At 62.3% G+C, this 57,671-nt stretch carries 48 protein-coding genes (1 of these 48 running past the window's edge); 29 read left to right on the top strand and 19 right to left on the bottom strand.

Annotation, left to right across the window (positions count from 1 at the left end; genetic code table 11):
* Positions 1-277, top strand: the 3' portion of a protein-coding gene (gene tynA / locus BSF40_RS29925) for a primary-amine oxidase (RefSeq protein WP_095968055.1). It extends 2,012 nt beyond the left edge of the window; only the last 277 of its 2,289 coding nucleotides appear in the window; the start codon falls outside the window, past its left edge; it ends in the stop codon at positions 275-277.
* A gap of 141 nt (positions 278-418) precedes the next feature.
* Here the strand turns inward: tynA and feaR are convergent, their stop codons facing one another.
* The 3 genes from feaR to paaY form a co-directional block, all read right to left on the bottom strand.
* Positions 419-1,333 (bottom strand): transcriptional regulator FeaR, encoded by a 915-nt coding sequence (gene feaR, locus BSF40_RS29920; protein ID WP_095968054.1) that lies wholly within the window; start codon positions 1,331-1,333, stop codon positions 419-421.
* A gap of 101 nt (positions 1,334-1,434) precedes the next feature.
* Complete coding sequence (paaX, locus tag BSF40_RS29915) at positions 1,435-2,358, bottom strand: phenylacetic acid degradation operon negative regulatory protein PaaX (protein ID WP_007972019.1); 924 nt, start codon at positions 2,356-2,358, stop codon at positions 1,435-1,437.
* Between the two features lie 165 nt (positions 2,359-2,523).
* Positions 2,524-3,120, bottom strand: a complete 597-nt coding sequence (gene paaY / locus BSF40_RS29910; protein WP_095968053.1) for a phenylacetic acid degradation protein PaaY — start codon at positions 3,118-3,120, stop codon at positions 2,524-2,526.
* A gap of 347 nt (positions 3,121-3,467) precedes the next feature.
* Between paaY and paaF the strand changes: the two genes are divergently transcribed.
* From paaF to paaZ, 15 genes are all read left to right on the top strand, one after another.
* Entirely contained in the window at positions 3,468-4,241 is a 774-nt protein-coding gene (gene paaF, locus BSF40_RS29905) for a 2,3-dehydroadipyl-CoA hydratase PaaF (RefSeq protein WP_095968052.1), read from the top strand.
* Positions 4,242-4,281: 40 nt separating this feature from the next.
* Positions 4,282-5,073: a 2-(1,2-epoxy-1,2-dihydrophenyl)acetyl-CoA isomerase PaaG gene (gene paaG, locus BSF40_RS29900; protein WP_007972022.1), complete on the top strand. Its 792-nt coding sequence runs from the start codon at positions 4,282-4,284 to the stop codon at positions 5,071-5,073.
* Positions 5,074-5,076: 3 nt separating this feature from the next.
* On the top strand, positions 5,077-6,594 hold the full coding sequence (gene paaH, locus BSF40_RS29895; RefSeq protein WP_095968051.1) for a 3-hydroxyacyl-CoA dehydrogenase PaaH: 1,518 nt from the start codon (positions 5,077-5,079) through the stop codon (positions 6,592-6,594).
* Positions 6,587-7,036 carry a hydroxyphenylacetyl-CoA thioesterase PaaI gene (paaI, locus tag BSF40_RS29890; RefSeq protein ID WP_007972024.1) on the top strand — a complete coding sequence of 150 codons (450 nt, stop codon included), beginning with the start codon at positions 6,587-6,589 and terminating at the stop codon, positions 7,034-7,036. The genes paaH and paaI overlap by 8 nt, the downstream gene beginning before the upstream one ends.
* Positions 7,029-8,240 carry a 3-oxoadipyl-CoA thiolase gene (gene pcaF / locus BSF40_RS29885; protein ID WP_095968050.1) on the top strand — a complete coding sequence of 404 codons (1,212 nt, stop codon included), beginning with the start codon at positions 7,029-7,031 and terminating at the stop codon, positions 8,238-8,240. Before paaI ends, pcaF begins: the two co-directional genes overlap by 8 nt.
* 99 nt (positions 8,241-8,339) lie before the next feature.
* Entirely contained in the window at positions 8,340-9,665 is a 1,326-nt protein-coding gene (gene paaK / locus BSF40_RS29880; RefSeq protein WP_095968049.1) for a phenylacetate--CoA ligase PaaK, read from the top strand.
* Between the two features lie 1,312 nt (positions 9,666-10,977).
* Positions 10,978-11,967: a 1,2-phenylacetyl-CoA epoxidase subunit PaaA gene (gene paaA, locus BSF40_RS29865; protein WP_095968047.1), complete on the top strand. Its 990-nt coding sequence runs from the start codon at positions 10,978-10,980 to the stop codon at positions 11,965-11,967.
* Between the two features lie 139 nt (positions 11,968-12,106).
* Entirely contained in the window at positions 12,107-12,388 is a 282-nt protein-coding gene (paaB, locus tag BSF40_RS29860) for a 1,2-phenylacetyl-CoA epoxidase subunit PaaB (protein ID WP_007943393.1), read from the top strand.
* Between the two features lie 8 nt (positions 12,389-12,396).
* Positions 12,397-13,158 carry a 1,2-phenylacetyl-CoA epoxidase subunit PaaC gene (gene paaC / locus BSF40_RS29855; protein ID WP_095968046.1) on the top strand — a complete coding sequence of 254 codons (762 nt, stop codon included), beginning with the start codon at positions 12,397-12,399 and terminating at the stop codon, positions 13,156-13,158.
* Positions 13,145-13,678: a 1,2-phenylacetyl-CoA epoxidase subunit PaaD gene (gene paaD / locus BSF40_RS29850; RefSeq protein ID WP_095968045.1), complete on the top strand. Its 534-nt coding sequence runs from the start codon at positions 13,145-13,147 to the stop codon at positions 13,676-13,678. Before paaC ends, paaD begins: the two co-directional genes overlap by 14 nt.
* Before the next feature lie 34 nt (positions 13,679-13,712).
* Entirely contained in the window at positions 13,713-14,789 is a 1,077-nt protein-coding gene (paaE, locus tag BSF40_RS29845) for a 1,2-phenylacetyl-CoA epoxidase subunit PaaE (RefSeq protein WP_095968044.1), read from the top strand.
* Positions 14,790-14,962: 173 nt separating this feature from the next.
* Entirely contained in the window at positions 14,963-15,271 is a 309-nt protein-coding gene (locus BSF40_RS29840) for a DUF485 domain-containing protein (protein ID WP_095968043.1), read from the top strand.
* A complete protein-coding gene (locus tag BSF40_RS29835; RefSeq protein ID WP_095968042.1) occupies positions 15,268-16,914 on the top strand; it encodes a cation acetate symporter in 1,647 nt (548 codons plus the stop codon). The genes BSF40_RS29840 and BSF40_RS29835 overlap by 4 nt, the downstream gene beginning before the upstream one ends.
* 22 nt (positions 16,915-16,936) lie before the next feature.
* The gene (locus tag BSF40_RS29830) at positions 16,937-18,190 is read left to right on the top strand and encodes an OprD family porin (RefSeq protein ID WP_095968041.1); all 1,254 of its coding nucleotides are present in this window, start codon (positions 16,937-16,939) and stop codon (positions 18,188-18,190) included.
* A 58-nt stretch (positions 18,191-18,248) separates the two neighbouring features.
* Positions 18,249-20,306, top strand: a complete 2,058-nt coding sequence (gene paaZ, locus BSF40_RS29825) for a phenylacetic acid degradation bifunctional protein PaaZ (protein WP_095968040.1) — start codon at positions 18,249-18,251, stop codon at positions 20,304-20,306.
* Between the two features lie 136 nt (positions 20,307-20,442).
* Here the strand turns inward: paaZ and BSF40_RS29820 are convergent, their stop codons facing one another.
* Genes BSF40_RS29820 through BSF40_RS29810 form a run of 3 tightly spaced genes read right to left on the bottom strand, consistent with a single transcriptional unit; the run spans position 20,443 to position 23,912 of the window.
* Positions 20,443-21,351 carry a LuxR C-terminal-related transcriptional regulator gene (locus BSF40_RS29820; protein WP_008049805.1) on the bottom strand — a complete coding sequence of 303 codons (909 nt, stop codon included), beginning with the start codon at positions 21,349-21,351 and terminating at the stop codon, positions 20,443-20,445.
* Positions 21,348-22,766 carry an aminotransferase gene (locus BSF40_RS29815; RefSeq protein WP_095968039.1) on the bottom strand — a complete coding sequence of 473 codons (1,419 nt, stop codon included), beginning with the start codon at positions 22,764-22,766 and terminating at the stop codon, positions 21,348-21,350. Before BSF40_RS29815 ends, BSF40_RS29820 begins: the two co-directional genes overlap by 4 nt.
* A 39-nt stretch (positions 22,767-22,805) precedes the next feature.
* Complete coding sequence (locus BSF40_RS29810) at positions 22,806-23,912, bottom strand: polyamine ABC transporter substrate-binding protein (protein WP_095968038.1); 1,107 nt, start codon at positions 23,910-23,912, stop codon at positions 22,806-22,808.
* 214 nt (positions 23,913-24,126) lie between these two features.
* Between BSF40_RS29810 and BSF40_RS29805 the strand changes: the two genes are divergently transcribed.
* The 4 genes from BSF40_RS29805 to BSF40_RS29790 all read left to right on the top strand — a co-directional run bounded on the left by BSF40_RS29805 (position 24,127) and on the right by BSF40_RS29790 (position 29,087).
* On the top strand, positions 24,127-24,909 hold the full coding sequence (locus BSF40_RS29805; RefSeq protein ID WP_095968037.1) for an enoyl-CoA hydratase: 783 nt from the start codon (positions 24,127-24,129) through the stop codon (positions 24,907-24,909).
* The gene (locus BSF40_RS29800) at positions 24,906-26,087 is read left to right on the top strand and encodes an acetyl-CoA C-acyltransferase family protein (RefSeq protein WP_095968036.1); all 1,182 of its coding nucleotides are present in this window, start codon (positions 24,906-24,908) and stop codon (positions 26,085-26,087) included. The genes BSF40_RS29805 and BSF40_RS29800 overlap by 4 nt, the downstream gene beginning before the upstream one ends.
* A gap of 289 nt (positions 26,088-26,376) precedes the next feature.
* Complete coding sequence (locus BSF40_RS29795) at positions 26,377-27,498, top strand: HlyD family secretion protein (RefSeq protein ID WP_095968035.1); 1,122 nt, start codon at positions 26,377-26,379, stop codon at positions 27,496-27,498.
* Positions 27,495-29,087 carry a DHA2 family efflux MFS transporter permease subunit gene (locus tag BSF40_RS29790; protein ID WP_095968034.1) on the top strand — a complete coding sequence of 531 codons (1,593 nt, stop codon included), beginning with the start codon at positions 27,495-27,497 and terminating at the stop codon, positions 29,085-29,087. The genes BSF40_RS29795 and BSF40_RS29790 overlap by 4 nt, the downstream gene beginning before the upstream one ends.
* Before the next feature lie 22 nt (positions 29,088-29,109).
* On the opposite strand, the gene BSF40_RS29785 is transcribed toward BSF40_RS29790, so the two are convergent.
* From BSF40_RS29785 to BSF40_RS29765, 5 genes are all read right to left on the bottom strand, one after another.
* On the bottom strand, positions 29,110-29,550 hold the full coding sequence (locus tag BSF40_RS29785) for a carboxymuconolactone decarboxylase family protein (RefSeq protein ID WP_095968033.1): 441 nt from the start codon (positions 29,548-29,550) through the stop codon (positions 29,110-29,112).
* 235 nt (positions 29,551-29,785) lie between these two features.
* Positions 29,786-31,228, bottom strand: a complete 1,443-nt coding sequence (locus BSF40_RS29780; protein WP_095968032.1) for a mechanosensitive ion channel domain-containing protein — start codon at positions 31,226-31,228, stop codon at positions 29,786-29,788.
* Between the two features lie 213 nt (positions 31,229-31,441).
* Entirely contained in the window at positions 31,442-32,068 is a 627-nt protein-coding gene (gene ycaC, locus BSF40_RS29775; protein ID WP_007977984.1) for an isochorismate family cysteine hydrolase YcaC, read from the bottom strand.
* 36 nt (positions 32,069-32,104) lie between these two features.
* Positions 32,105-32,788 carry an isochorismatase family protein gene (locus BSF40_RS29770; RefSeq protein ID WP_095968031.1) on the bottom strand — a complete coding sequence of 228 codons (684 nt, stop codon included), beginning with the start codon at positions 32,786-32,788 and terminating at the stop codon, positions 32,105-32,107.
* 93 nt (positions 32,789-32,881) lie between these two features.
* Positions 32,882-33,748 carry a pirin family protein gene (locus BSF40_RS29765; RefSeq protein WP_095968030.1) on the bottom strand — a complete coding sequence of 289 codons (867 nt, stop codon included), beginning with the start codon at positions 33,746-33,748 and terminating at the stop codon, positions 32,882-32,884.
* A gap of 104 nt (positions 33,749-33,852) precedes the next feature.
* Between BSF40_RS29765 and BSF40_RS29760 the strand changes: the two genes are divergently transcribed.
* From BSF40_RS29760 to dkgB, 3 genes are all read left to right on the top strand, one after another.
* On the top strand, positions 33,853-34,761 hold the full coding sequence (locus BSF40_RS29760; RefSeq protein ID WP_095968029.1) for a LysR family transcriptional regulator: 909 nt from the start codon (positions 33,853-33,855) through the stop codon (positions 34,759-34,761).
* A gap of 122 nt (positions 34,762-34,883) precedes the next feature.
* A complete protein-coding gene (locus BSF40_RS29755) occupies positions 34,884-35,423 on the top strand; it encodes a PaaI family thioesterase (RefSeq protein WP_095968028.1) in 540 nt (179 codons plus the stop codon).
* Between the two features lie 230 nt (positions 35,424-35,653).
* Positions 35,654-36,457, top strand: coding sequence for a 2,5-didehydrogluconate reductase DkgB (gene dkgB / locus BSF40_RS29750; protein WP_095968027.1), 804 nt, complete (start codon positions 35,654-35,656; stop codon positions 36,455-36,457).
* A gap of 3 nt (positions 36,458-36,460) precedes the next feature.
* On the opposite strand, the gene BSF40_RS29745 is transcribed toward dkgB, so the two are convergent.
* The 7 genes from BSF40_RS29745 to BSF40_RS29715 form a co-directional block, all read right to left on the bottom strand.
* Positions 36,461-39,700 carry a transporter substrate-binding domain-containing protein gene (locus BSF40_RS29745; RefSeq protein WP_095968026.1) on the bottom strand — a complete coding sequence of 1,080 codons (3,240 nt, stop codon included), beginning with the start codon at positions 39,698-39,700 and terminating at the stop codon, positions 36,461-36,463.
* Positions 39,701-40,327, bottom strand: a complete 627-nt coding sequence (locus BSF40_RS29740) for a response regulator transcription factor (protein ID WP_015094177.1) — start codon at positions 40,325-40,327, stop codon at positions 39,701-39,703. It lies immediately after the preceding gene.
* A gap of 108 nt (positions 40,328-40,435) precedes the next feature.
* Positions 40,436-40,837, bottom strand: a complete 402-nt coding sequence (locus tag BSF40_RS29735; RefSeq protein WP_095968069.1) for a chemotaxis protein CheY — start codon at positions 40,835-40,837, stop codon at positions 40,436-40,438.
* 127 nt (positions 40,838-40,964) lie between these two features.
* Entirely contained in the window at positions 40,965-41,681 is a 717-nt protein-coding gene (locus tag BSF40_RS29730; protein WP_015094175.1) for an MgtC/SapB family protein, read from the bottom strand.
* A gap of 140 nt (positions 41,682-41,821) precedes the next feature.
* Complete coding sequence (mgtA, locus tag BSF40_RS29725; protein ID WP_095968025.1) at positions 41,822-44,536, bottom strand: magnesium-translocating P-type ATPase; 2,715 nt, start codon at positions 44,534-44,536, stop codon at positions 41,822-41,824.
* A gap of 570 nt (positions 44,537-45,106) precedes the next feature.
* Entirely contained in the window at positions 45,107-46,444 is a 1,338-nt protein-coding gene (locus tag BSF40_RS29720) for a lysine N(6)-hydroxylase/L-ornithine N(5)-oxygenase family protein (RefSeq protein WP_095968024.1), read from the bottom strand.
* A 147-nt stretch (positions 46,445-46,591) separates the two neighbouring features.
* Complete coding sequence (locus BSF40_RS29715; RefSeq protein ID WP_015094172.1) at positions 46,592-47,074, bottom strand: sigma-70 family RNA polymerase sigma factor; 483 nt, start codon at positions 47,072-47,074, stop codon at positions 46,592-46,594.
* A gap of 366 nt (positions 47,075-47,440) precedes the next feature.
* Here BSF40_RS29715 and BSF40_RS29710 point away from each other — a divergent pair, with 366 nt between their 5' ends.
* Genes BSF40_RS29710 through BSF40_RS29700 form a run of 3 tightly spaced genes read left to right on the top strand, consistent with a single transcriptional unit; the run spans position 47,441 to position 51,989 of the window.
* Complete coding sequence (locus tag BSF40_RS29710) at positions 47,441-48,613, top strand: efflux RND transporter periplasmic adaptor subunit (RefSeq protein ID WP_095968023.1); 1,173 nt, start codon at positions 47,441-47,443, stop codon at positions 48,611-48,613.
* Positions 48,614-50,587, top strand: a complete 1,974-nt coding sequence (locus BSF40_RS29705) for a MacB family efflux pump subunit (RefSeq protein ID WP_095968022.1) — start codon at positions 48,614-48,616, stop codon at positions 50,585-50,587.
* Positions 50,588-50,594: 7 nt separating this feature from the next.
* Complete coding sequence (locus BSF40_RS29700; RefSeq protein ID WP_095968021.1) at positions 50,595-51,989, top strand: efflux transporter outer membrane subunit; 1,395 nt, start codon at positions 50,595-50,597, stop codon at positions 51,987-51,989.
* A 154-nt stretch (positions 51,990-52,143) separates the two neighbouring features.
* Here the strand turns inward: BSF40_RS29700 and BSF40_RS29695 are convergent, their stop codons facing one another.
* The gene (locus BSF40_RS29695; RefSeq protein WP_095968020.1) at positions 52,144-53,763 is read right to left on the bottom strand and encodes a PvdJ/PvdD/PvdP-like protein; all 1,620 of its coding nucleotides are present in this window, start codon (positions 53,761-53,763) and stop codon (positions 52,144-52,146) included.
* Between the two features lie 244 nt (positions 53,764-54,007).
* On the opposite strand from BSF40_RS29695, the gene pvdM reads away from it, so the two are divergent.
* From pvdM to BSF40_RS29680, 3 genes are read left to right on the top strand one after another with little or no spacing between them, the layout of a single operon-like run.
* Positions 54,008-55,357 (top strand): pyoverdine-tailoring dipeptidase-like protein PvdM, encoded by a 1,350-nt coding sequence (pvdM, locus tag BSF40_RS29690; protein ID WP_015094167.1) that lies wholly within the window; start codon positions 54,008-54,010, stop codon positions 55,355-55,357.
* A 31-nt stretch (positions 55,358-55,388) separates the two neighbouring features.
* Positions 55,389-56,669, top strand: coding sequence for an aminotransferase class V-fold PLP-dependent enzyme (locus BSF40_RS29685; RefSeq protein WP_095968019.1), 1,281 nt, complete (start codon positions 55,389-55,391; stop codon positions 56,667-56,669).
* Between the two features lie 16 nt (positions 56,670-56,685).
* Positions 56,686-57,558, top strand: a complete 873-nt coding sequence (locus BSF40_RS29680) for a formylglycine-generating enzyme family protein (protein WP_095968018.1) — start codon at positions 56,686-56,688, stop codon at positions 57,556-57,558.
* Positions 57,559-57,671: the final 113 nt, after the last annotated feature.

Below are 57,671 nucleotides of genomic sequence, written 5' to 3'. Positions count from 1 at the left end.
CAAGCAGCTGTGGGTGACCCAATACAACCCCGAGGAAAAATACCCGGAAGGCAAGTACCCAAACCGCTCGGACAAGGACTCGGGCCTGGGGCAGTTCACCCAGGACAACCACTCCATCGAGAACACCGACGACGTGGTCTGGCTGACCACCGGCACCACCCACATCGCCCGCGCCGAGGAATGGCCGATCATGCCGACCGAGTGGGTGCATGTGCTGCTCAAGCCATGGAACTTCTTCGATGAAACGCCGACCTTGAACCTCAGCGCACCAAAGTAAACAGGTCGTATGCAATACCTGTAGGAGCGAGCCTGCTCGCGAAGATCTCAAAGACACCGCGTTTCTCCAGAATTCGCGCGTTATCGTTGACGACCATCGCGAGCAAGCTCGCTCCTACAGGGTTGACCGGTGTTCAACCGATCAGGCATACCGCTTGCGATACTCCCCCGGCGCAATGCCGAAGCGCGACTTGAACGCGGTGGAGAAGTAGCTCGAATCAGAAAACCCCCACGAATACCCCAGCACCGACAACTTCTGCTCCTTGCCCGATTGGCGCAGGGATTCGGCGCACAGGTCCAGGCGTCGGTTCTTGATGTAGCGCGCCACCACCAACCCCTTCTTGGCAAACATCCGGTACAGGCCGCGGGTGGACATGCCGACTTCCCGCGCCAGCCATTCCGGGCACAGGTCTTCGGAGCGAATGTTTTCGTCGATGCAGGTGAGCGTCTTGCGCAAGAGCCGCTCATGGGCATCGGTGCAATCGTCAACCTGGCTGATCGCCGGGCGCAGCAGGCTGACGATCGCCTCCAGGGTCGCTTCGCTTTCCTGGCGGGTCAGGTGCTGCTGGCGGGTGGCGTCGAGGATCAGCCGGTGCGAGAGCATGGCGATGGGTGAGGTCGCGGCAATCCGGTGGCCGCACTTGACCGGGTTGAAGCGCAGGGTCTGCTCGACCAGTTGATACGGCAGGATCAGCGACAACTGCCGGGAGTTTTCGCCGTAGGTGAAATCGCTGGGGCGCGAGGCATCGATCAGCGTGATATCGCCGGGGGACAGCAAGACCTTGTCGTCGCCCTGGGCCATGCCCGCCGTGCCCTCGAGCTGGAACACCGCGAAATACTTGCCGCCCTCGCCCGCCGCGACTTCCTGGGGCGTCCGGTACAAACGCGCCTGGCACACGTCGACGAAACTGAGTTTGAGCGCATCGCTCTGGTATTCGCGGATGCGCCCGGCAAATTCGCTGCCCAGGGGTTGTGCGTTGAAGGCGCCACAGATCTGGTTGATCTGATGGATCCACTGGTCGAATCCATCCTGGCGCTGTGCTGTTGTAGAAATCATGTCAGGCCTCACGCAGGCTTATTTTTATTGTCTACGTCAATCCACACGACACCGGATGCTTCGAGTCTCCTGAACCGCACCACTCCCTGAACAATGACGTGCTACTTCAGTCCGCCAAAACGCCGATAGAAGCTTTCACCGACATCCGGCAACGGGCCGTCGGCCGTTTCCAGCGCAGCGTTGAGCCATTCTTCGGCCTTGGCGTAGATCAAACGGTAAATGTTGCGGCACAACTGGCGGGCGGCGCGGCCTTCCCAGTCGCCGGGCAGCAACTCGTCCGGCAGTTGCGGGTCGCGCAGCAGCAGCTTGCGGTACTCGTGAATCAACAGCACCCGCGCCAGGAAGCAGTCGGCCGGTTGCAGGTTTTCCTGCTCGCGCAGGGCTTGCCACAGCGGCCGGAACAACTGGATGAACTCGCTGTAGTGCGCGGCCAGCTCCTCGATGTTCCAGCTCTCGCGTACCTGCAGGCGCAGGGCCTTGGAGGCCAGGACGTCCTGGGCGGTGGTTTCGAAGACGATGGTGTCCTCCTGGGCGCCGAGGTCGAGCAGGGTCGCGTTGACGTCGGACCGGTCGCTGCGCGGACAGGCCAGCACCACCGGCGAAATCGCGCCGAAGCCTTGCCATTCCAGTTCCTCGCGCACCTGTTTGCGTTTGTCCTGGGTCAGTTGCGAGAGCATCACCAGGCACCAGGAACCATCCCAGGCCGGCATCGTGGTGCTGTAGACCCGCTTGAAGGCCTTGTCGAAACGGCGACGACCGGTGCCCGTCAGGCTGTAGTAACTGCGGCGACCGACTTTCTCGGCGGTCAGCCAGCCTTCCTTGGTCAGGCGAAAAATCGAAGTGCGGATCAGCCGTTCGTTGATGCCGATGGGTTCGAGCAACTGAATCAGGCTGCCCAGCCACACGGTGCCGCCATGGGGTTCGATGGCATCCCCGTACAACGTGATGATCAAGGAACTGGCGCGGATCGGCGTCTGCTCCTGGAAGCGGGTAATCAGGTGGTTCAAGGGAGTCAGGGACGACATGGGCGTTCCGTGCAAAAAAAGAAAAGGAATATACCGAAAGCTAGGGGGTTAATCCCAATCCCTTGTGGGAGCGGGCTTGCTCGCGAAGGCGGTATGTCAGTCGATAAATTTGTCGTCTGACACTCCGCTTTCGCGAGCAAGCCCGCTCCCACAGGGGGCCTGTGTTCACGAGACACTGCCTTTTGGCCGCAGGCCACTGTCGCTGATACGCGGGCGATCCGGTTCCAGTTCGCTCAGCGGTTCGCACACCTGCATCTGCTCGAGGCAACGCTGGGCCAGTTGCTGATACTCCCGGGTGCCGGCCTGTTTCCACGCCACTTCCTGATCGCTGAGGCTGCGCTTGATGCTGGCCGGTGCGCCCATGACCAGCGACTGTTCCGGGCATTCGAAACCGGCCTTGACGAACGCCGCCGCCGACACGAAGGAACGCGGGCCGATCCGGGCGTTGTCCATCACCACCGCATTCATGCCCACCAGCGCATCGGCGCCGATCCGGCATCCGTGCAGCACCGCGCCGTGGCCGATGTGGCCGTTGCGCTCCACCACCGTGTCGCTGTCGGGGAAACCGTGCATCACACAGGTGTCCTGCAGGTTGGCGCCCTCCTCCAGCACGATCCGCCCGAAGTCCCCGCGCAGGCTGGCCAACGGACCGACATAACAATGCGGGCCAATGATCACGTCGCCGATCAATACGGCAGACGGGTGCACATAAGCGCTCGGGTCAACCACCGGAGTCAGGCCATCAAGGCTGTAGCAGGTCATGGCAGGTTCCTTCGCAAAGCGATGCAAATAATGATCTATTTTGTATCACATCACTTTTAACAGCACAAAGACTAAAAACCGTATCACTTGAAACGCCCCTTTCCGACGAAGACCAACGCGCCCATAAAAACGCTATAAAACCCAATGAATTCAAGGAAAAACCCGTTAAAAGCGCCCTTCCACCAGGAAGACTAAAAATCGAAAGCCACACAATTAAGACACATTAAATCTATTTTGTATTGCATTTGCGTATCACGTTGCAGCTATACTTGGGCAAAACCGGCCCCTGAGGCCGATCCAATAACGAGCCGGCACCACGCCGAGCGTGCACCCTGAGGGCATCCGCCATGCCTCTGACCCTTGCCGTCGAATTGATCGAGCCTGGCGTCCGCCTGATTACCCTGCAGCGCCCGCAAGCCCTGAATGCCTTGACCACCGAGTTGCTGGGCGAACTGGCCGCTGAACTGAACGCAGCACAAGCCGACCCCGACACCCGCGCCGTGGTCCTCACCGGCGGCCGCAAGGCCTTCGCCGCCGGCGCCGACATCAAGGAAATGGCCGAACGCAACCTGGTCGGCATCCTCGACGACCCGCGCCAGGCCTCGTGGCAAACCATCACCCGTTTCAACAAACCGCTGATCGCCGCGGTCAACGGCTTCGCCCTCGGCGGTGGCTGCGAACTGGCGATGCACGCCGACATCATCATTGCCGGGGAAGACGCGCGCTTCGGCCAGCCGGAAATCAACCTCGGGATCATGCCCGGCGCTGGCGGCACCCAGCGATTGCTGCACGCCGTTGGCAAATCCATGGCCATGCAGATGGTCCTCACCGGCGAGCCGATCGACGCCCGCCAGGCCCAACGCGCCGGCCTGGTCAGCGAAATCACCCAACCGGAGTTCACCGTCGATCGCGCCCTGCACATCGCCCGCAGCATTGCGACCAAGGCGCCACTGGCCGTACGCCTGGCCAAGGAAGCGCTGCTCAAGGCCATGGACACCGACCTGGCCAGCGGCCTGCGCTTCGAGCGCCACGCCTTCACCGTGCTGGCCGGCACCCGCGACCGCGACGAAGGCATTGCGGCCTTCCAGGAAAAACGCGCGCCGACCTTCACCGGCCAGTAATTAAACGAATTCGAACGACTGCCAAGAGAACGCCCAGACCATGAACTTCGAACACATCCTGTTTTCCATCGACGCCGGCGTCGCCCTGCTCAGCCTCAACCGGCCAGACCAGCTCAACAGCTTCAACACCCAGATGCACGGCGAAGTGAAAGAAGCACTCAAGCAAGTGCGGCAGAACCCGGACGTGCGCGTTCTACTGCTGACCGGTGAAGGTCGCGGCTTCTGCGCCGGGCAGGACCTGAGCGACCGCAATGTCGCGCCGGGCAGCGCCGTGCCGGATCTTGGCGAGTCCATCGAGAAGTTCTACAACCCGCTGATCCGCCAGTTGCGCGACCTGCCGCTGCCGGTGATCTGCGCGGTCAACGGCGTCGCCGCCGGTGCCGGCGCCAACATTCCGCTGGCCTGCGACCTGGTGCTGGCGGCGCGTTCGGCCAGTTTCATCCAGGCGTTCTGCAAGATCGGCCTGATTCCCGATTCCGGTGGCACCTGGACCTTGCCGCGCCTGGTCGGCATGGCCCGAGCCAAGGCTTTGGCCTTGCTTGGCAATCGCCTGAGCGCCGAACAGGCCGAACAATGGGGCTTGATCTACCAGTGCGTGGACGACGCCGACCTGCGCGACGAAGCGCTGAAACTGGCGCGCCACCTCGCCACTCAACCCACCTACGGCCTGGCGCTGATCAAACGCAGCCTCAACGCCAGCCTGAGCAACAGCTTCGACGAACAGCTGGAACTGGAGCGCGACCTGCAACGTCTGGCCGGGCGTAGCGAGGACTATCGCGAAGGCGTCGGCGCCTTCATGGAAAAACGCACCCCAAGCTTCAAGGGGCGCTGAGTCATGACCGCATTGAACACCTCTGCACGCATCGCCGTGATCGGCGCCGGGGCCATGGGCGCCGGCATCGCCCAGGTCGCCGCGCAAGCCGGCCATCCGGTGTTGCTGCTGGACAACCGTCCCGGTGCCGCCGCCCAGGCCATCGAAGGCATCGATCGACAACTGGGCAAACGAGTCGAAAGCGGCAAGCTGTCCGCCGAGTCACGCAGCGCAACCATTGCCCGCCTGCAAGCGGTGGAAGCCATCGAAGTCCTGGCCGATTGCGAGCTGATCATCGAGGCCATCGTCGAGAACCTCGAGGTCAAGCGGGCACTGTTCCGTCAGCTCGAAGGCATCTGCGGCGAGCACTGCATTCTCGCCAGCAACACCTCGTCGCTGTCGATCACCAGCATCGCCGCGCAGCTTGAACATCCAGAACGCTTGCTCGGCCTGCACTTCTTCAACCCGGCGCCGGTCATGGCGTTGGTGGAAATCGTTTCCGGCCTGGCCAGCAATCCCGTCCTGGCTGAGTGCCTGTACGACACCGCCAAGGCCTGGGGCAAAAAACCGGTGCATACCCGCTCCACGCCGGGCTTCATCGTCAACCGCGTGGCCCGGCCGTTCTATGCCGAAAGCCTGCGGATGCTGCAGGAAGGCGCGGCCGACTGCCCGACCCTGGATGTGCTGATGCGCGAAGCCGGCGGCTTTGCCATGGGCGCGTTCGAGTTGACCGATCTGATCGGCCACGACGTCAACTACGCCGTGACTTGTTCGGTGTTCGACGCTTATTACCAGGACACGCGTTTCCTGCCTTCGCTGATCCAGAAAGAACTGGTGGACGGCGGCCGCCTGGGACGCAAGAGCGGCCAGGGCTTTTACAGCTACGCCCAAGGCGCGGAACGCCCGCAAGCGGCTGAAATCAGCAGCGATGCGAAAGTCGAGGTCTGTGCCGTGGAAGGCGACCTCGGTATTGCTCAAGGTTTGCTCGCACGCTTGCATGAACAAGGCGTCGAGATCGTCCAGCGTGATGGTCAAGGCTTGCTGCGGGTCGGTGACGCCGTGCTGGCCTTGAGCGATGGGCGCATGGCCTGCCAGCGGGCTCGCGAAGACGGGCTGCGCAACCTGATCCTGCTGGATCTGGCGTTCGATTACGCCAATGCCAAACGCATCGCCATCAGCCATGCGGCAGGCATCGATCCGCAGGCCCTCGAACAAGGCGTGGCCCTGCTGCAACGGGCCGGCCTCAAGGTCAGCCTGCTCAGCGACAGCCCGGCCCTCGCCGTCCTGCGCACCGTGGCGATGCTCGCCAACGAAGCCGCCGATGCCCTGCTACAGGGCGTCGCGTCGGCCGCCGATATCGATCTGGCCATGCGCGCCGGGGTCAATTATCCGCAAGGGCCGCTGGCCTGGGCCGATGCCATTGGCCTGTCGCACATTCTTCAAACGCTGGAAAACCTGCAAGCCAGTTACGGCGAAGAACGCTACCGGCCGTCGCTGCTGCTGCGCCGTCGCGTCGCCGAAGGGAGAAACTTCCATGACTAACCACGAAGCCATGACCCTGGCCAGTGAATGCGCGCAGTCGCTGTTCCAGCGCGACGCCGCCAGCCAGGCCATGGGCATGCGTCTGCTCTCGGCCGGCCCCGGTTGCGCCCGGGTCGGCATGACCGTGCGCGCCGACATGGTCCAGGGCCACGGCACCTGCCACGGCGGCTACCTGTTCGCCCTCGCCGATTCGGCGTTCGCCTTTGCCTGCAACAGCTACAACGAAGCCACCGTGGCCATCGGTTGCAGCATCGACTACATCGCCCCGGCCCGTCTGGGTGACACGCTGAACGCCGACTGCATCGAGCAGAGCCGCTCCGGGCGCACCGGCAACTACGACGTACGCATCGAAAACCAGCAGGGCCAGTTGATCGCCCTGTTCCATGGCAAATCCTACAAAGTGCGCGGCCCGGTGCTGACGCAGGAGACCCCTAATGAATGACGCCCTGATCATCGATGCCGTCCGCACCCCGATAGGCCGCTACGCCGGAGTCCTGAGCAGCGTGCGCGCCGACGACCTCGGTGCGGTGCCGCTGCGCGAACTGCTGCGCCGCCACCCGCAAGTCGACTGGAGCACAGTCGACGACGTGATCTACGGCTGCGCCAACCAGGCCGGCGAAGACAACCGCAACGTCGCGCGCATGTCGGCCCTGCTGGCCGGATTGCCGGTCAGCGTACCCGGCACCACGCTCAATAGGCTGTGTGGCTCCGGGCTGGATGCCATCGGCACCGCCGCCCGGGCGATTCGCAGCGGCGAAACCGGGTTGATGCTGGTCGGCGGCGTCGAATCGATGTCCCGCGCGCCGCTGGTAATGGGCAAGGCCGAGCAGGCATTTTCCCGTTCGGCGGAAATCTTCGACACCACCATCGGCTGGCGCTTCGTCAATCCGCTGATGAAAAAGGCCTACGGCATCGACTCCATGCCGGAAACCGCGGAGAACGTCGCCGAACAGTTCAACATCTCCCGGGCCGACCAGGACGCCTTCGCCCTGCGCAGCCAGCAGCGTGCAGCGGCCGCCCAGGCCAATGGGCGCCTGGCGAAGGAAATCGTCGCCGTGGAAATCCCGCAGCGCAAAGGCCCGGCCAAAGTGGTCGAGCACGACGAACATCCACGCGGCGACACCACGCTCGAACAGCTGGCCAAACTCGGCACGCCGTTCCGCGAAGGCGGCAGCATCACCGCCGGCAACGCCTCCGGGGTCAACGACGGCGCCTGCGCGCTGCTGCTGGCCAGCCCGCAAGTCGCCAAGCGCCACGGCCTGACCGCCCGTGGCCGGGTCGTGGCCATGGCCACCGCCGGCGTCGAACCACGGATCATGGGCATCGGCCCGGTCCCGGCTACGCGCAAGGTGCTGGAAGTGGCCAATCTGGGCCTGGCCGACATGGACGTGATCGAGCTCAACGAAGCGTTTGCCGCACAGAGTCTGGCGGTGCTGCGCGAGCTTGGCTTGAGCGACACCGATCCGAGGGTCAACCCCAACGGCGGCGCCATCGCCCTCGGCCACCCGTTGGGCATGAGCGGCGCGCGACTGGTGACCACCGCCCTGCATGAGCTTGAGGAACGTAACGGCCGCTACGCCCTGTGCACCATGTGCATCGGCGTCGGCCAGGGGATCGCGCTGATCATCGAGCGTCTACCCCACTAAAGAATCGCGATTCCCGAGGAGCCGAGAGGTATCCTTGGGGCATGCACTCAAAGCCCTTGTGCAAAAGGGCTGGAACACAAAAACAATTCGAGTGAACACATGAACATGCCAATTGCCCAAGCCGTGCTGAACCCTGTGCTGGACCCGCTGGAAACCGCCAGCATCGACGAACTGCGCCAGCATCAGCTCGAGCGCCTGCGCTGGAGCCTGAACCACGCCTACAACAACGTGCCGCTGTACCGTCAGCGTTTCGATGCGCTGGGCGTGCACCCGGACGACATCAAGTCCCTCGACGACCTGGCGAAATTTCCCTTCACCACCAAGTCCGACCTGCGCGACAACTACCCCTACGGCATGTTTGCCGTGCCGATGAACGACATCGTGCGCCTGCACGCGTCCAGCGGCACCACCGGCAAACCGACCGTGGTCGGCTACACCCAGAACGACATCGACACCTGGGCCAACGTGGTGGCCCGCTCGATCCGCGCCGCCGGTGGCCGCCGTGGCGACAAGGTGCACATCTCCTATGGCTACGGCCTGTTCACCGGCGGCCTCGGCGCCCACTACGGCGCCGAACGCCTCGGCTGCACGGTGATCCCGATGTCCGGCGGCCAGACCGAAAAACAAGTGCAACTGATCAAGGATTTCCAGCCGGACATCATCATGGTCACGCCGTCGTACATGCTCAACATCGCCGACGAAATCGAGCGCCAGGGCATCGACCCGCACAAACTGGCCCTGCGCCTGGGCATCTTCGGCGCCGAACCCTGGACCGCCGAACTGCGCAGCGCCATCGAAGCGCGCCTGGGCATCACCGCCCTGGACATCTACGGCCTGTCGGAAATCATGGGGCCAGGTGTCGCCATGGAATGTGCCGAAACCAAAGACGGCCCGACCATCTGGGAGGACCACTTCTACCCGGAAATCATCGACCCGGTCACTGGCGAGGTTTTGCCGGACGGCCAGATGGGCGAACTGGTGTTCACCTCCCTGAGCAAAGAAGCCCTGCCGATGATCCGCTACCGCACCCGCGACCTGACGCGCCTGCTGCCGGGTACGGCACGACCGATGCGCCGCATCGACAAGATCACCGGACGCAGCGACGACATGCTGATCATCCGCGGGGTCAACGTGTTTCCGACACAGATCGAGGAACAGGTACTCAAAGTCAAACAACTCGCCGAGTGCTATGAGATCCATCTGTATCGCAATGGCAACCTGGACAGCGTTGATGTGCATGTCGAGTTGAAGGCCGAGCACCAGCACCTGAGCGATGAACAGCAGAAGGCTGTTTGTGGGGAATTGAGCAAACACATCAAGACGTATATCGGGATCAGTTCACGGATTGTCTTGCAGCCTTTCCATTCGATCAAACGCTCGGAAGGCAAGGCTTGCCACGTGTTGGATAAACGTCCTAAAGCATGACTGCTGCACCTTTTATGGCCCCGCTTATTGCGGGGCTTTTTTTTTGGCCGGGCTTTACCGACTCTGGAGTCGAGCCCTATTCCTGTAGGAGCGAGCCTGCTCGCGAAGGCTTTGTGTCAGACGGCATGGATTTTTGAGGGTGTACATATCCGTTTCTGCGGTAACGGCCTCCTATGGTTCCGCTCTTACAGCGGGTCACTTTGAAAAGCCTGTAGGAGCGAGCTTGCTCGCGATGGAGGTCAACGATGATGCGGGGAGCCTGGCACCCCGCGGTGCCCTCAGGTTTTTCGCGAGCAAGCTCGCTCCTACAGAGCCCGCCGCCATCGGCCATCCATGGCCGGGGGCGGCTAACCCGGCATCCATGCCGGGTTGCCCACTGCGCAGAACCTGCGCTCGGCCTCACGAGGGGGCGTACACCGCAACAGCGTCCGAGGCGGCCTACCGGCCGGCCTGGTTGCTGGGTGCGTTCGTCTGTGATGTTCCTGGTCGACTGGCAGGTCGCTATCGCGAGCAAGCTCGCTCCCACAGGTACTCAGTACATCAGCAAGATTTCGGTCAGCTGGCAGGCCGTCTTCGCGAGCAGGCTCGCTCCCACAGTTGATCCGGGTATGCCTGCGAGAGATTGGTCGGCTGGCAGGCCGCCTTCGCGGGCAAGCCCGCTCCCACAATTTGAACGGTGGGCATCAGCAAGATCTTGGTCAGCTGGCAGGCCGTCTTCGCGAGCAGGCTCGCTCCCACAGAAGAGCAAAAGCAGAGCAGCCCACACCGCGCCGCTTCTCACCACTCATCAGGCCGAGCGTTAGCTCGCCTGCAGCTCTTGATCTTGATCCACCCGCCCCCTCGGCAGGCTGAGCGCAGGTGTTCATCCGGGGACGGGCGCGCAGCGCCGTTCGACGCAGTCGAACTCATTGCATGTAGGTCGAAGCGAAGCCGACCGGAGGGCAATGCCCCCGGATGGACACCGGAGCGAAGGAACCCCGAGCCTCAGCGAGGGGCCGTACGTTCGGGGCGAGCGTTTTTTTGGTTACTTTTTTTAGGCGCTTGTAAAAAAAGTGACTCGCCGTAAGGGCGAAACCGCCAGCCGCCATTACCGCAGGAATGGATATGTACGCGGCCAACAAAAGACAGGTCGGCTGTCAGGCCGCCTTCGCGAGCAGGCTCGCTCCCACAGGTGGCCCGCCCCAAAAAGCGACCATCCACCCAAAGCGATACAAAAAACAAATACGACACGTCATTTTGTGTTTGATATTAAATTCTGTATCGCTTATAAAGTCCCCATGCCCCAGAACAGATTCAAGGCGGGAACTCAAAAATGTACGCACAGCTCGTAGAAACAGGCGTAAAGCGCATCAAGAACCTCTCGGAAATGTCCGACCAGGAACGCGCCTTCCAGGAAAAAATCGATTCAGAAATCAAGATCGAAGCCAAGAACTGGATGCCAGATGCCTACCGCCAGACCCTGATCCGGCAGATCTCCCAGCACGCCCACTCCGAAATCGTCGGCATGCTGCCCGAAGGCAACTGGGTCACCCGCGCGCCATCGCTCAAACGCAAACTGCAACTGATGGCCAAGATCCAGGACGAAGCCGGCCACGGCCTGTACCTGTACAGCGCCATGGAAACCCTCGGCGCCGACCGCGATGAGGAAATCGCCAGGCTGCACAGCGGCAAGGCCAAGTACTCGAGCATCTTCAATTACCCGACGCTGAACTGGGCCGACATGGGCGCGGTGGGCTGGCTGGTGGATGGCGCGGCGATCGTCAACCAGGTCGTGCTGCAGCGCACCTCCTACGGCCCGTACTCCCGGGCGATGATCCGCATCTGCAAGGAAGAGAGCTTCCACCAGCGCCAGGGCTACGAAATCCTCCTGACCATGATGCGCCACGGTAACCAGGCGCAAAAAGACATGGTCCAGGACGCGATCAACCGCCTGTGGTGGCCGTCGCTGATGATGTTTGGCCCAAGCGATGAACACTCGCCGAACAGCGCCCAGTCCATGGCCTGGAAAATCAAGCGCCAGAGCAACGACGAACTGCGCCAGCGCTTCATCGACCAGACCATCCCGCAGCTGGAACTGCTGGGCTGCACCTGCCCTGACCCGGACCTGAAGTGGAACGCCGAGCGCGGCCACTACGACTTCGGCGAAATCCAGTGGAACGAATTCTACGAAGTGCTCAAGGGCAACGGCCCGTGCAACCAGGAACGCGTCGCCGCCCGCCGCAAGGCGATCGAAGACGGCGCCTGGGTTCGCGAAGCCGCCGTCGCCCACGCCCGCAAAAAACAAAACAAGAACGCCGCCTAAGACAACCGTACCCCCTGTAGGAGCGAGCTCGCTCGCGATGGTCGTCAACGTTAACGCTGGCTGCCTGACACCCCGCGGTGCTCGCGGGTACATCGTGAGCAAGCTCGCTCCTGCAGAGCCTCTATGTGGAGTAACTGAAATGTCCGAGTGGACCCTCTTCGAAGTTTTCGTGCGCAGCAAGCACGGCCTGAACCACAAGCACGTCGGCAGTGTGCATGCCGCCGACACCACCATGGCCATCGAAAACGCGCGCGAGCTCTACACCCGTCGCAGCGAAGGCGTGAGCCTGTGGGTGGTGCCTTCGGCATTGATCACTGCCTCGTCGCCGGATGAAAAAGACCCGCTGTTCGACCCGTCGGACGACAAGGTCTACCGCCACGCCAGCTTCTACGAGCTGCCGGCCGAAGTCGGGCACATGTGAGGTCGACCATGGACAACAAGACTGATCTGATCGAATACCTGCTGCGCCTCGGCGACAGCGCCCTGATCCAGGGACAACGCCTGTGCCAGTGGTGCGGCAAGGCCCCGGCACTGGAAGAAGAGCTGGCACTGATGAACGTCGGCCTCGACCTGGTGGGCCAGGCGCGCAACTGGCTGGAGTACGCCGCCGAACTGCTGGGCGACGGTCGCGACGCCGATCACCTGGCGTTCCGCCGCGACGAGCGCGCTTACCGTAATCTGCTGCTGGTGGAACAACCCAACGGCGACTTCGCGGTGACCATGCTCAAGCAGTTCCTCTACGACGCCTGGCACTTGTCGGTGTTGCAGGGCCTGAGCCAGTCCAGCGACGAGCGCATCGCCGGGATCGCCGCCAAGGCGGTGAAGGAAGTGACCTATCACCTGCGCCGCTCCGGCGAGTGGATCGAGCGTCTGGGCGACGGCACCGAGGAAAGCCACAAACGCATGCTCGCGGCGATTCCCGAGGTCTGGCGCTTCACCGTCGAACTGATCGCCGCCGACGACAGCGAACAACAGCTGTGCGACGCCGGCATCACCCCGGACATCGCCAGCGTGGCCGCCCAGTGGCAAGCCAAGGTCGAGCAAATTTTCGCCAGCGCCACCCTGCCCGTGCCCGCCGCGCCTAGCTATTTCTACCTGAATGCACGCAAGGGCCTGCACAGCGAACACCTGGGCATCCTGCTGGCCGAAATGCAGTGCCTGCCACGAGCGTACCCCGATGCAACCTGGTGAGCTGATCGCCAGCGACCTCGGCGCCCGGCCGGCGGAGCCGACCGACCTGGCTGCCGCCTGGGCGATCCTTTCAGAGGTCATGGACCCGGAAGTGCCGGTGGTCAGCGTGGTTGACCTGGGCATCGTCCGCGACCTGGACTGGCAGGCTGGCCACCTTCACGTAGTGGTCACGCCGACCTACTCCGGCTGCCCGGCCACCGAAGTGATCGAGAGCGATATCCGTGAAGCCCTGGAACTCGCCGGGTTCAAGGCGCCGCAGCTTGAGCGCAAGTTGACCCCGGCCTGGACCACCGACTGGATCAGCGCCAGCGGCCGTGAACGCCTGCGCGCCTACGGCATCGCGCCGCCCGAGGGCAGCACCAGCAAGCGCAGCCTGCTCGGCGAAAGCCCGCTGGTTGTGTGCCCGCAATGCGGCAGCGCCCACACCGAGGTGCTCAGCGAGTTCGGCTCCACCGCCTGCAAGGCGCTGTACCGCTGCATCGATTGCCGGGAACCGTTCGACTATTTCAAGTGCATCTGAGCGGCGAATCGGCCGTCCCAGCTGGAGAACAACAATGAGCAAATTTCACAGCCTGACCATCAAGGACGTGCGCGCCGAGACCCGTGACGCGGTGTCCATCGCCTTCGAGATTCCGCAGCACCTGCAAGACAGCTTTCATTTCACCCAGGGCCAGCACCTGGTGATGCGCACCCGACTGGACGGCGAAGAAGTACGCCGCTCCTATTCGATCTGCACCGGGGTCAACGACGGTGAATTGCGTATCGCGGTCAAGCGTGTGGTCGGTGGACGCTTTTCGGCGTTTGCCAACGAACAGCTCAAGGCCGGGCACACCCTGGAAGTGATGCCACCGGCCGGGCATTTCTGCGTCGAACTCGACCCGGCTCGCCACGGCAACTACCTGGCCGTGGCCGCGGGCAGCGGGATCACGCCGATCCTGTCGATCATCAAGACCACCCTGGAAACCGAACCCCACAGCCGCGTCACCCTGCTGTACGGCAACCGCTCCAGCTCCGGCGCGCTGTTCCGCGAGCAGCTGGAAGACCTGAAGAACCGCTACCTGCAACGCCTGAACCTGATCTTCGTGTTCAGCCGCGAGCAGCAGGACGTCGACCTGTACAACGGCCGGATCAACGCCGACAAGTGCGAGCAACTGTTCACCCGCTGGCTCGACGTCAAAGCGCTCGATGCCGCGTTCATCTGCGGCCCGCAGGAAATGACCGAGACCGTGCGCGACAGCCTCAAGGCCAAGGGCATGCCAGCCGAACGCATCCATTTCGAACTGTTCGCCGCCGCCGGCAGTGAGCAAAAACGTGCAGCCCGTGAAGCCGCCCGTCAAGTGGACGCGGCGGTCAGCCAGATCACCGTGATCAGCGACGGCCGCGCCTTGGCCTTCGACCTGCCACGCAACAGCCAGAGCATTCTCGACGCCGGTAACGAGCAAGGTGCGGAACTGCCCTACTCGTGCAAGGCCGGCGTGTGCTCGACCTGCAAGTGCAAGGTCATCGAAGGCGAAGTGGAAATGGACAGCAACCACGCCCTGGAAGACTACGAAGTGGCCGCCGGCTACGTGCTGTCGTGCCAGGCGTTCCCGATCAGCGACAAGGTGGTGCTGGATTTCGATCAGCTCTGATATCCGATTCACACCCAATCCTGTGGGAGCGGGCTTGCTCGCGAAGACGCAGTATCAGGCGCCATCCATGTTGGATGTGATGGCCCCTTCGCGAGCAAGCCCGCTCCCACATTGATCCGGTTCCAACCCGAAACGGTTTCACCCAAAACAAAAACAACAAAGGAGCGCGCGTCATGACACCCCAGGAAATAGAACTCATCCGCCAGCACCCGGATTTCATCCAGCTGGTTCGTCGCAAACAGAACCTGTACTGGTCACTGAGCCTGGCCATGCTGGTGATCTATTACGGCTTCGTGCTGCTGGTGGCTTTCTCCCCCTCTACCCTCGGCCAATCCCTGAGCGGCGGCGTGACCACCGTGGGCATGCTGGTGGGTGTCGTGATCGTCGGGCTGGCCTTCGCGCTGACCGGCTTCTATGTCTATCGCGCCAACAACGTGATCGATCCTTTGAATGAAAAACTCAAGCAGGAGTGCGCCCGATGAACCGCCTTCTCGCCTTGTTCCTGCTGCCGCTGGCGGTGGTCACTGATATCGCGGTGGCCGCCGACGGCGTCTCCCGGCCGCTGAACTGGAACGCCATCGGCATGTTCCTGGTGTTCGTCCTGTTCACACTCGGCGTGACACGCTGGGCGGCACTTCGCACCCGCTCCGCCGCCGACTTCTACACCGCCGGTGGCGGCATGACCGGCTTCCAGAACGGCCTGGCAATTGCCGGCGACATGATCTCGGCCGCCTCGTTCCTCGGCATTTCCGCGATGATGTTCCTCAATGGCTACGACGGCCTGCTCTACGCATTGGGCGTGCTGGCCGGCTGGCCGATCATCCTGTTCCTGATTGCCGAACGCCTGCGCAACCTGGGCAAATACACCTTTGCCGACGTGGTGTCCTATCGCCTGGAACAAACCCCGGTGCGCCTGACCTCGGCCTTCGGCACCCTGACCGTGGCGCTGATGTACCTGGTGGCGCAGATGGTCGGCGCCGGCAAGCTGATCGAGTTGCTGTTCGGTATCGACTACCTCTATGCAGTGATGCTGGTCGGCGTGCTGATGGTGTTCTACGTCACCTTCGGCGGCATGCTCGCCACCACCTGGGTGCAGATCATCAAGGCGGTGATGCTGTTGTTCGGCACCAGCTTCATGGCGTTCATGGTGCTCAAGCACTTCGGCTTCAGCACCGAGGCCATGTTTGCCGGCGCCACCGCCGTGCATGCCAAGGGCAACGCGATCATGGCCCCCGGCGGCTTGCTGTCCAACCCGGTCGATGCGATTTCCTTAGGGCTTGGCATGATGTTCGGCACCGCCGGCCTGCCGCATATCCTGATGCGTTTCTTCACCGTCAGCGATGCCAAGGAAGCGCGTAAAAGCGTGTTCTACGCCACCGGTTTCATCGGCTACTTCTACTTGCTGCTGATCATCGTCGGCTTCGGCGCCATCGTCATGGTCGGCACCGATCCGGCGTTCCGCGACGCCAGCGGTGCGATCATCGGCGGCGGCAACATGATCGCCGTGCACCTGGCCCAGGCGGTAGGCGGCAACCTGTTCCTCGGTTTCATCTCGGCGGTCGCCTTCGCCACCATTCTGGCGGTGGTTGCCGGGCTGGCCCTGTCCGGTGCCTCGGCGGTGTCCCATGACCTGTATGCCTGCGTGATGCGCAAGGGCCAGGCCACTGAACAGCAGGAAATGCGCGTATCTCGAATCGCCACCCTGTGCATCGGTGTGCTGGCGATCATCCTCGGTCTGCTGTTCGAGTCGCAGAACATTGCCTTCCTCTCGGGCCTGGTGCTGGCCATCGCCGCGTCGGTGAATTTCCCGGTGCTGTTCCTCTCGATGTACTGGAAAGGCCTGACCACCCGCGGCGCCGTCCTCGGCAGCCTGTCCGGCCTGGTCTCGGCGATTGTCCTGCTGGTGCTGAGCCCGGCGGTGTGGGTCAACGTGATGCATCACGACAAGGCGCTGTTCCCGTATTCCAACCCGGCGCTGTTTTCCATGAGCCTGGCGTTCTTCAGTGCATGGCTGTTTTCCGTCACCGACACCTCGCCCCGTGCAGCCCTCGAGCGCGGTCGTTATCTGGCGCAGTTCATCCGTTCGATGACCGGCATCGGTGCCACCGGCGCCAGCAAACACTGAATATTGGCAGGGAATAAAAATAATGAAACCCGCACGTAAGGCACCTTGTGAATCACTGTTTTCGCTGGCCGCCGCATTAAGCCTGCCCATGTTCGCCCCCAGCGCCATGGCCGACTTCATCGACGACAGCAAGGCCCGCATCGATATGCGCAACCACTACATCAACCGCGACTTCCGTCAGCACAACGCGCCGCAATCCAGGGCCGAGGAATGGGCTCAGGGTTTCACGGCGCGTGTCGAATCCGGATTCACCGACGGCACCTTCGGTTTCGGTCTCGACGCAATGGGGGAGCTGGGGCTCAAGCTCGACTCCAGCCCGGATCGCCGTGGCACCGGGCTGCTGCCGTTTGGCCCGCAGAGCCATGAGCCCGACGACGAGTACAGCGAGCTGGGCCTGACCGGCAAATTGAAAGTATCCAAAAGCGTGTTGAAACTCGGCACCCTGCAACCCTTGTTGCCCGTGGCGACTTACAACGACACGCGCCTGCTGAGTTCGACCTTTGAAGGTGGCTTGCTGACCAGCCAGGAAATCGACGGCCTGACGGTGAATGCCGGACGCCTGACCAAGGCCAACCTGCGGGACTCCTCCAGCAACGATGACATCGGCTTCGGCACCGCCACCAGCGACCACTTCGACTTCGGCGGTGGCAGCTATGCGTTCAGTCCGCAACTGAACCTGAGCTACTACTACGGCAAGCTCGACCAGATCTATCGCCAGCAATTCGCCGGACTGCTGCATACGCAACCGCTGGGCAACGGCTTCAGCCTGCGCAGCGATGTGCGCTACTTCGACAGCCGGGGCGACGGCGCCGAACGCGCCGGGCGTATCGACAACCGCAACTTCAACAGCATGTTCACGGTGTCCCACGGTGCCCACAAGGTCAGTGCCGCCTACCAGCAACTGTCCGGCGACAGCGCCTTTCCGTTCCTCAACGGCGGTGACCCTTACGTGGTCAACCTGGTGACGTTCAACACCTTTACCCGCGCCGAGGAGGACTCCTGGCAGCTGCGTTACGACTATGACTTCGCGGCGCAAGGCATTCCCGGCCTGACCTTCATGACCCGCTACACCGACGGCCGCCACGTCAAGGCGGGCAGCGTCGACAACGGTCGCGAATGGGAGCGCGACACCGATATCAGCTACGTCATCCAGAGCGGTGTGTTGAAGAACGTCAGCCTGCGCTGGCGCAACGTGACCTTCCGTTCCGGCAATGGCTTGACGACCGACCTCGATGAGAACCGCTTGATCGTCGGCTACACCCTGGCGCTTTGGTAATTCCGAAAGGGCGCGGTCGCGGCCGCGCCACAACCCTTCATCACCTGGAGCAATCGTGATGTCCTCTTCACCTGCAACTCTGCAAAGCTTCATCGCCGGCCGCTGGATCGGCCAACACGGCGCACAAATCCTGCGCAGCGCCATCGACGGCCATGAAATCTTCCGTACCCATGAAGAACGCCCGGACTTCGCCGAAGCCATCGAGCACGGCCGTCGCCAGGGCATCAGCGGCTTGATGGCGCTGGACTTCCAGCAGCGCGCCCAGCGTCTCAAGGCCCTGGCCCTGTACCTGAGCGAGCGCAAGGAACAGCTCTACGCGATCTCCCACCACAGCGGCGCGACCCGTGCCGACAGCTGGATCGACATCGAGGGCGGCAACAGCACGCTGTTCACCTACGCCAGCCTCGGTTCGCGGGAACTGCCGTCGGGCAACGTCGTCCACGAAGGCCCGGCGCTGCAACTGAGCAAAATGGGCACCTTCGCCGGTACCCACATCCTCGTGCCGCGCGGTGGCGTGGCCGTGCACATCAATGCCTTCAACTTTCCGATCTGGGGCATGCTGGAGAAGTTCGCGCCGAGCTTCCTCGCCGGCATGCCGTGCATCGTCAAACCGGCCAGCGCCACCAGCTACCTGACCGAAGCCGTGGTGCGCCTGATGGATGAGTCCGGCCTGCTCCCGGCGGGCAGCCTGCAACTGATCATCGGCGGCACCGACGACCTGCTCGACCGCCTGCAGGGCCAGGACGTGGTGACCTTCACCGGTTCCGCCGACACGGCGGCCAAGCTGCGGGTCAATCCGAACCTGATCCGCAACTCGGTGCCGTTCACCGCCGAAGCCGACTCGCTGAACTGCGCGATCCTCGCCCCGGACGTGACCCCGGACGACGAAGAGTTCGAGCTGTTCATCAAGGAAGTCGCCCGGGAAATGACCACCAAGGCCGGGCAGAAATGCACCGCCATCCGCCGCGCCATCGTGCCGGCCAAACACATCGACGCAGTCGCTACCCGTCTGCGTGATCGCCTGGCCAAAGTGGTGGTCGGCGACCCGTCGGTGGAAGGCGTGCGCATGGGCGCACTGGCTTCCCACGATCAGCAGAAAGACGTGGCCGAGCGCCTGGAAGCCCTGTTGCAGAGCAGCGACATGCTGTTCGGCGCCCGCGACGGTTTCGAGCCGCGCGGTGAACATGTCGACAAAGGCGCGTTCTTCGCCCCGACCCTGTTGCAGGCCCGTGACCCGCATGCCGAGGGCGGTGCCCATGACATCGAAGCATTCGGCCCGGTCAGCACCCTGATGGCCTACGACGATCTCGACGAAGCCCTGGCCCTGGCCGCGCGCGGCAAAGGCAGCCTGGTGGCCAGCCTGGTGACCAAGGATCCGCAGATCGCTGCCAAGGCGATTCCGGTGGCAGCAGCCTGGCACGGGCGCCTGCTGGTGCTGGATCGCCACTGCGCCGGCGAATCCACCGGTCACGGCTCGCCGCTGCCACAACTCAAGCACGGCGGCCCGGGCCGAGCCGGCGGCGGTGAAGAACTCGGCGGCCTGCGCGCGGTGAAACACTACCTGCAACGCGCGGCGGTGCAAGGTTCGCCAACCATGTTGGCGGCGGTCACCGGCGAATACGTGCGCGGCGCCAAGGTCATCGAAACCGACGTGCATCCGTTCCGTCGCCATTTCCAGGACCTGCAGATCGGCGAGTCGCTGCTGACCCACCGCCGCACCGTCACCGAAGCGGACCTGGTGAACTTCGGCTGCCTGTCGGGCGACCACTTCTACATGCACTTCGACGACATCGCGGCCAAGGAATCGCAGTTCGGCAAGCGCATCGCCCACGGTTACTTCGTACTGTCGGCAGCAGCCGGGTTGTTCGTATCCCCCGGCGTCGGCCCGGTGCTGGCCAACTACGGCCTGGACACCCTGCGCTTCATCAACCCGGTGGGCATCGGCGACACCATCCAGGCGCGCCTGACCTGCAAACGCAAGATCGACCAGGGCAAGAAGAGCCCGCAGGGCATCCCGCAAGGGGTGGTGGCGTGGGATGTGGAGGTCACCAATCAGTTGGGTGAGCTGGTGGCCAGTTATGACATTCTGACCTTGGTCGTAAAACGCGAAGAATGACGTGACAACCTGTAGGAGCGAGCTCGCTCGCGATGGACGTGAATGATGGCACGCGCTTTCTGGATGACGCGTTGTTCTCAGGTTCTTCGCGAGCAAGCTCGCTCCTACAGGGGTATCGGTAGGTCAAAAAACTTGGTTAGTGCTTGCGTAACCACTCGATAAACAGCGCAAACAACTCCGACTGCGACCCCACCTCCAGCTTCAGGTACAGGTTCTTGCGGTGCATGCGTACGGTTTCCGGCGAGATGTTCATCTGGCTGGCCGTGGACTTCACCGAATGCCCGCGCAACACCATGTGCGCCACTTCCCGCTCGCGCTCGGTGAGCAATTCACAACCGAAGTTTTCGAACGCCGCCTGAACCCGATGCTTGAGATCGTCGCGCAGGCCTTGCTCGTCATCACGCTCGATCCCGGCACTGCGCAGCAGCCCACGCTGGCTGAATTCGCTGATGAACTCACGCACCAGTGGTTCGACGGCGCGCAGCAGGTTCAACTGTTCGTCGCTCAGGCATTCACCGCCGAAACCCTGATAGAGGCTGACGGAAATCTTCGTGTCATTGCCGGTATCGACGATGTAGTAGCTGTCTTCCGAACAGCCCGCCTTCAGGTAATAGGATTTGTAATAGTCACTGTCGAAGAAGTTGTCCGGGGCGATTTCCTCCAGGTGATAGAAGCCTTGCGCCAACCCCTGCTCCACCGCCAGGCAGAAGGGGTCGAGCAAATAGCCCCCGGAAAAATAGCGCTCAAGAATCGAGACCTGATACTCCTGGGCAATCCCGCGCTGATGCAGCAGCTGTGGTGCGCGGTCCTTGCGCTCCAGGCTGATCATCATCGACTCCACGGACACCAGCTGCGCCAACGCTGACGCCAGGTACTGCAGGGCGTCAGGCTCATCGACATGGGCGAATGCCTCGCGCATTCCCCCATGCCATTTGTGCAACGCCCCGAAGGGCATCGCGATCAGCGTATCGTCGTCTGGTTTGCTCATGCCCCGCAGTCTAGCGGGTGCGCAGGCCCTTGGTAAAAGCCTGTTTAGCGAGTTCATTGGCCGCCATACTGACCGCTGGCCTGAAGCTCAGCGGCCACTTCGACAATGCAATCGCGCAAGGTCTCAACGATTTCATCGACCTGGGCAAACGTCAGGATCAGCGGTGGCGACATCACGTTGAGGTGCATGATCGGCCGCACCAGCAAGCCCCGAGCCTGTGCCCGCACGTGGATCTTCTCGCCGATGTTGATCTCGTCGGGGAACAGCGCCTTGGTGCGTTTATCCGCCACGAACTCCACGCAGGCCATGAGTTTCTGGCAGCGCACATCCCCCACCAGCGGCAAGTCCCGCAGGGTTGCCAGGCGCTCTTCCAGATAAGCGCCCACCGTGTCGACATGGGCCAGCAGGTTTTCCCGCTCGATGATTTCGATGTTCTTCAGCGCCGCCGTGCAGCACACCGGGTGGCCGCTATAGGTGAAGCCGTGGGTGAAGCAGCGGCCCTTGCCCGGCTCGGCGATGACCTTCCAGATGCGCTCGGAAAAGATGCACGCACCCAGCGGCAGGTAAGCCGAGGTCAGGCCCTTGGCGGTGGTGATGATGTCGGGCTGCACGTCGAACACCTCCCGGGAAGCGAAGAACTTGCCCAGGCGCCCGAACGAGGTCACTACTTCGTCGGCGACGAACAGGATGTCGTAGCGCTGGCAGACGTCCCACATGCGCTTGAGATACCCCTGGGGCGGAATGATCACCCCGCCCGAGCCCATGATCGGTTCGGCAAAGAAAGCGGCGACCTTGTCCGCGCCAATCGACAGGATCTTGTCTTCGAACTCCTTGACCAGGAACTCGAGGAACTGCGCCTCGTCCATGCCGTCGGGCGCGCGGTACGGGTTGGGGTTGGAGACGTGGTGGATCAGCGGGTTGGCGTAATCGAACTCCGGCACCCGGTCGGCGGCCTTGTTGCCGATCGACATGGTGAGGGTGGTGGAGCCGTGATAGGCGTTGAACCGGGCGATGACGTGTTTCTTTTCCGGCTTGCCACGGCAGTTCTGGTAGTACTGGATCAGCCGGTACGCGGTGTCCACGGCGGTGGAGCCGCCGGTGGTCAGGAACACATGGTCGAGGTCACCGGGGGCCAGGCTGGCGAGTTTTTCGCATAGCTCGATGGCGACGTTGTTCGACATGTCGGAAAACGGGTTCGAATAGGCCAGCTGGCGCACCTGATCGGCGATGGCCTCGGCCATTTCCTCGCGACCCAGGCCGATGTTGGTGCACCACATGCCGCCCACCGCATCGAGAAAGCGGTTGCCCTGGGTGTCGTAGATGTAGGCGCCATCGCCGGCAACGATGTTCAACGAGCCTTGCTCGGCGTGTTCGTCGAACATGTGGTAGCCGTGCATGTGATGGGCCTTGTCGGCCTTGACCAGCCGGGACTCGTCCGCTGGGGAAAATACGCTGCGTGTTGGCGTCGCCATAAATGAACCTCTAACCGAAATGACTCACGATCGAACAAATCAGATGCCGCTTTTCACGGTGCTCCAGACCCGGGTAATCGCCCGCATGTCCTTGGCGTCCTGGGTCTTCTGCGGGAACAGGCGCTTGCGGGTCTGTGCATCGGGGTAGATCGCCGGGTTGTCGCGCACTTCGGCGTTCAACAGGGGCGTGGCCGCTGCGTTACTGTTGGCGTAATTGATGTAGTCACTCACATCCGCCATCACCTGCGGCTGCATCAGGTATTCCAGGAATTTGTGCGCATTGGCGACGTGCGTCGCATCGGCCGGGATGTACAGGTTGTCGAACCAGATCAGCGAGCCTTCCTTGGGAATGAAGTACGCCAGGTTGATCTGCTTCTTGGCTTCTGCCGCGCGGGCCATGGCCGTGGCGTAATCGCCGGACCAGGTCATGGCCATGCACACATCGCCGTTGGGCAGGCTCGTCAGGTAATTGACCGAGTCGAACTTGCGGATGTACGGCCGCACGGACAACAGCAAGTCCTGGGCGGCCTTCAGATCTGCCGGGGCGGCACTGTTCGGGTCACGTCCCAGATACGTCAAAGCCAAGGGGATGACTTCGGTCGGCGCATCGAGCAGGGTCACGCCACAGTCGGCGAAGCGCGAGACGATCTTCGGATCGAAGATCATCGCCAGCGAACCGATCGGTGCGTCCGGCATGCGCTCCTTGATCTTGTCGACGTTGTAGGTCACGCCGTTGCTGCCCCAGGTGTAGGGCGCCGAGTACTGGGTGCCGGGGTCGTAGCCTTGCAGATCCTCGAGGATTTGCGGGTCGAGGTTGGTCCAGCCCGGCAGCTGTTTTTTGTCCAGCGGCTGGAACACCTTGGCCTTGATCAGGGGTGGCGCGAGTGACGCGTTCAACACGATCAGGTCATAGCCGGAATGGCCGGTGAGCAACTTGGCCTGCACCGTTTCATAAGAATCGAAGGTGTCGTAGACCACCTTGATTCCGGTGGCCTTTTCGAAGTCGGCAATGGTTTTTTCACCGATGTAATCCGCCCAGTTGTAGAGCCGCAGCGTATTGCTCTCGTCCACTTGTGCGGCGTAGGCATGAAAGGTCAGCGGTACAACAAACAGACTGGAAATCACCTTAAGCAGTGTCTTGCCCATAGCAAATGCACCTTATAGCGAGTTCGGCTCTGGATGAGCGGATGCCTCCACTATTGGTCGATTGGCCGGGCGGAACCATACCCCGAATGGGTGTGTGTCGTTTTTGGCACACCGGCATGGCAAAAAGCGGCAGCGCAGTTGACCCGTTTTGCCATAGATCGGGATTTGTCCGACGCTTAAAGTGGCAGCCTGAACCGACCCTGCGGAGCCTGCGATGACAGATTTGATCAAACACGAGCAACGCGACGGCGTGTTGACGCTGACCATCGACCGCCCGGACAAGCTCAACGCGCTGAACAACGCCATGTACACGCAACTGGCCGAGCTGTTGCTGGCCGCCGACGAAGACCCGCAGACCGGCGTGATCATCCTCACCGGCGGCCCGGCCTGCTTCACCAGTGGCAATGACCTGGTGGATTTCCTCCAGCATCCGCCCACTCATCTGGACGCCCCGGCGTTTCGCCTGATGAAAGTCGTCACGCGCCTGCAAAAGCCGCTGATCGCGGCCGTCTGCGGGGCGGCCATCGGTATTGGTACTACGTTGCTGCTGCATTGCGATCAGGTGCTGGTCACCCGCAACGCCAAGCTGCGCATGCCGTTCGTCAACATCGGCCTGTGCCCCGAATTCGGTGCCAGCCTGTTGCTGCCACGCCTACTCGGTCACGCCCGCGCCGCGAGCCTGCTCCTGCTGGGCAACGGCCTGGACGGCAACGAAGCGGTGAATTGGGGCATCGCCAACGAAGCCTTCGATGATGGCGAGCAATGCCTGGCAGCGGCCAGAAAAATCGCCCAGCGCTTTTTGGCCCTGCCCCGGGAGGCCTTGCGCCAGTCCCGGCAGTTGATGAAGCAGGCGACGTTGCCGGAACTGGAAGCCACCCTGCGCGAAGAAAACACGCTGTTCATCCAGCGCCTGAATACCGACGAGGCAAAAAACGCCTTGAACGCCCTGCTCAATCGCAGTACAGACAAGAATCCACCGAAAGGAAACCAGCCATGAACACTCCGGAAATCTACGTCGTCAGCGCCGCCCGTACCGCCATCGGTACGTTCGGCGGTTCGCTCAAGGACGTGCCCCTGGCCGACCTCGCGACCACGGCCGTGAAAGCCGCCCTGGAACGAGCCGCCGTGGACCCGGCGCTCGTTGGCCATCTGGTGATGGGCAACGTGATCCCGACCGAAACCCGCGACGCCTACATCTCCCGCGTCGCCGCGATGAACGCCGGCATCCCGAAGGAAACCCCGGCCTACAACGTCAACCGCCTGTGCGGCTCCGGCCTGCAAGCGATCATCAACGCCGCCCAAACCCTGATGCTCGGCGATGCCGACATCGTCGTCGGTGCCGGTGCCGAATCCATGAGCCGTGGCCCGTACCTGATGCCGTCCGCCCGTTGGGGTTCGCGCATGGGCAACGCCCAGGTCATCGACTACATGCTCGGCATCCTGCATGACCCCTTCCATGGCATCCACATGGGCATCACCGCCGAAAACGTCGCCGCGCGCAACGGCATCACCCGCGAAATGCAGGACGCCCTGGCCCTGGAAGACCAGAATCGCGCGGCCCACGCGATTGCCAACGGCTACTTCAGCGAGCAGATCGCGACCGTGGAAATCCAGGATCGCAAAGGCGTCAAACTGTTCAGCGTCGACGAACACCCGCGCGCCACGTCCCTGGAACAACTGGCAGCCATGAAGCCGGCGTTCAAGAAGGACGGTTCGGTCACCGCCGGCAACGCCTCGGGCCTGAACGACGGCGCCGCCGCACTGGTCATGGCCAGCGGCAACGCGGTCCAGGCCAACAACCTGAAGCCACTGGCCCGCCTGGTCAGCTACGCCCACGCCGGCGTCGAACCGGAATTCATGGGCCTGGGCCCGATCCCGGCCACCCGCCTGGCACTCAAGCGCGCCGGCCTGACCGTCGCCGACCTGGACGTGATCGAAGCCAACATCGCCTTCGCCGCCCAGGCCTGCGCCGTCAGCCAGGAACTGGACCTCGACCCGGCCAAGGTCAACCCGAACGGTTCGGGCATCGCCCTGGGCCACCCGGTGGGCGCGACCGGCGCGATCATCGCCACCAAGGCCATCCACGAACTGCACCGCACCGGCGGCCGTTACGCATTGGTGACCATGTGCATCGGCGGCGGCCAGGGGATTGCGGCGATTTTCGAACGCGTCTAAGCCTGTACCATCCCCTGTAGATGCAACCTCTACAGGGATGCTGCGCTAATCAGCAGTACCTGTGGGAGCGGGCTTGCTCGCGAATGCGGAGTGTCAGTCGACATTTTCATTGCCCGACACTCCGCATTCGCGAGCAAGCCCGCTCCCACAGTGGGTTTTCCAGCGCACACAGAATCTCATCTTCCCGAAAAACCACCTGACGACCGGCAGCAAAAACCATTTGCCACAAAATATTACATATATCATATTACAGGCATCATAATTAACGCCGCCTTACAGGTATCCCTCCATGACCAGCATGCCCACCGTTGAACCCGACCTGGACGCCCCGGTGCAACCGGCAAAACGTCCCCTGCTCAAGCGCCTGCTTGTGCCAACAATGGGGATTGCAGCGCTGGTGTTGGCCGGGGTGTATGGCACGCATTGGTGGACGGCCGGGCGTTTCATCGAAGAAACCGACGACGCCTACATCGGCGGTGACGTCACGGTGATCGGGCCAAAGGTGGCGGGTTATATCGACGAAGTGCTGGTGACCGATAACCAGAAGGTCAAGGCCGGCGATGTGCTGATCCGTCTCGATTCGCGCGACTACCGCGCCAACCTGGCCAAGGCCGAAGGCGCAGTGGCCGCCCAGGAAGCCTTGCTGGCCAACCTCGACGCCACCGAACAACTGCAACAGGCTGTCATCGGCCAGGCCCGTGCCGGCATCGACGCCGCCGGTGCCGAAGCCACCCGTTCGCGGGATGACGATGCCCGCTACAAAAAACTGGTGTCCACCAACGCCGTCTCGGTGGAAAGCGCCCAGCGCGCCAACGCCACGTTCAAGACGGCCCAGGCGCAAAGCAACCGCGCCCAGGCGGAATTGCTGGCCGCGCAGCGCCAGTTGAATGTGATCGACACCCAGAAACAACAGGCCCGGGCCGCCTTGATCCAGGCCAGGGCCGAGCGCGATCTGGCGCAACTGAATGTCGGCTACACCGAACTGAAGGCACCGGTTGACGGCGTGATCGGCAACCGTCGGGCACGGGTCGGCGCCTATGCCCAGGCCGGCTCGCAATTGCTCTCGGTGGTGCCATCCAGCGGCCTGTGGGTCGACGCCAACTTCAAGGAAGACCAGCTGGCGCACATGGTGCCGGGGCAACGGGTGGTGATCCGTGCCGACGTGCTGTCGGGACAGGCGTTCCACGGTCACCTGGACAGCCTCGCCCCCGCCAGCGGTTCGCAATTCAGTGTGTTGCCACCGGAAAACGCCACCGGCAACTTCACCAAGATCGTGCAGCGGGTACCGGTGCGGATTCACCTCGACCCGGCCGACAGTGTGCTCGGCCACCTGCGTCCGGGGTTGTCGGTGACCGCTGAAGTGGACACGCGCAAGGCGCCTGAAGTGCCCGCCGTGGCCAGCGCGCCATGAGCCGCGCCCTCGCCGCCCCGGCGCAACCGTTCAATGCCGCGGACATGGCGACGGCGACCAAGGTCTTCGCCTTTGCCAGCATGTGCATCGGCATGTTCATTGCGCTGCTGGATATCCAGATTGTCTCGGCCTCGTTGCGTGACATCGGCGGCGGGCTCTCCGCCGGCACCGACGAAACCGCGTGGGTGCAAACCAGTTATCTGATCGCCGAGATCATCGTGATCCCGCTGTCGGGCTGGTTGTCCCGGGTGTTTTCCACGCGCTGGCTGTTCTGCGCATCGGCGGTCGGCTTTACCCTGACCAGCCTGCTGTGCGGCGTGGCCTGGAACATCCAGAGCATGATCGCCTTCCGCGCCCTGCAAGGCTTTCTCGGCGGTTCGATGATACCGCTGGTATTCACCACGGCCTTCGTGTTTTTCACCGGCAAACAACGGGTGATCGCCGCCGCGACCATTGGCGCGGTGGCGTCCCTGGCACCGACACTGGGGCCGGTGATCGGTGGCTGGATCACCGACATCTCATCCTGGCACTGGCTGTTCTACATCAACCTGGTCCCCGGCATCTTTGTCGCCGTGGCCGTGCCGATGCTGGTGAAAATCGACCAGCCGGAACTGTCGCTGCTCAAAGGCGCGGATTACTTGAGCATGGTGTTTCTGGCACTGTTCCTCGGCTGCCTGGAATACACCCTCGAAGAAGGCCCGCGCTGGAACTGGTTCAGCGATCGTACGATCCTGACCACCGCGTGGATCAGCGGCCTGGCCGGACTGGCATTCATCGGCCGGACCCTGCATGTGGCCAATCCGATTGTCGATCTGCGCGCCCTGAAGGATCGCAATTTCGCCCTTGGCTGCTTCTTCTCGTTCGTCACCGGCATCGGCCTGTTCGCCACCATTTACCTGACGCCACTGTTCCTCGGCCGGGTGCGTGGCTACGGCGCGCTGGACATTGGTCTGGCGGTTTTCTCCACCGGGGTGTTCCAGATCATGGCGATTCCGCTGTACGCCTTTCTGGCCAACCGCGTCGACCTGCGCTGGATCATGATGACCGGCCTCGGGCTGTTCGCGTTATCGATGTGGGATTTCAGCCCGATCACCCATGACTGGGGGGCCAGGGAGTTGATGTTGCCGCAAGCCTTGCGCGGGATTGCCCAGCAACTGGCGGTGCCGCCCGCGGTGACGCTGACCCTCGGCAGCCTGGCACCGGCGCGGCTCAAACATGCCTCGGGGCTGTTCAACCTGATGCGTAACCTGGGCGGGGCGATCGGTATCGCCGCGTGTGCGACCATTCTCAACGACCGTACCAACCTGCATTTCACCCGGTTGGCGGAGAACCTCAACAGCACCAACGAGGCCCTCAACCAATGGCTGTCCCAGGTCGGCAACAACTTCGCCGCCCTCGACCAGAGCGGTGACGCCGGGGTCACCGCCAGCCTGCATCAGCTGTGGTTGCTGACCTACCGCGAAGCCCAGACACAAACCTATGGCGACGCGTTTCTGATGATCGGGCTGTGCTTCGTCATCGCCACGGCGATGGTGCCCCTGATGCGCAAGGTGCAAACACCGGCCGCACCGAGTGCCGATGCCCATTGAGGCATCGGCGGTTTGCTGAACATCAGGCCTGGGGCGTTTTACGGAAGCCGACCGCCAGGCGGTTCCAGCTGTTGATGGTGCTGATGGCGACGGTCAGGTCGACCATTTCCTTGGGCGTGAACTGTGCGCTGACCACTTCGTAGTCTTCGTCCGGGGCGTGGGTCAGGCTGAGCTGGGTCAGGGATTCGGTCCACAGCAGCGCAGCGCGTTCACGCTCGGTGAAAAATGGCGCCTCGCGCCAAGCCGTCACGGCGAACAGACGACGCGGGGTTTCGCCACCCTTGATCGCATCGGCGGTGTGCATGTCGATGCAGAAGGCACAGCCGTTGATCTGCGAAGCGCGCAGCTTGACCAGTTCAATCAGGTTTTTTTCCAGCGGCAGCTTCGACACTGCGGTTTCCAGGGCGATCATCGCCTTGAGGGCGTCGGGGCTGGCCGTGTAGAAATCGATACGGGGTTGCATGACATGCTCCAGGGCAGGTAGGTGTGTCGCTACGTTAGTCCCTCGGCTGGTCTACACAAATAGCCAATATTCCAGAAGTCGAGGAGGCCATTGGCGCGGGTGTGATGGGTTTCACTCTTCACTTTTGGTGAATTCACTGCCGTCATCGCGAGCAAGCTCGCTCCCACAGGGAAATGCACTCAAATGTGGGAGCGAGCTTGCTCGCGATCCGCGCAGCGGCCATTCACCACCGAGCTCAAACCCGATTGCGCAACCACTGCAAAAAGCCCTTTTTCGCCACTGTCACCGGCAAGTCCTGAGTCAGGGTTTTCGCTTTTTGCAGCCGGTAATCGAGCAAAGCCTTCATCGCATCGTTGATGTCGTGACGGGCATCCAGACACGGCTTGAGGTAGGACTTTTCGATGCGGTACAGGCCACAGAATGTCTTGGCGGTAAACTGCGCCGGCAGCGCGCTGTCGGTGAGAATACCCGCCTCGCCGATCACCTCCCCCGGCCCCATGCGTCCGGATTCGTAGGGCGTTCCGTGGCGCATCAAGGTCACCGAGATCACGCCGGATTCGATAATGAACAAGTGATCGCTGACCTCCTCCGCTTCCAGGATCACCTCCCCGGCGCGGAAGGTTTGCAGGGTCATGTTCTGGCTGAACGTGTCTTTCTCTTCCTGACGCAGGGTGGAGAAAATCGGCGAGCTGTCCAGCAACGCCCGTTTGCGTGTCGAGTTGATCGGCGGGCTGGGCTCCACGCTCGACAACAGGTTGACCCCGGAGGCCTGCAAGTGCCGGTAGGCCAGGTCGTACAGCTGGTTGCGCACTGAGCGTTTCTCGTCCATCGATGCGACAAAACCGTTGATTTCGTAGACCGCGCCGGTGTTGCTGGCACTTTTGAGACCGACGCTGGGCGACGGTTTTTCCAGCAGCGCACGGCACCCTTGCATGGCCCGTTCCAAGGCTTCGATCACCGTGTTCGGCCTCGCGTGGGGGCTCACTTCCAGGGATACAGAGATACCGAACATGTCGTTCGGCCTGCTGAAATTGATGATCTTGGCTTTGGCCGCCAACGAGTTCGGAATCACTGCCATGCAGCCCTGGGAGGTCTGCAGGCGGGTGGCGCGCCAGTCGATGTCGGTCACCTTGCCCTCCATGCCGTCGATGGAGATGTAGTCATCGAGTTGATAGGGCTTGGTGGTGTTGAGGACGATCCCGGAAAACACGTCGCTGAGGGTACTTTGCAACGCCAGACCAACGATGATCGCCAACGCGCCGGAGGTGGCCAGCACGCCCTTGACCGGCAGTTCCAGCACATAGGCCAGGGCCGCAATCACCGCGATCAGGAAAATCACCGCGCCGAGCAAATCCTGGAGCAAGCGCCCGGTATGCCCCACCCGTTGCATCATCACCGCGCCGATCAGCACGGTCAGGGTCCGCGCGCCGAACAACCACCAGCCGATCTGCAAGCCGGTGGCGGCCAGGTGCAGCGGCACGTTATCGGCCCAGGGCGGCGGCTCCATCGGGTTCAGGCCTTCGTTGAACAACAGGAGGCTGAACAACGAAAAAATCACCACCCGCACCAGCAGCCGCCAGGCACTGCCGGCGGCGCTGAGCAGGTACCACAACCCGAGATCGATCAGGATCAGCGCCATGGCGCAGATCAATGGGTGTTCAGTGAGCAATGACAGCATCAAGCAACTCCATCCAGGGCCAATGACGCGAAGATCGCATGGATTGGCACCAGTGTAGGAGCAATTGATTTGGCGGGATTCTGCAATCGCCACAAAAACAAATGTGGGAGCGGGCTTGCTCGCGAATTCAGTGTGTCAGGCAACGTTTATGTTGTTTGACACACCGCTTTCGCGAGCAAGCCCGCTCCCACAGGGGGGATGCGTGTGCCGAAGTTATTTGCTGTTGGTCAGTGTGCTGTAGCTGGTCATCAGGTTGCGGTAGTCCGGAATATGGTTGGAGAACAGCGTGCCCAACCCTTCGATATCGTTGCGCCAGTCGCGGTGCAGTTCACAGGCCAGGCCAAACCAGGTCATCAATTGTGCACCCTGGGCGGTCATGCGGCTCCAGGCCGATTCGCGGGTCAGTTCGTTGAAGGTGCCGGACGCGTCGGTGACCACGAACACATCAAAGCCTTCGGCCAGCGCCGACAGTGCCGGAAACGCCACGCAGACTTCGGTCACTACGCCGGCGATGATCAGTTGTTTCTTGCCGGTGGCCTTGATCGCCTTGACGAAGTCCTCGTTGTCCCAGGCGTTGATCTGGCCCGGACGAGCGATGTACGGCGCGTCCGGAAACTGCGCCTTGAGCTCGGGCACCAGCGGGCCGTTGGGGCCGGTTTCGAAACTGGTGGTGAGGATGGTCGGCAGCTTGAAGTACTTGGCCAGGTCGGCCAGGGCCAGCACATTGTTCTTGAAGCGATCAGGATCGATGTCGCGTACCAGCGACAGCAGGCCGGTCTGATGATCCACCAGCAGAACGGCGGCGTTGTCCTTGTCCAGACGCTTGTAGGAAGTAGTCATTGCAGTAATCCTCGCAGGTTATCGATGCAGATTCGGTTAGCGCTGGGAATCCAGCGCCTCGTGTTCGTTCGCCACTTGCTGGGCCTTGAGGTAGCTCTCGATCAGCAATTGATAGTGCGGCATGGCCTGGGCGTAGACAGCGGCCCACTGCTCGGCATCCGGACGGTTCCACGAGCCTTGCAGTTCGGAGAGCGTCGCCATGATGTCGATCGGCACTACCCCGGCCTGGGCCAGGCGGGCAACGGTCAGGTCAGTGGCCAGTTTCGAGTGGTTGCCGGAGGCGTCGACCACCGCAAACACCTTGTAGCCTTCATGCACGGCGGCGATGGACGGGAACGCCAGGCACACGCTGGTCAAGGTGCCGGCGATCACCAGGGTTTTCTTGCCGGTGGCTTTGACCGCCGCATGAAACTCCGGGTTGTCCCAGGCATTGATTTCGCCTTTGCGCGCCACGTACCGCGCATGGGGTGCGGCCTCGTGGATTTCCGGGATCAACGGCCCGTTCGGCCCCTGGGGAACGGAAGCCGTGGTGATCACCGGCATCTTCAGCAAGGTTGCGGCCTTGGCCAGGGCAATGGCGTTAGCGCGCAGTTGGGGCACGTCCATGTCCTTGACGATCTGGAACAGTCCGCTCTGGTGATCGATCAACAGCATCGCGCTGTCATTGGGATCGATGGTCGGTTTCTGGCCGTTGAAGTTGGCCGCGTAGACAGTACTCATGTGCGTTTCCTCTTTCTTTTGGGCAACAGCCATCCCTGGCCTGAAAACCGGCCTACTCATCCTGTGTAGAGTCGGGTGTTGAAGCGCTGCGAATTAAGCGTGCATCCGGCCGAAGCGTCCGGACTGGAAGTCGGCGAAGGCCTGGTGGATTTCTTGCTCGGTGTTCATCACGAACGGCCCGTGACCGACGATCGGCTCGTCGATCGGCTCGCCGCTGAGCAACAACACCACCGCGTCTTCGCTGGCTTGGAGGGTCATCTGATCGCCCTTGCGATCGAACAGGGCGAGTTGCCCCTGGCGCACCGGTTCCAGGCCATTGACCTGAACCGTGCCACGCAAGACCACCAGTGCGGTGTTGCGCCCTTCATGCAGGTCCAGGGTGAGCGACTTGCCGGCATTCAAACGAATGTCCCACAGGTCGACCGGGGTAAAGGTGCGCGCCGGGCCCTTGTGGCCGTCGAACTCACCGGCGATCAGGCGCAGGCTGCCGGCGCTGTCCTTCAAGGCGATGCTCGGGATGTCAGCATCGAGAATCGTCTGGTAGCCGGGGTCGGCCATTTTGTCCCTGGCCGGCAGGTTGACCCACAGTTGCACCATCTCCAGGGTGCCGCCGCTTTTGGCGAAACCGTCGGAGTGAAACTCTTCGTGCAGGATCCCCGAGGCAGCGGTCATCCATTGCACATCGCCGGGGCCGATCTTGCCGCCGCTGCCGGTGGAATCCCGGTGCTCCAGTTCGCCCTTGTAAACGATAGTCACGGTTTCGAAACCACGATGAGGATGCTGACCAACGCCACGTCGTTCGGTGGTCGGGGTGAATTCAGCGGGGCCGGCGTGATCGAGCAACAGGAACGGGCTGATGTGTTTGCCCAGGTTGTCGTAGGAAAACAGCGTGCGTACTGGAAAACCGTCGCCAACCCAATGGGTCCGTGGACTGGTGTAGATACCGATGATGTTTTTCATGGTGTCTCCTGATGAGGGGGGTAAAGCCATGGACAAAGCTTAAAACCGTGACCTTTGCTGCGCTAGACTGCAAAAATCAGCTTTAGCGTTCTATCTGGAGAACGATGGTGGAAGACCTCAACACCCTCTACTACTTCACCCAGGTGGTGGAGCATCACGGTTTCGCCGCAGCCGGTCGGGCACTGGACATGCCCAAGTCGAAGCTCAGCCGACGCATTGCCGAGCTTGAAGAACGCCTCGGCGTGCGCCTGCTGCACCGCACCAGCCGGCATTGCTCATTGACGGAAATCGGCCAGGCGTATTACCAGCGCTGCCTGGCCATGCGGGTGGAGGCGGAAAGCGCCGCCGAACTGATCGAGCGCAACCGCTCCGAGCCTCAGGGCATGGTGCGTATCAGTTGCCCGACGGCGCTGCTCAACACCTGGGTCGGGCCGATGCTGACCCGTTACATGCTCAAGTACCCGTTGGTGGAAGTGTTCATCGAGAGCACCAACCGCCGGGTCGACCTGATTCACGAAGGCTTCGACATTGCCCTGCGGGTACGCTTTCCACCGCTGGAAAACACCGACATGGTGATGAAGGTGCTGGGCAACAGTACCCAGAGCGTGGTCGGCAGCCCGGCCTTTTTATCGCGCCTGTCGACACCGGCCTCCCCGGCCGACCTCAGCGGCCTGCCGAGCCTGCACTGGGGCGCGGCGCAGCGCGAATATCAGTGGGAACTGTTCGGCGCCGATGGCAGCACGGCGATGATCCGGCATGCCCCGCGCATGGTCACCGATGACCTGTTGGCCTTGCGCCATGCGGCAGTCGCCGGGATCGGCATCGTGCACCTGCCCAGCGTGGTGGTACGCGATGAAATCGCTGCCGGGCAACTGGTGGAACTGGTGCCGGGCTGGGCACCGAAGAGCGGTGTGATCCATGCGATCTTCCCCTCGCGTCGGGGGTTGCTGCCGTCGGTGCGCACCTTGATCGATTTTCTCGGGGAGGAATTCAGCCGCAGTGATATTGCTTGAAGGCAGCGGCAAGCTTTGAGCTGAAAGCGGCAAGTAGATTGGGGGGGTAGCGGAGATTTTATTTCGGGCATAATATTCAATTTGATTACACCCATAATATTTAGCCCACCGAGGACTCCGTCATGCAAAGCCCTAACCGCGACGCCACCCTCGCCCAATGGATCGCCCAGGAACAAGCCATGCGCGCCCGCCTCGCCGGGCCCGGCAGTCTGTCCATGGCCGAGGTCAGCGCATTGTCCCCCGCCGAGTTTTTCGAAGGCATCGGCAACGGCGAATTGCCCTCCCCGCCGATTGGCACACTGATGGATTTCATCCCCATCGAATGGTCGGCCGGGCTGTTCATCTTCCAGGGCACGCCGGATGCCCGGCACTACAACCCGCTAGGCACCGTCCACGGCGGTTATGCCGCAACCTTGCTTGATTCATGCATGGGTTGCGCGGTCCATACACAACTGAAAAAAGGCCAGGGTTACACCACGCTGGATCTGCGCATCAGCTACGTCCGCGCGTTGAACAACGCCAGTGGACCGGTGCGTGCCGAGGGCAAGATTGTGCACTTGGGTCGCTCGACGGCGCTGGCCGAGGGGCGGATTTATGATGTGGAGGGGCGGTTGTATGCGACGGGGACCACCACTTGCATGATTCTTGAACCTCGGGGGTAGGGCTTCAGACCGAGTCGCCACCTTCGCGAGCAAGCCCACACATGGGGAATGCATTCCAAATGTGGGAGCGGGCTTGCTCGCGAAGGCGTCGGATCAGACACCATCACCCCACCAGACTGCCGATGATTCTTGATTTGCGGTAAACATTGCTTTGCCAATCCAGCGGTTTTTCTCACGGATGCAGGCGCGGATACTGCCGCCCATTCCCACTGCAACCTCTGGAGTCATCAATGTCCATTCCCGCCTTCGGCCTGGGTACGTTTCGCTTGCAAGGCCAGGTGCTCATCGATTCGGTGAGCACCGCCCTGGCGCTCGGTTACCGGGTGATCGATACCGCACAAATCTACGAGAACGAAGCCGAGGTCGGCGAGGCTATCGCCGCCAGCGGCATCGCCCGGGAAGACCTGTTCATCACCAGCAAGATCTGGGTCGCCAACCTGGCCGGTGATCGACTGATCGACAGCCTGAAGGAAAGCCTGGGCAAACTGCAGACCGATTACCTGGACCTGACCCTGATCCACTGGCCTTCGCCGGACGATCAAGTGCCTGTCGCAGCGTTCATGGGCGCCCTGCTGGAAGCCAAACGCATGGGCCTGACCCGGCAGATCGGCGTGTCCAACTTCACCATCGACCTGATGAAACAGGCGGTTGCGGCCATCGGCGCCGAGCACATCACCACGAACCAGATCGAACTGCACCCGTACCTGCAAAACCGCAAGGTCGTCGCATTCGCGCAGAGCCAGGGCATTGGCATCACGTCCTACATGACTCTGGCTTACGGTGAAGTCCTCAAGGACCCGCTCATCCAGCAGATCGCCGAACGCCTGCAAGCGACGCCGGCTCAGGTCACCCTGGCGTGGGCCATGCAATCGGGCTACTCGGTGATCCCGTCGTCCACTCGCCGGGCCAACCTCGAAAGCAACCTGAAGGCTCGCGAACTGACCTTGAGCGAGGCCGACATGGCCTTGATCGCAACGCTGGATCGCGGCCACCGGTTGACCAGCCCCAATGGCATCGCACCGAACTGGGATTGAACCTCAGTCCTGTTCGAGACGCAGGTCCAGGCGGGCCATGGCTTGCTGCAACTGGTCGACGGCGTCGTCGATCAGTGCCGCGCGGCCGTCATTGCACGCCCGCTCCAGTTGTTCGCAACACTCGACCAGGCCAAGCGCTTGCACCATCAGCGCCCCGCCCTTGATCCGGTGTGCCAGTGTCTGCAAACCCGGGCGGTTGTCGCTGGCGTGCAAGGCCAGCAAATGCACGCGGTCCTCACGGTTGGTCAGCGCCAGATCGTGCAGCAGTTGATCGATCAGCTCAGGGTCAATATCCGCATAGCGCTCCAGCCCGCTCAAGTCGAACTCGGCCAAGCCTGGGTCGTCATTTGCCGCCGGAGGGGCGCTGGAAAAGCGCTGGGCCAGCCACGCCTGCAAATCCACCAGGCGAATGGGTTTGAACAGGCAATCGTCCATGCCCGCCGCCTGACAGCGGGTTTTCTCCTCGGCCTGCGCATTGGCGGTAAAGCCCAGAATCAGCGTCGGCGAAAGCCCCTGCAGCCGCTCTTGCTCACGTATTGCGCCCGCCAATTCGTAACCGCTGAGCACCGGCATGTTGCAGTCGGTAATGACCAGTTCGAAACTCTGTTCGAAACTCTGTCCGCGCCACTGTTCAAGCCCCTGCGCCCCGTCCTCCGCCAGCACCACACTGTGGCCCAGATAGCTCAACTGCCGCGAGAGCAGCAGGCGATTGGCCGGGTAATCGTCAACCACCAGGATCGACAACGCCCGGGTCGTGAGCTGCGCCGAGTCCTGGGGCATCCCCCCCGCGGGCAACGCTTGCAGGGCGGGCAGCATCAGGCTGATGTCCACCCGCGTGCCGCGCCCAGGCTCACTATCGAGATGCAACTGCCCACCCATCATTTCGCACAGGGTACGACTGATCACCAGACCCAGGCCGGACCCTTGCCGGGCGGTCTGCTGATTGTTATCGGCCTGCACGAACGGGCTGAACAGGCGTTGCTGGTCGAAAGCGCTGATGCCGATGCCGCTGTCCTCGATCCGTACGCTGACGGCGAGATGCGCCGCAGCTTGCGGCCGCACTCGCAGTGTCAGGCTCACCTGGCCTGCACGGGTGAACTTGATGGCGTTGCTCAGCAGATTGGACAGCACTTGTTTGAAGCGCACGGGATCGAGCATCACATCAAGGTCACTGTGTTCGGCGAGCTCGACCCGCCATTGCAGATTCTTCTGAATCGCCAGCCCTTCGAAAACCCGGCAGACCGATGTCACCAGCGCATGCAGGTTGACCCGCTCCGGCGCCAACGACAAATGCCCCGATTCGATCCGGGCGACATCCAGAATGTCGCCGATCAAATCCAGCAATTGCTGCCCGGCGTTTGACGCCACCTCAATGGCGGCGCGGTCGGTCACCCCTTCATCGGCCCGTTTCAGCGCCAGTTCGAGCATGCCGATCAAGGCATTCATCGGCGTGCGAATCTCATGGCTCATGGTGGCCAGGAACGTGGTCTTGGCCCGGTTGGCGTCGTCCGCCGCGTCCTTGGCTTCCTGCAATTGCCCGAGCAATTGCTGACGCTGGCGAATCTGCCGCCGCTGCCAGACGATCCCGGCCAACGCGAGCAACAGCAAGACACCCGCCAGCGCAAACGCCTGCAAGATCGCCTGTCGGTGTCGCAGCCAGTAACTCTGCTCGACCATCGAGTCATAGCGCCAGGGTTGAGTCAGTTCGTCTATTTCTTCGGGAGGAATGCTTAACAGCGCCTTATCCAGAATCGAATGCAGTTCGGTAGCCTCGCGACTGGTTGCCAGAGTGCTTCGGACAGGGTTGGCACCCACGGTGCTGGTCACCTGCAGGCGATCGCGATACTGCCGGGAAATCAGGTAACGGGCGCTGATCAAGGAGTTGATGCCGCCGTGGACCTTGCCCTGGGCGACCATTTTCATAGCGTCCGTCGACAGTGGTGCATCCACCAGCTGGATCTGCGGGTGATGCTGGCGAAGGTACTCGCCGGCAATGTTGCCCTGGGTCAGCGCCAGGGCTTTTCCCGCCATGTCTTCCAGTGTCCTGGGGCTGTCCCCGGTCGCTCGGGTCACCAGCACCGAAGGGCTGCTCAGAAACGCCCGGGTGAACAGCAGTTCATCCTCACGCAGGGAACTGAGGCCGATACCGGCCAGCACATCGATCTGCCCGCTGGTGATGCCGGACACCATCTCAGTCACTGATTTCATGCTCTGGATGTCAAATTGCAGCCCGGTGCGCGAAGTGATTTTCGCCAGCACATCGACGCTGATACCGCGAAACTTGCCTTCGCTGTCGATAAATGAAATCGGCGGAATATTGTCGTTGATCGCCACCCTCACCCGCGGGTGGCGTTCGAGCCAGTGCTGTTCCGCCACACTCAACTGCAATGACCGGGTGCCGTGGATAGATGCGCCATTGCCCCCCCAGCGACGCAGAATGTTCATCTGTTCATTGGGGGTGATGGCCGCCAAAGCCTTGTTGACGATGCGCAACAGCGAAACGTTGTCGCGGGTCATCGCGAAGGCAAAGCGCCCGGACTCCATGGGCGAGAAGTCGGTCAGTTGCACGTTGTTCAGGTAGTTCCTGCTGATCAGGTAGTGGGCATTGATCGCATCGCCCAGATAGACATCGGCCTGGCCGAAAGCCACGGCCCCCATCGCCGCCAGTGTCGAGGGAAACAGCTGGACCTGCGCCTTGGAATAGAACTGTTGCACGCTGTATTCGGGCAAGTAGTGATACAGCATCACCAACCGCTGGCCAGCCAGAGTCGAGTCAAGCACCGGAGGGGAATCGGTGCGGGTGACCAGCACCGGTTGATCGACCGCGTAGGCACTGGACATCTGTAACTGTGGGTCCTCGGCTTCATATCGATTGGCGGTTCCCAGAAGGTCTGCCCGCCCCTCCTTGATGGCCTGCACCGCGTCGGCTCGCGACGGATAGCAGTGAACCTCTATGTCGACGTTCAACAACTGTTCGAGCAACCCGGCGTAATCGGCTGTCACGCCTTCGAACACCTTGCCCACCGTATTGAACTCGAAGGGGGGATAGTCCGGCCCCGAGACAGCCAGCACCAATTTGCCCTTTTGCTGCAGCCAGCGTAACTCGGTGTCCGACAACCTGACGCTCAGACCTTCGGCACTCGAGCGTCCCAACAGGGTCAACGACTGTTGCGCACAGACCGTCGGTACCCAAAGAAGAAGGCCCGTCAGCACCCAACCAGCCAGTCGTCGGAGAACGTTCATTCAGATCAGATGATTGCGCAGGGCGAAATCCCTCAAGTGCACCGACGAGCTCATGTTGAGCTTGAGGATGAGCCGGGTCTTGTAGGTACTGACCGTCTTGTAGCTCAGGTGCATGATCTCGGCGATCTCCAGGTTTTTCGAGCCCCGGGCCAGGTACTGCAGAATGGTCAGTTCACGATTGGAGAGTTTGTCGATCAACTGCTTTTCACTGCGTTGCAACTGTCCCATCGCCACGGAGCTCGAGGGGGTCTGGGCGAAATAGGTGTAGCCGGCCATCACCGAATTCACCGCCGCCTTCAAGTCATCCAGGTCCTTGCTCTTGGAAACATAGGCCACAGCCCCGGCGCGCATGCAGCGGTCCTGATAAAACTGCGCCTCCAGCGAGGTGAACACCACCACGCGACATCGGGTGTTTTCAGCCTTTATGCGATCCATCACCTCAAGCCCCGCCACCCCGGGAAGACCCAGATCAAGCAGCACGACATCCGGTTGATGCTCCCGGATCAACGACAGGACCTCATCGCCACGGGAGGCCTCGTAAATCCGCGTGAACCCTTCACCCTTGAGTATGAGTTTGATCATGGAGCGAACCACCGGATGATCTTCCACAATCAGTGCTGACTTCATGACAACTCCCGTGCAAAACAACACGATCGGGCAAAAAATGCCCTCCAGGCACCGCAGCGGTTGGGCACAACGCTGCGCATAGACTCTTGCATGGAAGGCTTGAAAGAACTACCTGACAGAAATGACAGTTCCGACGAACGGCAGACGACGATCGACAGTGCTCATCAACTGCGTAATTGACGCCAGGTCAGGCAAAGCAGCCTGGCTAACCTTGAACTTGCCCGCGACGGGAGGCACCGGCGCCTGCTGTTCATTGAAGATAAACCCGTGATGAACCTGCGGGTTGTCGGCCAGGAAACTGAACAGGTCCAGCCCTTCACTGGCCATCGCCCCATTGACGAGCACCAGGTCCAGAGGCTCGCCAGCGTACTCCACCAGTGGAAGGAGCTCGTCGAGGCTGTGCACCGGCGCCACCCGAAAGTAGCCCAGCTGGTTGAACAGCCGCTCGATCCGCAGGCGATTGAAGTGCTGCGCATCGGCGATCAGGATGCGCAAGGATTTATCCGGCAAGGTGACCTCCAAAAGGATGTCGGTTTCAAGAGGTCGCAAAGCCTACGGTAGCCCCCCCCAGGTTTATGTAGGAATATTCCTAAATGAATACCGGTTAGTCTGACGATTGCCAGGGAAACCTTGGCCTTCACTCCGTAGTACTCGGACTCCAGAACGCCTGCACCACCAGGTTCGAGGTCGAAATCCGGGCCACCAGCGCATCCAGTTCATCACCATCGACCGAGGTGGTCGCCAGGGTGGCTTCGATTTCAATTTCATCCGTGCCGAAGGCATGCACATCGACATCGCTGGCCGGATAGTTGCTGCGCTCCAGCTCGGCTTCGAGCAAGGCCAGCACGGTTTTTTGCTGCGTACGCCGGGCGATGACATAGACGATGTTGGTGACTTCCGCTGAAATCACGTCCAGCGGCTGACGGTTGATGTTGTTGACGATCGGCCGCAGCAAGGTGTTGGCTGCCAGCACGAACAGCGTGCCGAGCAAGGCCTCGGCCAGCAGGTCGGCACCGGCGCAGGCACCGACCGCCGCCGAGGTCCAGAGGGTGGCGGCGGTATTGAGGCCGCGCACATTGCCCTCTTCACGCATGATCACCCCGGCCCCGAGAAAACCGATGCCGGACACCACATACGCCACGACCCGCACGGCGCCATCGGCACCGGCAAGCCGGTTGGCCATGTCGACGAAAATCGCCGCGCCCACCGCCACCAGCACGTTGGTGCGCAGGCCGGCGGTGCGCTGCCGGTACTGGCGCTCGAAACCGATCAGGCCACCGAGGATGAAGGCCGCGCTGAGGCTGACCAGGGTGTCGAGCAGAGAGGTCAGGTTGAGGTTGTTGATGGCTTGCATGATGAAATCCTTGAAAAATACACGATCCCCTGTAGGAGCGAGCTTGCTCGCGATGGTCTCAAGAGCGCCGCGTTTAGCCAGTAAACACGCGTTATCGTTAACGACCATCGCGAGCAAGCTCGCTCCTACATCTGGCAGCATTACTGCCAGCCAAACCGCCGGATATAGAACCCCTTCACCGCCTGGGTCAGCGCCATGTACGCCAGCAGGATCACCGGCAGGAACACGAAGTACAGCGACGGCAGCGCCTGCAACTTGAAGTAATGCGCCAGCGGGCCCATCGGCAGGAAAATCCCCACGGCCATGATCAACCCGGTCATCACCAGCAACGGCATGGCCGCACGGCTTTGCAGGAACGGGATCTTCGGCGTGCGGATCATGTGCACGATCAGTGTCTGGGTCAGCAGCCCGACCACGAACCAGCCGGACTGGAACAGGGTCTGGTGATCCGGGGTGCTGGCATCGAACACGTACCACATCAAGGCGAACGTGGTGATGTCGAAGATCGAACTGATCGGCCCGAAAAACAGCATGAAGCGCCCGACATCCGCCGGCTGCCAGCGCTGCGGTTGCTTGAGCATCTCGTCGTCGACGTTATCGAACGGAATGGCGATCTGCGAAATGTCGTAGAGCAGGTTCTGCACCAGCAGGTGCATCGGCAGCATCGGCAGAAAGGGGATGAACGCACTGGCCACCAGCACCGAGAACACGTTGCCGAAGTTCGAACTGGCGGTCATCTTGATGTACTTGAGCATGTTGGCGAAGGTCCGGCGCCCTTCCAGCACGCCCTCCTCCAGCACCATCAGGCTCTTTTCCAGCAGGATGATGTCGGCCGCCTCCTTGGCGATGTCCACGGCACTGTCCACGGAAATTCCGATGTCGGCCGTGCGCAGGGCCGGGGCGTCGTTGATGCCGTCGCCCATGAAACCGACCACATGGCCGTTACCCTTGAGCAGACGGACGATGCGTTCCTTGTGCGACGGCGTCAGTTTGGCGAAGACGTTGGTGGTCTCTACGGCTTTCGCCAGCTCGGCATCCGTCATGCGCTCGATATCGTTGCCCATCAGCAGACCCTGCTGTTCCAGGCCGACTTCGCGGCAGATCTTTGCCGTCACCCGTTCGTTGTCGCCGGTCAGCACTTTCACCGCCACGCCATGGGCCGCCAGCGCCTTGAGGGCCGGCGCGGTGCTTTCTTTCGGCGGATCGAGAAAGGCCACATAACCGATCAGCGTCAGGGCCTGTTCATCGGCCAGGCTGTAGGTGTCGCGGCCTTCGACCATTGGCCGTGCCGCTACCGCCACCACCCGCAGGCCCTCGGCGTTGTAGGTGGCCGTGACCTGACGGATGCGCGCCAGCAGCTCTTCGCTCAAGGCTTCATCGACTTCGCCATGGCGCACCCGCGAGCAGACCGCCAACACTTCCTCCACCGCCCCCTTGCAGATCAACAGGTGCGGTTGATCGCGCTCGGCGACCACCACCGACATGCGCCGGCGAGTGAAGTCGAACGGAATCTCGTCGACCTTGCGAAACGCCGTGCCGACTTTCAGTTCACGGTGGATTTCGACGTGTTCCAGCACCGCCACATCCAGCAGGTTTTTCAGACCGGTCTGGTAGTAGCTGTTGAGGTAGGCCATTTCCAGCACGTCATCCGAGTCGTTGCCCCAGACGTCGACGTTGCGCGCCAGGAAGATCTTGTCCTGGGTCAGGGTGCCGGTCTTGTCGGTGCACAGCACGTCCATGGCGCCGAAGTTCTGGATCGCGTCGAGGCGTTTGACGATGACTTTCTTGCGCGACAGGAACACCGCGCCCTTGGCCAGGGTCGAGGTGACGATCATCGGCAGCATCTCCGGGGTCAGGCCCACGGCAATCGACAGTGCGAAAAGCAGCGCTTCGGTCCAGTCGCCCTTGGTGAAACCGTTGATGAACAACACCAGCGGCGCCATCACGAACATGAAGCGAATCAACAGCCAGCTGACTTTGTTGACGCCGGTCTGGAACGAAGTCGGCGCGCGATCCGTCGCACCGACCCGCTGGGCCAGCGCACCGAAATATGTGCAGTTGCCGGTGGCGAGGATCACCGCCATGGCCGTGCCGGACACCACGTTGGTGCCCATGAACAGGATGTTGTCCAGGTCCAGCGGGTTCTGCGTGTCGCGGTCCTGCTGCCGGGGAAATTTTTCCACCGGCATCGATTCGCCGGTCATGGCCGCCTGGCTGACGAACAGGTCCTTGGCGCTGAGCACCCGGCAATCGGCGGGAATCATGTCCCCGGCAGACAGCACGATCAGGTCGCCCGGCACCAGTTGTTTGATTGGCAGTTCGATGCGCTGCGCGCTGTGGTTCTCAAGGTCCCTGCGCATCACTGTGGCCGTGTTGCTGACCATGGCCTTGAGGGCATCGGCGGCCTGATTGGATTTGGTTTCCTGCCAGAAACGCAGCAAGGTCGAGAGCACCACCATGGAGAAAATCACGATGGCGGCTTTCATGTCTTCGGTCAGCCAGGAGATGACCGCCAGCAGTGTCAGCAGCAGGTTGAACGGATTCTTGTAGCAGTGCCACAGGTGCGTCCACCAGGGCAGCGGTTGTTCGTGCTCGACTTCATTGAGGCCGAACTGCTCGCGCAGGGCATCGGCTGCAGGCTCGCTCAAGCCATCGGTGTGAGAGCCGAGTGTGTCAAGCAACTGGCCAGTGTCGCTGCCGGCAGCGTTGACCAGGGTTTGCGCCAGGGTGGGCGGGACTTCACGGCTGACCGTGGTGTCGGTGAAGGTTTCCAGCAACGCCAGGCGACGGAAGTGCCGGGCGATGTGGCGGTTACGCAGGAAGCCTGCGAAGAATTCCTTGAGGGTAAGTTTCATGGCTGGTGCCCCTTTGGTCAGCCGGGAAACCGTCGAGCAGGCAGGTCCACGCCTCTGCCGCCGGAACAACCGGCAAAGCAAGGCCTGGCGCGCCGGTCACGAATGACAGGCGTGTCGATAGAGCGGCGGCCACGACAAAAAGTCGAAACCACGCACTGTTCAGTGTCGATGAGAGGGACGTCGGGACACGGCCGGGACTGGCCATGATCAGGATGCCGCTGCTCGCTTGTCGGCGAGACAACGGCACAGGAGACTGCGCGTTATCTGGCCGAGAAAATGCCGGTTACCGAGACCGGCCGACAACTGTCACTCGAACAAGTACCCACTGTGGGTCTCCGTAATGGATGAAAACGCGCGAAGCTTACGCCCCGATGTTTGGGGAGTAAACCCGTTACATAGTCTTGCAGGGGCAATCTCGGAGTTCTTCAGGAAGGGTTCAGGAATCAATATTTGCGGTGTTCTTTCCGGCCCCTTCGCGAGCAAGCCCGCTCCCACAATTGATCTGCGAACACAGGGCAAAATGTGGGAGCGGGCTTGCTCGCGAAGGCGACCTGTCAGGCGCTGAAAAACTCAGCTGGCCGTGGCCAACAACAGATCCACCACCGACCGCCCATGCCCGCGATGCTTGCCATGCTCATACAGCGAACCGGCAATCTCATCGGCACGGATCGGCAGGATCGACAGCAAGGTGTCGCTCAGCCCATGGCTGGCCTGGCAGAAGCCCTGCATATAGAGACCGGCCTTGCAGCGTTCATCCGTGATCAGTTTGTAATTGCGATCGACCTTGAAATCGCCCAGGTACTCTTCCAGCGGCGCCAGCAGCTTGCGGTGCATCTGCCGCTCATAACCGGTGGCCAGCACCACGGCGTCGTAGTGACGCACCGAGACTTCACCGGTGGCGTTGTTGCGCAGCACCAGTTCGACACCACGTTCGTTGGCGGTGGCCTTTTCGATCGTGGTCAGGGTATGGAACGCATGACGGGCGATGCCCGAGACCTTCTGCCGGTAAAAGATGCCGTAGATGCGCTCGATCAGATCGATGTCCACCACCGAATAGTTGGTGTTGTGGTACTCGTTGACCAGTCGCTCGCGCTCGCTGTCGGGCTGCTGGAACACCAGGTCGGTGAACTCCGGCGAGAACACTTCGTTGACGAAGGGGCTGTCGTCGGCCGGCTTCAGTGCCGAGCCGCGCAGGATCATGTCCACCTGCACCGACGGGAAGCTGTCGTTCAAATCGATGAAGGCCTCGGCAGCGCTCTGCCCGCCACCGATGATCGCAATGCTCATCGGCTGGTTGTTCACGCACGGCTGCCTGGCCATCTGCGCCAGGTACTGGGAATGGTGGAACACCCGGCCGTCATCCTTGAGCGCCTTGAACACCTCGGGAATACGCGGCGTGCCACCGGCGCTGACCACCACCGAACGGGTGGTGCGCACCTGTTGATGGCCGCTCGCATCGCGGGAGATCACTCGCAATGCCTCGACCTGATGGTTGTGCAGCACCGGCTCGATGGTCAGCACTTCTTCGCCGTAACGGCTTTGTGCCGTGAACTGCCCGGCCACCCAGCGCAGGTAGTCGTTGTACTCCATGCGGCACGGATAGAAGGTGCCCAGGTTGATGAAGTCCACCAGGCGCCCGTGGGCCTTGAGGTAATTGACGAATGAATAGGGGCTGGTCGGGTTGCGCAGGGTCACCAGGTCCTTGAGGAAGGAAATCTGCAACTCGCTCTGGGTCACCAGGGTGTTGCCGTGCCAGCGGTAGTCGGCCTGCTTGTCGAGAAACAGCACATCCAGGTTGCCCTGGCTCGCCCCGCGCTCTTGCAGCGCAATGGCCAGTGCCAGGTTCGACGGGCCGAAACCGACGCCGATCAGGTCGTGAACGAGGGGCGATGCAATTGCCTGTGTCATTTCCAGTGTCCTCTGGATGTTCCCCGCAACAGCGGGGCATTGAACCTAAGTGACCTGACCGGCCTTGGGCAGGGCAACAGGTCGTCTGTTGAGTAGGAACGAGGACAATGGAATAAAATTTAACCGGGCTTGATGAATCCCGGAGGATCAGTGGCCTTCCCACTGACGCATCCGCGCACGGCAATGCTTCATGGCGTTGACGATGTGCTTTTCCACCAGCGCACGGGAAATGCCCAGTTGTCCGGCGATTTCCAGATGGGACAGGCCATCGATCTTGCGCAGCAGAAAACTCTCGCGGCACAGCCGTGGCAGTTCCGCCAGGGCACGCTGGAGCATGTCCAGACGCTGGCCGTGATCGAGGACCTTGTGCGGTGAAGGTATGAAGCAGCTTTCTTCGCTGTCGAGTACGTCCAGCGGCTCGGTGCGACGCAAGGCGTTGCGCCGGTGGTCATCGACGACCAGGTTTAGAGCGGTGCGATAAAGGAATGCCCGGGGCTGCTCGATCGGTGTATCGCTGGAACGCTCCAGGACCCGAAGGTAAGCGTCATGCACCACATCTTCGGCCACCTGACGGTTGCCCAGCCTGGCGTTCAGGAAACACACCAGCTCGCGATAGTAGTTTTCCAACATGACTCCCGTCCGCACGGGGGTGCGGTTGCTGTCCTTGAGCCGTTTCGGCGACCGCTGGAACACGCAGTGGCACGATAGTGGCAGTTTGAGAAGTGTAATTTATAGTAATTCTCATATAGATTTAAAGTACTGCTTCACCTTTCCCGGCATTTAGTCACGAACCCTGTAGGAGTGAGCTTGCTCGCGATGGCATCAAGGACAACGCGTTGATCCAGACAGCACGCGTTATCGTTAACGTCCATCGCGAGCAAGCTCGCTCCTACAAGGGGTTGTGTCACCACCTAAATTCCCCGGCGCTTTCTACGTTTACAGGACAGCTCCCCGTCTCTGCCCGGACGGGCCGATTTCCCAAGGCCGGAACCCCGCATGAAACGCCCCCGACAGACCCGACGCGCCCTGCTTGCAGCACTTTGTCTGATCCCCGTGGTGGCCGTCGCCGCCTGGCAGTTCATCCCGCCGGGCCGCGACCAGTTCACCACCGTCCAGGTCAGCCGCGCCGACATTGAAAGCAGCGTCACCGCCCTGGGCACCCTGCAACCGCGGCGCTATGTCGACGTCGGCGCCCAGGCCTCCGGGCAAATCCACAAGATCCACGTGGAAGTTGGCGACCGGGTCAAGGAAGGCCAATTGCTGGTGGAAATCGACCCGTCCACGCAACAGGCCAAACTCGATGCCGGACGCTTCTCCATCGAAAACCTCAAGGCGCAGCTGCAGGAACAGCGAGCGCAACACGAACTGGCCCGGCAGAAATACCAGCGCCAGCAGAACCTCGCCGCTGGCGGCGCCACCCGTGAAGAAGACGTGCAGACCGCCCAGGCCGAACTGCGCGTGACCCAGGCGCGCATCGACATGTTCCAGGCGCAGATCCGCCAGGCCGAAGCCAGCCTGCGCAGCGATCAGGCGGAGCTCGGCTACACGCGGATTTATGCACCGATGGCCGGCACAGTAGTGGCGCTGGATGCCCGCGAGGGCCAGACCCTCAATGCCCAACAGCAGACACCGCTGATCCTGCGCATCGCCAAGTTGTCGCCCATGACTGTATGGGCCGAGGTCTCGGAGGCCGACATCGGCCACGTCAAACCCGGCATGCACGCCTGGTTCACCACCCTGAGCGGCGGCACCCGGCGCTGGACCAGCACCGTGCGGCAAATCCTCCCCGTGCCGCCCAAGCCCCTGGACCAGACCAGCCAGGGCGGCGGCAGCCCCGCCAGCACCAGCAAAAGCGGGAGTGCCCGCGTGGTGCTGTACACCGTGCTGCTGGACGTCGACAACGCCGACAACGCACTGATGGCGGAAATGACCACCCAGGTGTTCTTCGTCGCCAACCAGGCACAGAACGTCCTCACCGCACCCATCGCCGCCCTGCAAACCGGCGCACAGCCAGACCTGCAGACCGCGCAAGTGGTCGCCAAAAACGGCAGCATCGAACAGCGCAACGTGCGCACCGGCATCAGTGACCGCCTGCGGGTGCAGATCCTCGACGGCCTGCAAGAAGGCGATCATCTGTTGATCGGCCCGGTCGACGGGAGTGGCGGCTGAATGCAGACGCCCCTGATCGAACTTTCGGACATCCGCAAAGCCTACGGCGGTGGCGAAGCGCCTGAAGTTCACGTATTGCGCGGTATCGACCTGTCGATCCATGCCGGGGAATTCGTGGCGATTGTCGGCGCCTCCGGTTCCGGCAAGTCGACGCTGATGAACATCCTCGGCTGCCTCGACCGTCCGACCTCGGGCGAATACCGTTTCGCCGGGGAAAACGTCGCCGCCCTCGACAGCGACGAACTGGCCTGGCTGCGACGCGAAGCCTTCGGTTTTGTGTTCCAGGGCTATCACCTGATTCCGTCGGGTTCGGCCCAGGAGAACGTCGAGATGCCGGCCATCTATGCCGGCACTCCGGCCGCCGAACGTCACGCCCGCGCCGCCGCCCTGCTCGAGCGCCTCGGCCTGGCTTCGCGCACCGGCAACCGCCCCCATCAGCTTTCCGGCGGCCAGCAGCAACGGGTATCGATTGCCCGTGCGCTGATGAACGGCGGCCACATCATTCTTGCCGACGAACCCACCGGCGCCCTCGACAGCCACAGCGGCGCCGAGGTCATGAGCCTGCTCGACGAGCTGGCGAGCCAGGGCCACGTGGTGATCCTCATCACCCACGACCGCGAAGTGGCGGCCCGAGCCAAACGCATCATCGAGATCCGCGACGGCCTGATCATCAGCGACAGCGCCAGTGAAAACCCGACCGCGCAACATTCGGCCAACCCGGGTGCGCTACAAGCCGTCGACCTGCGCAAGCGCTTGAGTGAAGGCGCCGAAGCCACCGGCGCCTGGAAGGGTGAATTGGTCGATGCCGTGCACGCGGCGTGGCGGGTGATGTGGATCAACAAGTTCCGCACCGCGCTGACCCTGCTCGGGATCATCATCGGTGTCGCCTCGGTGGTGGTCATGCTGGCCGTGGGTGAAGGCAGCAAGCGCCAGGTGATGGCGCAGATGGGCGCGTTCGGTTCCAACATCATTTACCTCAGCGGCTCGGCGCCCAACCCGCGTACGCCGATGGGCATCATCACCCTCGATGAGGTCGCAGCGATTGCCAGCTTGCCCCAGGTCATGCGGATCATGCCGGTCAACGGCCAGGAGGCCGGGGTGCGCTTCGGCAACCTTGATCACATGAGCTATGTCGGTGGCAACGACACCAACTTCCCGGCGATCTTCAACTGGCCGGTGGTCGAGGGCAGCTACTTCACCCACGCCGATGAACAGAACGCCGCGGCGGTCGCAGTGATCGGGCACAAGGTGCGGACCAGGTTGCTCAAGGACGTGGCCAACCCGATCGGCCAGTACATCCTGATCGAAAACGTACCCTTCCAGGTGGTCGGCGTGCTCGCCGAAAAAGGCGCCAGCTCCGGCGACTCCGACAGCGACGACCGCATTGCCATCCCCTACTCCGCCGCCAGTGTGCGCCTGTTCGGCACGTACAATCCCGAGTACATCGCCATCGCCGCCGCCGACGCGCGCAAGGTCAAGGAAACCGAAAAGGCCATCGAGCAATTGATGCTGCGCCTGCACGACGGCAAGCACGACTTCGAACTGACCAACAATGCCGCAATGATCCAGGCCGAGGCACGCACGCAAAACACCCTGTCGCTGATGCTCGGTTCGATTGCCGCCATTTCGCTGCTGGTGGGCGGGATCGGCGTGATGAACATCATGCTCATGACCGTACGCGAACGTACCCGCGAGATCGGCATCCGCATGGCCACCGGTGCGCGCCAGCGCGACATCCTGCGCCAGTTCCTCACCGAAGCGGTGATGCTCTCGGTGGTGGGCGGCCTCACCGGGATTGCCTTGGCGCTGATCGTCGGTGGCGTGCTGATTTTCAGCGAAGTGGCTGTCGCGTTCTCCCTGATAGCGGTGCTGGGCGCCTTCGGCTGCGCCCTGGTCACCGGTGTTGTTTTCGGCTTTATGCCGGCCCGCAAAGCGGCCCGACTCGACCCGGTCACGGCCCTTACCAGTGAATGATCGATTGATGAAGCCGCCACTCAGTGTGTTAACCCTGTGCCTGTTGCTCAGTGCCTGCGGCACCCCGGCCCAGCGCCCCGACAGCGGTATCCGGCCGCCGGCCTCTTGGCAATCGCCGCACACCGCAGGCGCTGTCCATGACAACCAACAATGGTGGAACCGCTTCGGCAGCCCGCAACTGGGGCGCCTGATCGAACAGGCGCGCCTCGGCAGTTACGACTTGGCCGCCGCCATCGCCAGAGTGCGCCAGGCCCAGGCCGACACGGTCATCGCCGGCGGCTCGCAACTGCCGGAGGTCAAGGCCTCGGCCAATGCCAATCGCCAGAAGCTGATGCGGGGCAGCGGCTACAGTCAGCTCGATGCCGACAGCGATAACGACGCCGTCGACTACTTCAATGCGAACCTGGTGGCCAGCTACGAAATCGATTTCTGGGGCGGCCAGCGCGCCAGCCGCGACAGTGCTCAATTCAGTCTGAACGCCAGCGAGTTCGATCAGGCCACCGTGGAATTGACCTTGCTCAGCGGCGTGGCCAACAGTTACGCGCAAGCCTTGTCGTTGCAGGAGCAGAGCCGCATCGCCGAGTTGAACCTGGCCAATGCGCAAAGCGTGCTGAAACTGGTGCAGACCCGCTTCGATTCGGGCTCGGCCACGGCCCTGGAACTGGCGCAGCAAAAAAGCCTGGTGGCGGCGCAGCAACGCCAGCTGCCGCTGGTGCGGCAACAGGCCGAGGAGGCGCGAATCAGCCTCGCCGCCCTGCTCGGCCGCCCGGTACAGGCACTGTCGCTGGGTCAGGAACGCTTCGATCAACTGACCTGGCCGGCCATCGACGCCGGGGTGCCCAGCCAGTTGCTCAGCCGCCGTCCAGACATTGCCCGGGCCGAGGCGCAACTGGCCGCCGCCCAGGCCGACGTCACCGTCGCCCGGGCCGCGATGCTGCCCACCGTGACCCTCACCGCCGAAATCGGCTCCGGGGCCGACCGGGCCGACGATATTCTGCGCAGTCCCTTCTACAACCTCAGCGCCGGGCTGCTTGCGCCGGTGTTCAACAACGGCCGCCTCGGCGCCCAGCGCGACAAGGCCACGGCACGCCAGCAAGAACTGCTGGAAACCTATCGCGGCGCGATCATCAACGGCTTCGCCGACGTCGAAAAAGCCCTCAACAGCATTCGCGGGCTGGACGAACAGCGCGGGTGGCAGAGTGAAGAACTGAGCCAGGCGCAGACTGCATTCAACATTGCGCAAAGCCGTTACCAGGCCGGGGCCGAGGATTTGCTGACAGTCCTGGAAACCCAACGCACGCTGTATGCGGCGCAGGATTTGAATGTGCAACTGCGCTTGTCGCGGATGCAGGCGAGCATTGCGTTGTACAAGGCGTTGGGTGGGGGGTGGCAGGCTCTTTAATCGTGGTGTCTGTCAGGACGCCTTCGCGAGCAAGCCCGCTCCCACATTTTGACCTGTGTTCACAGATCAATTGTGGGAGCGGGCTTGCTCGCGAAGGGGCAGGAACATTCAACATCAATGCCCCTGATTTCTCGATTTAACGGTAACGCTGTTATCAAGCCTGGCTCTGTTTAGCCTTCAGATTGCGCGCATACCATGGCCGCTGCGGCACCTTGCGGAACAAATCCTTCAGCTTCTTCTCGTCCTCGCCAAAGGTAATACGCAACGCCAGCTTCATGGTTTCCGGGTCCATTTCCACTGACTTGCCCGCCTGCAACCCCGGCGTGGTGCTGCAGCCATGGGTGACCGGGCCGAGCCACGGGTCATCGATTTCGACCCAACGCCCCGGCGCAAACCAGGGCACGCCATTGACCTGCAGCCGACTGACCTGCCCCGGGTGGAAGCGCTCATGGGCGCGGAACCAGTCCTCCAGACGATCGTCGATCCAGCCGTGGAAATGCCAGAACACCGGGTTCACATGGGAGGAAAACGGGTCGCCGAGGAAGTCGTTTTCCGCGGCGAACCAGCGCGCGGAAAAGTCTGCCGGATCACGGGCAAAGGGCACCGGCTGACCGTTGGACGGATCACGCGGCACCGAAGCCCAGCGCATGTGCAGCCAGTCGTGCAGGCCCAGTTCAACCTCCGAGCCGAACTGGCCGAGGGTCAGCGTCGACAGGTAACGCGGATCACGGTAGCGCGATTCCCAGACCTGGAAATTGCTGTGATACGTCTCGCCGGTCTTGATGTCACTGACCCATTGCGTGTACTCGTCATCGTCCTCGGCCAGCCAGGTCGGCGGCAGCGCGGTACCGTCGTGGTTGTCGAAGTAGCGGGCGAAGCCAGGACGGTCCCGCGCCAGCTCCGGTTGCGGCAACGGGAAGTGCGGCCAGGACGGCAAGTCCTGCATCGAACGCGCCGTGCCAAGCATGTGCCGGTGCATGAAGAAAAAGTCCACGCCCGAACCGTTGCGATCCTTGCGCACACCTCGGCCATCGCGCTCCCTGTCTCGCGGACCGGGTTGCCAGCCGAGCCCGCGCAAGGCGCCGCGCTGCTCTTCGGACAGCTTGTGCCACTTGTCCCGGGAGGCATGCCAGAGCTGGTGGAACAGACGGTGCTCCGGCGATACCAGCCAGGCCAGCAGGGCCGGATTGAGGCCGCTGCGTTCACGTGCTTCAGGGAATGTCCGTTTGACGGCAATGAAACGATTGTCCTGGGACGTCAGCATCAGCGGGCGCTTGAGGTCCAGCACGCGCCCACTGAGAGTGCCGCTGCCGGCGTTACCGAAACCGGCCCAGACCTCATCCAGAGTCATGTCGAATTCGTAATCGCAACAGCCGCTGGCGCCCAGCAGTCGCCACCCAAGCTGCTTCGGGTTGGCCCCGGACAGATCGCCGAGCACCCGGTAACGGGGCTCCTCGGTGGAGCGCAAACGCTCGGCAGTGTCGAGGAAACCGACCACGCCGCGACCTTTGTGAGCGATGTCGAGAAAGACCTCCAGCCCCTCCAGTGGCAAGCCTTCGAGACCGGCGTCACGACCTTCGAACCGAATCTGCCACACCCCGCGCAAGGCGTCCGCCAACCGCTGGCCGGCCACGTCCGCCACGTCGAACGAGGCTTCGCCCGGGGTGATCGCAGGGTCCGGTTTGGTCAGTTCGCGATGCCCGTAATAGACCGCAGGCACAGCGGCACCGGTCAGCGCCAGACCCGCGAGGAACCATCGTCGAGAAATCGTCATTGCCCTACCTGTGTCAGCCATGGAGCAGGCTTTATCCAAGCTAGAACGTTTGTTGCCCTGACAAATTTAAAAGCTTCGCGAGCAAGCCCGCTCCCACAGGTAACCGCATTCCAAATGTGGGAGCGGGCTTGCTCGCGAAGAGGCCGGCACAAACACCTAAATTATTGGATCAGCCATACGTTCCCCCCAGATAGCAAAGGCCCCCGCGCCTGATCCCCCGACGGCGAACCTGACTGAGACGGCAATGACAAAACCACGTTCGAAAAAGGCTCTTTTCATCGGCTTGCCGCTGGCCCTGGCGATCAGCGCAGGGGCAGGCTTCGGGGCTTGGGACTACTGGTTCAGGGACAATCCCGGCTACCCGGTGAAGGTGATGAAACAGGCCGATCAACTGCAGGAGCGTATCCTCTCGTTCGACAGCCACATCACCATACCGATGGACTTCGGCACCGCCGGCAACGAAGTCGACAAGGACGGCGAAGGCCAGTTCGACCTGGTCAAGACCGGACGCGGGCGCCTGTCCGGGGCGGCGCTGACGATTTTCGGCTGGCCGGAAATCTGGAACGGCCCCAACGCGCCCCATCGCCCTACCGCCGGTTTCGTCGACGAGGCCCGACACGAGCAGGAAACCCGCTACAAGATCATCAGCGCGATGGTGCGCGACTTCCCCCATCAAGTCGCCATCGCCTACACCCCCGACGACTTCCGTCGCCTGCACGGCGAAGGCAAGTTCGCAATCTTCATCAGCATGCTCAACGCCTACCCGCTGGGCAATGACCTCAACGCCCTGGACAAGTGGGCGGCGCGCGGCATGCGCATGTTCGGCTTCAGCTACGTGGGCAACAACGCCTGGGCCGACTCGTCGCGGCCGCTGCCGTTCTTCAATGATTCGCGGGACGCCCTCGGCGGGCTGTCGGACATCGGCAAGCAAGCGGTGCAGCGTCTCAACGACCTGGGCGTGATCATCGATGTGTCGCAGATGTCGACCAAGGCCCTGGAGCAGGTCGCGCACCTGAGCCGCACGCCGATGGTCGCCTCGCACTCCGCGCCGCGCGCCCTGGTGGACATCCCGCGCAACCTCAGCGATGCGGAAATGCAGTTGATCAAGAACAGCGGCGGCGTGGTGCAGATTGTCGGTTTCCCGACCTACATCCGCCCGCTGAGCCAGGCCACCCAGGACAAGCTCAACGCCCTGCGCGCGCGCTTCGACCTGCAACCGCTGCAAGGCCTGGAAATGGCGCTGATGCCGGGTGACCCGGTGATCACCGTCTGGCCCGAGCAGCGTTTCGGCGAATACGCCAGCCAGCTCTATTCGATCCTCGACGAGGAACCCAAGGCCAGTCTCAAGGATTACGGCGACGCGATCGATTACGCCGTGAAAAAAATCGGCATCGACCACGTCGGCATCAGTTCCGACTTCAATGATGGCGGCGGCCTCGACGGCTGGAAAGACGTCAGCGAAGCCCGCAACGTGACCGCCGAACTGATCAGCCGCGGCTACAGCGAGGCCGACATCGCCAAGCTCTGGGGCGGCAATTTCCTGCGGGTCTGGGACCAGGTGCAAAAATCCTCCCGGCCCGTGGTCCAGAACTGATTTTCTCCTTTTGCCAAAGCGAACCGAACCCATGACCAACCGTCGTTCATTCCTCAAGCAGGCCGGTATTCTGGCGGCCGGCATTCCCCTGGCCTCGGCCGTGAACCTGCCGGCACTGGCCGCGACCCCGGCACCCTTGCCCAAGGACAAATGGGACCAGTTGCGCCAATTGTTCACGCAGGACCCGAACTACCTGCACTTCGCCAACTTCCTGGTGACCTCGCACCCGCGTCCGGTGCGTGAAGCCATCGAGATGCACCGCGCCAACCTCGATCGCAACCCCGGCCTGGCCATGGACTGGCATCGCGGCGAAACCGAACGCCGCGAAGAAGAGGTGCGCGTCTGGGCCGGGCGCTATTTGAAAGCCAAACCGTCGCAGATCGCCCTGACCGGCAGCACCACCGAAGGCCTGGCGATGATCTACGCCGGCATCCACGTGCGCCCGGACCAGGAGATCCTCACCAGCGAACACGAGCACTACGCCGCCAACAGCGTGTTCGAATACCGCACCCAGAAGGACGGCACCCAGGTTCGCAAGATCAAATTGTTCGAAGACCCGTACAAGGTCTCGACCGCCGAAGTGCTGGCCGCGATTGAACGCAACATTCGCCCCGAGACCCGAGTACTGGGCATGACCTGGGTGCACTCCGGCAGCGGCGTGAAGCTGCCCATCGGCGAAATCGGCAAACTGGTGGAAGAGAAAAACCGTGGCCGCGAGGACAAGGATCGCATCCTCTACGTGATCGATGGCGTCCACGGCTTCGGCGTGGAGAACCTCGACTTCCCGGACATGCACTGCGATTTCTTCATCGCCGGTACCCACAAATGGATGTTCGGCCCACGGGGCACCGGGATCATCTGCGCCCGTTCCGACGAGCTCAAGGACGTGACCCCGACCATCCCGACCTTCTCCGAAGCCACGCAGTTTTCCACGGTGATGACCTACGGCGGCTATCACTCGTTCGAACACCGCTGGGCATTGACCGAAGCCTTCAAGTTGCACCTGGACCTGGGCAAGGCCGAGGTCGCGGCACGCATCCATGACATCAACAGCTACCTGAAAAAACGCTTGCAGCAGCACCCGTCGGTGGAGCTGGTGACGCCACTGTCACCGGAGTATTCCGCCGGTTTCACCTTCTTCCGCATCAAGAACCGCGACTGCGAAGAAGTCGCCAACTACCTGATGGATCAGCGCGTGGTGTGTGATGCCGTGGACCGTGATGTCGGGCCGATCATTCGAGTGTCGCCGGGGTTGCTCAATACCCAAGCGCATATCGACCGCCTGATGGAACTGCTGGCCAACCAGGCCTGACTGAGCGAGAGCCATTATGAAAAATACCCTGAATAAACTTGGCGCCCTGACGCTGTTGGCCGTGCTCGGCAGCGCCTTGCCCGGCCTCGCCCAGGCCTACACTGCGCCATTGCCCGGCAAGGTCTTCAAGGATTGCCGCAACTGCCCGGAAATGGTCGTGCTGCCCGCCGGCACCTTCACCATGGGTACTCCGGACGACGAAGTCGGCCGCGAGCCTGATGAAGGCCCGATGCATGAGGTGACGTTCGACAAACCGTTCGCCATGAGCCGTTACCAGATCACCGCCGACGAATGGAACCAATACATGAAGGAAACCGGCATCACCCTGCCCGACGGCGACACCCGCCCCGGCCGCGCGTGCACCAACGGCAAGCCGAGCTACCCCCAGGGCCCGCGCCAGCCGGCGGTGTGCATGAACTTCGCCGAGGTCAGCGCCTACGTCGCCTGGCTGTCGATGAAAACCGGCCAGCACTACCACATCGTCAGCGAAGCCCAGCGCGAGTACGCGGCCCGTGGTGGATCGACGGGCGCGTTCCCCTTCCCGTTCGACCCCGGCACCGAATACAGCATCGCCACCCACGCCAACACCTACGGCCCGACCGACGGCTACAGCTACAGCTCGCCGGTCGGCAGCTACCCGGCGAATGCCTTTGGCCTGTACGACATGCACGGCAACGTCTACGAGTGGATCGCCGACTGCTACCACCCGGACTACGTCGGCGCACCCACCGACGGCAGCGCCTGGACCGAGCCCGACTGCGACACCCTGCGCATCCGTGGCAACGACTGGGGCGAAGCACCGGTGTTTTCCCGTTCGGGCAACCGCAACGACATCGACCCGCAGACCCGTGGCGACTGGATCGGATTCCGTGTAGTACGCAGCCTCTAACCTCCCCCTACCCCTTGTGGGAGCGGGCTTGCTCGCGAAGGCGTCGTGTCAGCCAACATCAACTTTTCTGACCCGCCGCCTTCGCGAGCAAGCCCGCTCCCACAGGTTTTGTG

The sequence above is a fragment of the Pseudomonas sp. ACN5 genome (genome assembly GCF_002303975.1).
Taxonomy (GTDB): domain Bacteria; phylum Pseudomonadota; class Gammaproteobacteria; order Pseudomonadales; family Pseudomonadaceae; genus Aquipseudomonas; species Aquipseudomonas laurylsulfatiphila.
The sequence above is the reverse complement of the archived record's forward strand: the minus strand, read 5'-3'. Positions and strand labels throughout refer to the sequence as shown.

Bases quoted from the DNA above. Each gene is read 5' to 3' on its own strand.
- pcaF (WP_095968050.1), top strand. From the start codon at position 7,029: ATGAATGACGCCCTGATCATCGATGCCGTCCGCACCCCGATAGGCCGC.
- BSF40_RS29685 (WP_095968019.1), top strand. From the start codon at position 55,389: ATGACCAACCGTCGTTCATTCCTCAAGCAGGCCGGTATTCTGGCGGCC.
- BSF40_RS29765 (WP_095968030.1), bottom strand. From the start codon at position 33,748: ATGAAAAACATCATCGGTATCTACACCAGTCCACGGACCCATTGGGTT.
- paaE (WP_095968044.1), top strand. From the start codon at position 13,713: ATGAGCAAATTTCACAGCCTGACCATCAAGGACGTGCGCGCCGAGACC.
- paaG (WP_007972022.1), top strand. From the start codon at position 4,282: ATGAACTTCGAACACATCCTGTTTTCCATCGACGCCGGCGTCGCCCTG.
- paaF (WP_095968052.1), top strand. From the start codon at position 3,468: ATGCCTCTGACCCTTGCCGTCGAATTGATCGAGCCTGGCGTCCGCCTG.
- feaR (WP_095968054.1), bottom strand. From the start codon at position 1,333: ATGATTTCTACAACAGCACAGCGCCAGGATGGATTCGACCAGTGGATC.
- BSF40_RS29805 (WP_095968037.1), top strand. From the start codon at position 24,127: ATGACAGATTTGATCAAACACGAGCAACGCGACGGCGTGTTGACGCTG.
- BSF40_RS29730 (WP_015094175.1), bottom strand. From the start codon at position 41,681: ATGCAAGCCATCAACAACCTCAACCTGACCTCTCTGCTCGACACCCTG.
- paaK (WP_095968049.1), top strand. From the start codon at position 8,340: ATGAACATGCCAATTGCCCAAGCCGTGCTGAACCCTGTGCTGGACCCG.
- BSF40_RS29715 (WP_015094172.1), bottom strand. From the start codon at position 47,074: ATGTTGGAAAACTACTATCGCGAGCTGGTGTGTTTCCTGAACGCCAGG.
- BSF40_RS29840 (WP_095968043.1), top strand. From the start codon at position 14,963: ATGACACCCCAGGAAATAGAACTCATCCGCCAGCACCCGGATTTCATC.
- BSF40_RS29720 (WP_095968024.1), bottom strand. From the start codon at position 46,444: ATGACACAGGCAATTGCATCGCCCCTCGTTCACGACCTGATCGGCGTC.
- BSF40_RS29695 (WP_095968020.1), bottom strand. From the start codon at position 53,763: ATGACGATTTCTCGACGATGGTTCCTCGCGGGTCTGGCGCTGACCGGT.
- BSF40_RS29815 (WP_095968039.1), bottom strand. From the start codon at position 22,766: ATGGCGACGCCAACACGCAGCGTATTTTCCCCAGCGGACGAGTCCCGG.
- BSF40_RS29740 (WP_015094177.1), bottom strand. From the start codon at position 40,327: ATGAAGTCAGCACTGATTGTGGAAGATCATCCGGTGGTTCGCTCCATG.
- paaH (WP_095968051.1), top strand. From the start codon at position 5,077: ATGACCGCATTGAACACCTCTGCACGCATCGCCGTGATCGGCGCCGGG.
- BSF40_RS29710 (WP_095968023.1), top strand. From the start codon at position 47,441: ATGAAACGCCCCCGACAGACCCGACGCGCCCTGCTTGCAGCACTTTGT.
- paaB (WP_007943393.1), top strand. From the start codon at position 12,107: ATGTCCGAGTGGACCCTCTTCGAAGTTTTCGTGCGCAGCAAGCACGGC.
- ycaC (WP_007977984.1), bottom strand. From the start codon at position 32,068: ATGACTACTTCCTACAAGCGTCTGGACAAGGACAACGCCGCCGTTCTG.
- BSF40_RS29705 (WP_095968022.1), top strand. From the start codon at position 48,614: ATGCAGACGCCCCTGATCGAACTTTCGGACATCCGCAAAGCCTACGGC.
- BSF40_RS29780 (WP_095968032.1), bottom strand. From the start codon at position 31,228: ATGCTGTCATTGCTCACTGAACACCCATTGATCTGCGCCATGGCGCTG.
- mgtA (WP_095968025.1), bottom strand. From the start codon at position 44,536: ATGAAACTTACCCTCAAGGAATTCTTCGCAGGCTTCCTGCGTAACCGC.
- BSF40_RS29770 (WP_095968031.1), bottom strand. From the start codon at position 32,788: ATGAGTACTGTCTACGCGGCCAACTTCAACGGCCAGAAACCGACCATC.
- BSF40_RS29790 (WP_095968034.1), top strand. From the start codon at position 27,495: ATGAGCCGCGCCCTCGCCGCCCCGGCGCAACCGTTCAATGCCGCGGAC.
- BSF40_RS29745 (WP_095968026.1), bottom strand. From the start codon at position 39,700: ATGAACGTTCTCCGACGACTGGCTGGTTGGGTGCTGACGGGCCTTCTT.
- BSF40_RS29755 (WP_095968028.1), top strand. From the start codon at position 34,884: ATGCAAAGCCCTAACCGCGACGCCACCCTCGCCCAATGGATCGCCCAG.
- paaI (WP_007972024.1), top strand. From the start codon at position 6,587: ATGACTAACCACGAAGCCATGACCCTGGCCAGTGAATGCGCGCAGTCG.
- paaA (WP_095968047.1), top strand. From the start codon at position 10,978: ATGTACGCACAGCTCGTAGAAACAGGCGTAAAGCGCATCAAGAACCTC.
- BSF40_RS29680 (WP_095968018.1), top strand. From the start codon at position 56,686: ATGAAAAATACCCTGAATAAACTTGGCGCCCTGACGCTGTTGGCCGTG.
- BSF40_RS29820 (WP_008049805.1), bottom strand. From the start codon at position 21,351: ATGAACTCGCTAAACAGGCTTTTACCAAGGGCCTGCGCACCCGCTAGA.
- paaY (WP_095968053.1), bottom strand. From the start codon at position 3,120: ATGACCTGCTACAGCCTTGATGGCCTGACTCCGGTGGTTGACCCGAGC.
- BSF40_RS29830 (WP_095968041.1), top strand. From the start codon at position 16,937: ATGAAACCCGCACGTAAGGCACCTTGTGAATCACTGTTTTCGCTGGCC.
- BSF40_RS29760 (WP_095968029.1), top strand. From the start codon at position 33,853: ATGGTGGAAGACCTCAACACCCTCTACTACTTCACCCAGGTGGTGGAG.
- dkgB (WP_095968027.1), top strand. From the start codon at position 35,654: ATGTCCATTCCCGCCTTCGGCCTGGGTACGTTTCGCTTGCAAGGCCAG.
- pvdM (WP_015094167.1), top strand. From the start codon at position 54,008: ATGACAAAACCACGTTCGAAAAAGGCTCTTTTCATCGGCTTGCCGCTG.
- BSF40_RS29810 (WP_095968038.1), bottom strand. From the start codon at position 23,912: ATGGGCAAGACACTGCTTAAGGTGATTTCCAGTCTGTTTGTTGTACCG.
- BSF40_RS29795 (WP_095968035.1), top strand. From the start codon at position 26,377: ATGACCAGCATGCCCACCGTTGAACCCGACCTGGACGCCCCGGTGCAA.
- paaC (WP_095968046.1), top strand. From the start codon at position 12,397: ATGGACAACAAGACTGATCTGATCGAATACCTGCTGCGCCTCGGCGAC.
- BSF40_RS29800 (WP_095968036.1), top strand. From the start codon at position 24,906: ATGAACACTCCGGAAATCTACGTCGTCAGCGCCGCCCGTACCGCCATC.
- paaD (WP_095968045.1), top strand. From the start codon at position 13,145: ATGCAACCTGGTGAGCTGATCGCCAGCGACCTCGGCGCCCGGCCGGCG.
- paaZ (WP_095968040.1), top strand. From the start codon at position 18,249: ATGTCCTCTTCACCTGCAACTCTGCAAAGCTTCATCGCCGGCCGCTGG.
- BSF40_RS29785 (WP_095968033.1), bottom strand. From the start codon at position 29,550: ATGCAACCCCGTATCGATTTCTACACGGCCAGCCCCGACGCCCTCAAG.
- BSF40_RS29700 (WP_095968021.1), top strand. From the start codon at position 50,595: ATGAAGCCGCCACTCAGTGTGTTAACCCTGTGCCTGTTGCTCAGTGCC.
- paaX (WP_007972019.1), bottom strand. From the start codon at position 2,358: ATGTCGTCCCTGACTCCCTTGAACCACCTGATTACCCGCTTCCAGGAG.
- BSF40_RS29835 (WP_095968042.1), top strand. From the start codon at position 15,268: ATGAACCGCCTTCTCGCCTTGTTCCTGCTGCCGCTGGCGGTGGTCACT.